At 44.1% G+C, this 57,671-nt stretch carries 44 protein-coding genes and 1 tRNA gene (1 of these 45 running past the window's edge); 27 read left to right on the top strand and 18 right to left on the bottom strand.

Annotated elements, in window-relative coordinates:
- On the top strand, positions 1-1,985 hold the 3' portion of the coding sequence (locus DW182_RS09100) for a response regulator (RefSeq protein ID WP_118295304.1). It extends 1,912 nt beyond the left edge of the window; the window shows 1,985 of its 3,897 coding nt (coding positions 1,913-3,897); its start codon lies off the left edge, out of view; the stop codon is at positions 1,983-1,985.
- 591 nt (positions 1,986-2,576) lie between these two features.
- Here DW182_RS09100 and DW182_RS09095 read toward each other — a convergent pair.
- The 3 genes from DW182_RS09095 to DW182_RS09085 form a co-directional block, all read right to left on the bottom strand.
- Complete coding sequence (locus DW182_RS09095; RefSeq protein WP_233564120.1) at positions 2,577-4,535, bottom strand: family 20 glycosylhydrolase; 1,959 nt, start codon at positions 4,533-4,535, stop codon at positions 2,577-2,579.
- Between the two features lie 110 nt (positions 4,536-4,645).
- Positions 4,646-6,178 (bottom strand): arylsulfatase, encoded by a 1,533-nt coding sequence (locus DW182_RS09090; protein ID WP_118295383.1) that lies wholly within the window; start codon positions 6,176-6,178, stop codon positions 4,646-4,648.
- 228 nt (positions 6,179-6,406) lie between these two features.
- Positions 6,407-9,085: a glycoside hydrolase family 2 TIM barrel-domain containing protein gene (locus tag DW182_RS09085; RefSeq protein ID WP_118295302.1), complete on the bottom strand. Its 2,679-nt coding sequence runs from the start codon at positions 9,083-9,085 to the stop codon at positions 6,407-6,409.
- A gap of 514 nt (positions 9,086-9,599) precedes the next feature.
- Between DW182_RS09085 and mraZ the strand changes: the two genes are divergently transcribed.
- From mraZ to DW182_RS09010, 15 genes are all read left to right on the top strand, one after another.
- Positions 9,600-10,076 (top strand): division/cell wall cluster transcriptional repressor MraZ, encoded by a 477-nt coding sequence (gene mraZ, locus DW182_RS09080; protein WP_118295382.1) that lies wholly within the window; start codon positions 9,600-9,602, stop codon positions 10,074-10,076.
- Between the two features lie 24 nt (positions 10,077-10,100).
- Complete coding sequence (gene rsmH / locus DW182_RS09075; RefSeq protein ID WP_118295301.1) at positions 10,101-11,015, top strand: 16S rRNA (cytosine(1402)-N(4))-methyltransferase RsmH; 915 nt, start codon at positions 10,101-10,103, stop codon at positions 11,013-11,015.
- 19 nt (positions 11,016-11,034) lie between these two features.
- On the top strand, positions 11,035-11,394 hold the full coding sequence (locus DW182_RS09070; protein WP_021968182.1) for an FtsL-like putative cell division protein: 360 nt from the start codon (positions 11,035-11,037) through the stop codon (positions 11,392-11,394).
- A gap of 52 nt (positions 11,395-11,446) precedes the next feature.
- Positions 11,447-13,549: a penicillin-binding protein gene (locus DW182_RS09065; protein ID WP_115502408.1), complete on the top strand. Its 2,103-nt coding sequence runs from the start codon at positions 11,447-11,449 to the stop codon at positions 13,547-13,549.
- Between the two features lie 33 nt (positions 13,550-13,582).
- On the top strand, positions 13,583-15,031 hold the full coding sequence (locus tag DW182_RS09060) for a UDP-N-acetylmuramoyl-L-alanyl-D-glutamate--2,6-diaminopimelate ligase (protein WP_007660748.1): 1,449 nt from the start codon (positions 13,583-13,585) through the stop codon (positions 15,029-15,031).
- 75 nt (positions 15,032-15,106) lie between these two features.
- Positions 15,107-16,375: a phospho-N-acetylmuramoyl-pentapeptide-transferase gene (mraY, locus tag DW182_RS09055; RefSeq protein ID WP_021968180.1), complete on the top strand. Its 1,269-nt coding sequence runs from the start codon at positions 15,107-15,109 to the stop codon at positions 16,373-16,375.
- 135 nt (positions 16,376-16,510) lie between these two features.
- On the top strand, positions 16,511-17,845 hold the full coding sequence (gene murD, locus DW182_RS09050; protein ID WP_021968179.1) for a UDP-N-acetylmuramoyl-L-alanine--D-glutamate ligase: 1,335 nt from the start codon (positions 16,511-16,513) through the stop codon (positions 17,843-17,845).
- 22 nt (positions 17,846-17,867) lie between these two features.
- Positions 17,868-19,145, top strand: coding sequence for an FtsW/RodA/SpoVE family cell cycle protein (locus DW182_RS09045; protein WP_118295300.1), 1,278 nt, complete (start codon positions 17,868-17,870; stop codon positions 19,143-19,145).
- A gap of 11 nt (positions 19,146-19,156) precedes the next feature.
- The gene (murG, locus tag DW182_RS09040; protein ID WP_044532261.1) at positions 19,157-20,314 is read left to right on the top strand and encodes an undecaprenyldiphospho-muramoylpentapeptide beta-N-acetylglucosaminyltransferase; all 1,158 of its coding nucleotides are present in this window, start codon (positions 19,157-19,159) and stop codon (positions 20,312-20,314) included.
- A gap of 10 nt (positions 20,315-20,324) precedes the next feature.
- Positions 20,325-21,704: a UDP-N-acetylmuramate--L-alanine ligase gene (gene murC, locus DW182_RS09035; RefSeq protein WP_117691292.1), complete on the top strand. Its 1,380-nt coding sequence runs from the start codon at positions 20,325-20,327 to the stop codon at positions 21,702-21,704.
- Between the two features lie 46 nt (positions 21,705-21,750).
- Positions 21,751-22,491 (top strand): cell division protein FtsQ/DivIB, encoded by a 741-nt coding sequence (locus tag DW182_RS09030; protein WP_007660758.1) that lies wholly within the window; start codon positions 21,751-21,753, stop codon positions 22,489-22,491.
- Between the two features lie 109 nt (positions 22,492-22,600).
- Entirely contained in the window at positions 22,601-24,025 is a 1,425-nt protein-coding gene (ftsA, locus tag DW182_RS09025) for a cell division protein FtsA (RefSeq protein WP_007660759.1), read from the top strand.
- Between the two features lie 20 nt (positions 24,026-24,045).
- A complete protein-coding gene (ftsZ, locus tag DW182_RS09020) occupies positions 24,046-25,365 on the top strand; it encodes a cell division protein FtsZ (protein ID WP_118295299.1) in 1,320 nt (439 codons plus the stop codon).
- A 54-nt stretch (positions 25,366-25,419) separates the two neighbouring features.
- Positions 25,420-25,869: a GatB/YqeY domain-containing protein gene (locus DW182_RS09015; protein WP_021968176.1), complete on the top strand. Its 450-nt coding sequence runs from the start codon at positions 25,420-25,422 to the stop codon at positions 25,867-25,869.
- Positions 25,870-26,070: 201 nt separating this feature from the next.
- Positions 26,071-27,321, top strand: a complete 1,251-nt coding sequence (locus DW182_RS09010) for an acyloxyacyl hydrolase (RefSeq protein WP_007660762.1) — start codon at positions 26,071-26,073, stop codon at positions 27,319-27,321.
- 188 nt (positions 27,322-27,509) lie between these two features.
- Here DW182_RS09010 and recO read toward each other — a convergent pair whose 3' ends face one another.
- Positions 27,510-28,247 carry a DNA repair protein RecO gene (gene recO, locus DW182_RS09005; RefSeq protein WP_044534480.1) on the bottom strand — a complete coding sequence of 246 codons (738 nt, stop codon included), beginning with the start codon at positions 28,245-28,247 and terminating at the stop codon, positions 27,510-27,512.
- 286 nt (positions 28,248-28,533) lie between these two features.
- Between recO and DW182_RS09000 the strand changes: the two genes are divergently transcribed.
- The 3 genes from DW182_RS09000 (at position 28,534) to gyrB (ending at position 31,071) form a co-directional block, all read left to right on the top strand.
- Positions 28,534-28,605 (top strand) — tRNA-Glu (locus tag DW182_RS09000).
- A gap of 39 nt (positions 28,606-28,644) precedes the next feature.
- The gene (gene rpsT, locus DW182_RS08995) at positions 28,645-28,899 is read left to right on the top strand and encodes a 30S ribosomal protein S20 (RefSeq protein ID WP_007660764.1); all 255 of its coding nucleotides are present in this window, start codon (positions 28,645-28,647) and stop codon (positions 28,897-28,899) included.
- Positions 28,900-29,109: 210 nt separating this feature from the next.
- Complete coding sequence (gyrB, locus tag DW182_RS08990; RefSeq protein WP_007660765.1) at positions 29,110-31,071, top strand: DNA topoisomerase (ATP-hydrolyzing) subunit B; 1,962 nt, start codon at positions 29,110-29,112, stop codon at positions 31,069-31,071.
- A 174-nt stretch (positions 31,072-31,245) separates the two neighbouring features.
- Here the strand turns inward: gyrB and DW182_RS08985 are convergent, their stop codons facing one another.
- Positions 31,246-31,827: a DUF3109 family protein gene (locus DW182_RS08985; protein WP_007660767.1), complete on the bottom strand. Its 582-nt coding sequence runs from the start codon at positions 31,825-31,827 to the stop codon at positions 31,246-31,248.
- A gap of 69 nt (positions 31,828-31,896) precedes the next feature.
- On the bottom strand, positions 31,897-33,411 hold the full coding sequence (gene gpmI / locus DW182_RS08980) for a 2,3-bisphosphoglycerate-independent phosphoglycerate mutase (RefSeq protein ID WP_044534481.1): 1,515 nt from the start codon (positions 33,409-33,411) through the stop codon (positions 31,897-31,899).
- Positions 33,412-33,684: 273 nt separating this feature from the next.
- On the opposite strand from gpmI, the gene DW182_RS08970 reads away from it, so the two are divergent.
- Both DW182_RS08970 and DW182_RS08965 read left to right on the top strand, forming a co-directional pair.
- Complete coding sequence (locus DW182_RS08970; RefSeq protein WP_118295298.1) at positions 33,685-34,611, top strand: magnesium transporter CorA family protein; 927 nt, start codon at positions 33,685-33,687, stop codon at positions 34,609-34,611.
- A gap of 81 nt (positions 34,612-34,692) precedes the next feature.
- The gene (locus DW182_RS08965) at positions 34,693-36,249 is read left to right on the top strand and encodes a PQQ-like beta-propeller repeat protein (RefSeq protein WP_227073552.1); all 1,557 of its coding nucleotides are present in this window, start codon (positions 34,693-34,695) and stop codon (positions 36,247-36,249) included.
- On the opposite strand, the gene DW182_RS08960 is transcribed toward DW182_RS08965, so the two are convergent.
- Positions 36,250-36,855: a ribonuclease HII gene (locus tag DW182_RS08960; RefSeq protein WP_118216804.1), complete on the bottom strand. Its 606-nt coding sequence runs from the start codon at positions 36,853-36,855 to the stop codon at positions 36,250-36,252.
- An 82-nt stretch (positions 36,856-36,937) separates the two neighbouring features.
- On the opposite strand from DW182_RS08960, the gene DW182_RS08955 reads away from it, so the two are divergent.
- Positions 36,938-37,216, top strand: a complete 279-nt coding sequence (locus DW182_RS08955; protein WP_118216803.1) for a LysO family transporter — start codon at positions 36,938-36,940, stop codon at positions 37,214-37,216.
- Entirely contained in the window at positions 37,213-37,818 is a 606-nt protein-coding gene (locus DW182_RS08950; protein WP_118295296.1) for a lysine exporter LysO family protein, read from the top strand. The genes DW182_RS08955 and DW182_RS08950 overlap by 4 nt, the downstream gene beginning before the upstream one ends.
- A 250-nt stretch (positions 37,819-38,068) precedes the next feature.
- Here the strand turns inward: DW182_RS08950 and DW182_RS08945 are convergent, their stop codons facing one another.
- Complete coding sequence (locus DW182_RS08945; RefSeq protein ID WP_118216801.1) at positions 38,069-40,273, bottom strand: sodium-translocating pyrophosphatase; 2,205 nt, start codon at positions 40,271-40,273, stop codon at positions 38,069-38,071.
- Positions 40,274-40,444: 171 nt separating this feature from the next.
- The gene (locus DW182_RS08940; protein ID WP_007210905.1) at positions 40,445-40,765 is read right to left on the bottom strand and encodes a heavy metal-binding domain-containing protein; all 321 of its coding nucleotides are present in this window, start codon (positions 40,763-40,765) and stop codon (positions 40,445-40,447) included.
- Between the two features lie 199 nt (positions 40,766-40,964).
- Here DW182_RS08940 and DW182_RS08935 point away from each other — a divergent pair, with 199 nt between their 5' ends.
- Entirely contained in the window at positions 40,965-41,276 is a 312-nt protein-coding gene (locus DW182_RS08935; RefSeq protein WP_233564116.1) for a hypothetical protein, read from the top strand.
- 86 nt (positions 41,277-41,362) lie between these two features.
- Complete coding sequence (locus DW182_RS08930; RefSeq protein WP_118295295.1) at positions 41,363-42,403, top strand: CNNM domain-containing protein; 1,041 nt, start codon at positions 41,363-41,365, stop codon at positions 42,401-42,403.
- A gap of 78 nt (positions 42,404-42,481) precedes the next feature.
- On the opposite strand, the gene DW182_RS08925 is transcribed toward DW182_RS08930, so the two are convergent.
- From DW182_RS08925 to DW182_RS08885, 9 genes are all read right to left on the bottom strand, one after another.
- Positions 42,482-43,696, bottom strand: coding sequence for an aminotransferase class V-fold PLP-dependent enzyme (locus DW182_RS08925; RefSeq protein ID WP_118295294.1), 1,215 nt, complete (start codon positions 43,694-43,696; stop codon positions 42,482-42,484).
- Between the two features lie 23 nt (positions 43,697-43,719).
- The gene (gene sufD / locus DW182_RS08920; RefSeq protein WP_118295293.1) at positions 43,720-45,063 is read right to left on the bottom strand and encodes a Fe-S cluster assembly protein SufD; all 1,344 of its coding nucleotides are present in this window, start codon (positions 45,061-45,063) and stop codon (positions 43,720-43,722) included.
- A gap of 3 nt (positions 45,064-45,066) precedes the next feature.
- Positions 45,067-45,819 carry a Fe-S cluster assembly ATPase SufC gene (gene sufC / locus DW182_RS08915; protein WP_007210912.1) on the bottom strand — a complete coding sequence of 251 codons (753 nt, stop codon included), beginning with the start codon at positions 45,817-45,819 and terminating at the stop codon, positions 45,067-45,069.
- A 24-nt stretch (positions 45,820-45,843) separates the two neighbouring features.
- Complete coding sequence (sufB, locus tag DW182_RS08910; protein WP_117691306.1) at positions 45,844-47,301, bottom strand: Fe-S cluster assembly protein SufB; 1,458 nt, start codon at positions 47,299-47,301, stop codon at positions 45,844-45,846.
- Positions 47,301-47,807 (bottom strand): CvpA family protein, encoded by a 507-nt coding sequence (locus tag DW182_RS08905; RefSeq protein ID WP_007661586.1) that lies wholly within the window; start codon positions 47,805-47,807, stop codon positions 47,301-47,303. Before DW182_RS08905 ends, sufB begins: the two co-directional genes overlap by 1 nt.
- Positions 47,808-47,908: 101 nt before the next feature.
- Positions 47,909-51,007 (bottom strand): translation initiation factor IF-2, encoded by a 3,099-nt coding sequence (infB, locus tag DW182_RS08900; protein ID WP_118295292.1) that lies wholly within the window; start codon positions 51,005-51,007, stop codon positions 47,909-47,911.
- Positions 51,008-51,074: 67 nt separating this feature from the next.
- Positions 51,075-52,397 carry a transcription termination factor NusA gene (gene nusA / locus DW182_RS08895; RefSeq protein ID WP_007661584.1) on the bottom strand — a complete coding sequence of 441 codons (1,323 nt, stop codon included), beginning with the start codon at positions 52,395-52,397 and terminating at the stop codon, positions 51,075-51,077.
- A gap of 4 nt (positions 52,398-52,401) precedes the next feature.
- Positions 52,402-52,869 carry a ribosome assembly cofactor RimP gene (rimP, locus tag DW182_RS08890; protein WP_118221584.1) on the bottom strand — a complete coding sequence of 156 codons (468 nt, stop codon included), beginning with the start codon at positions 52,867-52,869 and terminating at the stop codon, positions 52,402-52,404.
- Between the two features lie 294 nt (positions 52,870-53,163).
- Complete coding sequence (locus DW182_RS08885; RefSeq protein WP_233564119.1) at positions 53,164-55,317, bottom strand: glycoside hydrolase family 3 N-terminal domain-containing protein; 2,154 nt, start codon at positions 55,315-55,317, stop codon at positions 53,164-53,166.
- A gap of 453 nt (positions 55,318-55,770) precedes the next feature.
- Between DW182_RS08885 and DW182_RS08880 the strand changes: the two genes are divergently transcribed.
- Together DW182_RS08880 and DW182_RS08875 are read left to right on the top strand one after the other, a co-directional pair.
- Positions 55,771-56,352, top strand: coding sequence for a Crp/Fnr family transcriptional regulator (locus DW182_RS08880; RefSeq protein WP_008645841.1), 582 nt, complete (start codon positions 55,771-55,773; stop codon positions 56,350-56,352).
- Between the two features lie 154 nt (positions 56,353-56,506).
- Entirely contained in the window at positions 56,507-56,917 is a 411-nt protein-coding gene (locus DW182_RS08875; RefSeq protein WP_007656455.1) for a hypothetical protein, read from the top strand.
- Positions 56,918-57,671 lie beyond the last annotated feature (754 nt).

The following is a 57,671-nucleotide window of genomic DNA, read 5'->3' as shown; positions in this document are numbered from 1 at the left end:
TATCGGTGGGCGGAGAACGCATGAACACCCTGATTAACACCGGACAAAGCCTGAAAGTACCGGAACAAAGCAAACCCATATCCATAAAGATCATCGCCCACGACAAAGATATCTTCCGCAAACCCATGTATCGCTACACCCTGCGGGGAATGGAGGGGCAAGTCATCTACTCTTATCAACCGGAACTGACACTCAGCGGTTTGCCTGCAAGAACTTATCAAGTGATGGCTGCATGCAGCACCCGTAGTGGCGGATGGACGGAAGATTACCAAATACTGGAATTAATAGTGCTTCCGCCCTGGTATAAATCCGGCTGGTTCACAATTAGTTGCATCATAGTGGCATTCTCCGGCATTGTACTCGTATTCTTCTCCTTGCTGCGCCGCAAAGAAAACAAGCTGAAATGGACCATGAAAGAGCACGAGCAACAGGTGTATGAAGAAAAAGTACGCTTCCTTATCAACATCAACCATGAATTGCGCACTCCATTAACTCTGATACATGCTCCGCTAAAACAACTGTTGGCAACCTTATCACCGGAGGATGAAAAATACCCTATTATACAAAGCATCAGCAAGCAGTCCGGACGCATGAAAGAGCTTCTGAACATGGTGCTGAATGTGCGGAAAATGGAAGTGGGACAAAGCACCCTGCATGTGGAGAACGTAGAGCTGAACCCGTGGGTGGAACAACTTATTGATGACTTCCGGCCGGAGGCAACAATGAAAGGAATTTCCATCGTTTACAATCCGGACAAGGAAGTGGACACCCTCTGTTTTGACAAGGAGAAATGCACCACCATCCTGACGAACCTGCTTATCAATGCACTGAAATACAGTTCCGAAAACGGGCAAATCAGTGTATTCGTAAGCTTGTCCGAAGACCAGAGCAGCGTGCGCATTTCTGTAGCCGACGAAGGTCCCGGTTTAAAGGACATAGATATAAACAATCTCTTTATCCGATTCTATCAAGGCAACAACAGCCGTCCGGGCACAGGTATCGGTCTTTCTTATTCCAAGATTCTGGCCGAACAGCATGGCGGAAGCATCGGTGCGTATGACCACGAAACCACTCCCGGAGCAACCTTCTGGTTTGAGTTGCCCCGCAACGTGCAGCCCGGAAAGGTAACCCTACAACCCCAACCTTATCTGAATGAGTTATTAGCTCCTACCCAGGAAGTGGAAAGTGTTCCGGAAGAAACAGCCGTAAAAGAAGAAACCACGAACAACACACTACTCATAGTAGATGACAATAAGGATTTGACCGACTATTTGTCCGAAGCACTGAAAGGCAAATTCAAGAAGATATGGGTGGCTTATGATGGCGAAGAAGCGCTGCGCATTTGTCGGGAATCATATCCGGATATAGTTGTCAGCGACATACAAATGCCCCGCATGAATGGGTATGAGTTGTGCAAGCACATCAAGGAAGACCTGGAAATCAGCCATATCCCTATTATTCTGCTGACCGCCCGCAATGATGAGGAAAGCCAGATTTTCGGCTACAAGAACGGAGCCGATGCTTATCTGACGAAGCCTTTTGAGGTCAGCATACTTCACACCATCATCCAAAGCCAACTGAAAAACCGTGAACGGATGCGGACTCGCTATGCGGAAGCGGGGCCATTGCCTCAGCCACAGGAAAGTACATTCAGTTCAGCAGACGAAATATTTCTCAAACGAATGAATAAAACCATTTCAGATAATCTGGAAAATCCGCAAATGGGAGTACCGCTACTTTGTACAGAACTGGGCATCAGCCGCGCATCCCTCTACAATAAGTTAAAAGCACTGACCGGAATGGGGGCAAATGATTATATTACTAAAATCAGGATGGAAAAAGCTGTATGGTTGCTTACACACAGTTCCCTCAGCATAAATGAGATAGCGGATCAGACAGGGTTCTCTACATCACGTTATTTCAGTACAGTGTTCAAACAGTATATGGGATGTTCACCGACGCAATATAAGGAGGAACATTCGTAAAAAAGGCTGTTATTTGCTGTAAACTCAGCAGCTTCATTGCGTTCGCATAGGTAGTTTCTTAGTTCAGAGTGCTTCTTTTTGCAACGGCCACGAATGTCGCTCAGCTGCTTCACGGAGATGAGGCTCGTGCTCCACAGCCATGAAGCACAAGCCCCACGAATGTACGTACTACCAAAACACTGCATATCAACACAATAGACATGCACGATTTTAACAAAGAACAAAGGAGATTGACATCTACGATCCCTATATAGAATGGATAAAAGTAGGTAAGAAACGGAGTACTATCTGGATAAAAAGCAGGTAATCTGGTATCTTTTACATCAAAATAAGCAGGAAATGAGAAGATAGAGAATGAAAGGTTTTATACAAATATAAATGATAACAAAAAGATAATCAGAAATATACATTCAATTAAGAGTGGTGTAGGCAAATTTGCCTACACCACTCTTAATATTTGCTTCCACCATGCTCTATCGCCGATGAACAGGGAGATACAGAGCGCGGGTGTAAGCGTGTAGGTAAAAGTGGAGATAAAGTCTGTGTAACAAGACAAGCATGGATAAGAAAGAGATGATAAGTATAAGCAGTTCACTCTAATTTCTTGTCAGGCGAATAAATCAATCCGTCCACTGCCTTTTCTCCATCAAGAGTAACAAACACTACAGTAAACATCCATTTTACTAATCGCACCTCCGGCAAAGTAAATTTGCCTACAGGAAGTTTCAGTAATACCTTATTCCAGCCTTTATGCAGTTGAACCGATAAGGAGGGACGGGACACGCAGTTTTCATTCCCGAGAGGAGTCTCAGGATTTTTTATACGATGAGTGGCCGTCCATACCGGCGGTAACACTTCTTCTTCATTCAGCCAGATGCGACTCTCTTTATAATCCCATTTGCCGGGCAAAGGCGGGAGATCAGCCTCCGAACGACCATAATTTTGAAACTCAGCCCATAATCCAACAGTCTGTTCTTGGGGAGAATAGACATAAGTATAGGCATAAGCCGTATGATTTTCCTTCGGATCTTTATAAAAAGTTGGGACAAACGTTCCCCACACATGGCGTAAGTAAATTCCGGCACCTACGGCAAGATGGGTATCATACTTCTTTCCATTATACTGATAGCTATCCTGCAATTTTCGTTCAGGAGGAAATACCCTTGTCAAATCTCCCTCATTAGGAAATGCATCGGTAATCTTCCACCAGACATTGGTTTGTTTGACATAAGCAAACGGATATCCCCGGAAAAGATGTTCTTTATACCATAACATCCGCCTCTCAAAATCAACGAAAGAATGGTATGTTGAATCATTCTTATCCGGTGGAAGAATGGTACCGTTCTTGTCGAAATATTCAGTCCCTCCACCTAGCCAGGCGCGTTCTGCAATGGCCAGCATATTGGGGTAAAAACCATTCTCACGGATAATGTTTTCCTCTTTGTTGACGCAGCGGTCGTTCCATACAGCAAGGATAGCTCCGGCAATGTCATCGTTGCCCTGTTCTACATCGCAGATATGGCTGTTATATAGCCCTATGATATCTCCAAAGGTATCAAAATGATTCAGATAGTGCAGACGCGAATCAATAGCAGGAATACCTTTCTGCGCTTTTCCGCGCGAACTCCACAGATGTGTCATATCAATTTCACCCGTTTGATAATGCCAACCAGGATTCCAAGAAATAGCTTTCTTCCCCAAAGCACGGATAAATGCCACCATTTCGGGCACAAACTGCGGATTGGTAATCTTCACTTCATCCGTGCCGATATGCAGATAAGGTACATCAAAAGTTTCACAAACTTCCTCAACTAAGAGTTTTAATATTTTCATCCCTTCCGGACTCTGCATATCGTGGCGAAATGTACGCATAAAAGCTGCACTGTGTCCCGGCATATCTATCTCCGGAATCAGTAACATTCCATGAGCCTTACAGAAAGCTACCAGTTCTTTCGCTTCAGCTTGCGTATAATATTTTCCCGGCATGCGGGTAGTATTAGCACTGTCGTTCAGCATCGGAAATATTTTACTTTCCAACCGCCAGGACTGATTCTCCGTCAAATGCCAATGGAACACATTTATCTTGAATCTGGAAAGCATCGTGATTTCACGTTTCAATTCGCCCATAGAAATATACGTACGTCCCACATCGTGCATAAAACCCCGGATGCGAAAAGCCGGCCAATCGGTTATCGTACATCCCTGAAAAGTAGTCTTTTTACCTGACGAGTCGGCTAATTGCCTTAAAGTTTGCATAGCCCAATAGACTCCCCTTTCGCTCATTGCTTCTATAGAAATCTTCTTAGCCATTACTTTAAGTTTATATGCTTCATCTCTATTTAAAGGCGCTTCATCCAGCGACTCCACTAATTTCACTTCAATCACTGCCGCAGATCTTCCATCTATCCGACCGCCCAGTTCAGAAATAAAACATTCCCATTCATCCTGCAAAACAGGAGTATCAAGGCGTGTCTTATCCAGTACAAAATGGCCACGTTCTTCTGTAAACTTCTGCGGTCGAGGCAGCAAATAATATTCGCTCGCCTGCATATGACACGCAAACAAAAGACAGCATAAATAAAAATATAAGAAATATAAGCCTTTCATAATATAGTGATTAAGATTACATTATAAATATACATTTCCTTATAGCTAATAAACTATTCCAACTCCGGCAATGTCACCGGAAACATATTATTTTCTCTATGTTCCTGGCGGATAACTTCAAGCATCTGTTTCACAATATCCGGATGTTGCGCCACTATATCAGTATCTTCGTGGATATCCCTTGAGAGGTCGTACAGATAAGGCTTTCCTTTCTTGACTACCAGTTTCCAGTCGTCCATACGAACACCGAACTGATCGGTTTCATGGAATTCCCAATAGAGGAAATCATGTTTCTGCTGTTTGTCGGCATTGCCTAATAAGGTAGGGGCAAAGGAAATGCCATCGAAACAGTCATTTTCTAATTTCTTATTGATATACTTTTTCGGGAATCCTTTGTCACCTATCAGTTCACAGAATGTGGGCATGATGTCGTAAAATGCCAGTTGATGGTCGTTTACCGAACCGGCGGAGATGCGTTCCGGCCAGCGCACAATGAAAGGTATCCGAATGCCGCCTTCATGGCACTGCCGTTTCAGGCCGCGCAGTTTCCCATCCCGACCGAAGAACTCCGGGTCTGCTCCTCCTTCTTCGTGAGGACCGTTGTCACTGCTGAAGATGACGATGGTGTTCTTGTCCAGCCCTTTTTCTTTCAGTTTCTTCAAGACTTCGCCCACGTAATAGTCCAGACGGGTAATCATACCGGCAAACTGGGCATGGGTATGCTCCGAAACATTATAACGTCCTTTCTCGTACCCGCCCCAGGTTTTATCTCTAAAGAACTTCTTCTTGTAGCTTTTCAGAATAGAATCATTCGGCTGCGCAAGTTCCGCATGCGGCAAGGTGTAGGTGAAAAAGCCATAGAAAGGCTGCTCTCCGTCCTGTTGGTCCAACCATTCCAGCGCCTTACCGTGAATCAGGTCAGCCGAATATTGTGTACGTTTCTTGTAATCATCGCCAAACATCGGATAGTTGATATTATCTTCCATCAAGATGCGTACAACTCCTGTGTCTCCTTCCTGTTTACTGTATCTGTTCAGAAAATTGGGATAATACAAATGAGCCTGGAACTGGCATATATAACCATAGAATTCATCAATACCCCGTTTATCCGGCGTGGAACAAGAACCTTCATAACCACCTGCCCACTTGCCGAAGACTCCCGTAGTATAACCGTTCTTCTTCATGATTTCAGGGAGAATGATATGATTTTCATCGTATGGTTCCTGACCGGCAACGGTGAATTCGTCATTAATTCCATATTTTACGGTGGGTACTCCCTGCCAGTATTCCTTATTTCCACGCACATGGGTGTGTCCCGTGTGTTGCCCCGTCATCAGCGAAGCACGGGAAGGGGCGCTCACCGGACTACCGGCATAGGCCTGGGTAAACAGCATGCCTTCGGCTGCCATACGGTCTATGTTAGGCGTTTCAATGTATTTCTGTCCGTAACACCCTAAATCCCCGTATCCCATGTCATCGCAGAGGATAAAGATAATGTTAGGTTTGGAATTCTTGTTTGCCGCATTGGCGCACAAAGCAACAGTAGCCAACAGGCCTGTTCCTAAAGTTATACCTATCTGTTTCATACTAAGTAATTTATTATGTGCTGATTCTAAATTGCTTTGATATATCATAACTGTAGTAGCTGTCATTCTGAGCTTGTCGAAGGATCTCTTCTCCTGCTTATATAGCTCAGATTTATGCTAAGAGAGTAGATCCTTCGACAAGCTCAGGATGACAGGCACTAACAGAAATCATTCTCATATATCAAAATTATCTCAAATCAGTACTTATTATTTATTTCAATTTCCCTGTCACTTATTCTTCTCCCCGAAGTCTTCCTGTTGCTGCTCCACTTCTTTCAGTCTTTGAGCATTCTGCTCTTTCAGAATCCTCTCCTGCTCCAACTCCACAACCGATTTTGCGGACGTTCCGGCAGACTGTAAAGAAGATGAACCGGCAATCAGCGCCGCATCTTTCTCCGAATAAACCAACGGATGAGCAGCAGGATAGCTTTCCAACTCCAAAACAGCACTTACAGGCATCTGCGAGCCTTCAAAGAGCACACTTGCCGTTACCTTTATCTTACCCGGCTTCAAGGTGGACTGTATCAGCACCGGAGCTGTCCCCCACTTCACCGGAGCAGGATTTGCCAGTATTCCGGCATCACCCAGAATACGTCCTTCACCTTCCACATGAAACTTCACATAGTAGTTATTCAGGCGTTTGATATTCCCACTCTTATCGGCTATAGCAGCTACTACAGTAACAAAGTCGGAGCCATCAGCTTTCAGATTTACATTCTCATTGTCAACCCAGAGCAATACTTTCTCCGGACGACGGGCAGGGTGAACTTCGTGCGTAGCAACCACCTTGCCATCTATCAAACCTTCTGCCCGCAACAATACTTCATCCTGTTTTTTCTTCCGTGACATCGCTTTATCAACCATGAAATCGTAAACATCGGAGAAGGTTATAACAGGCGAAGGCATACCTTCTTTAACTACCGGTTTATTATAAGTATAAGTCTTTCCATCTTTCAAAAAGGTGAGGCGCACTTCATCGCAATTGGAATAAACAGTCACATCCTTGCCGGAAAACGGTGTCATTTCATGAGCGATATAAACCACCGGACCGGTTTCAAAAAGCCGCTCTTCTTTCCGGGGCGAACGCTGCGCCTTGAACATATAGTACGAATACTTGGGCTGGCGGAATACATCCATCAGTCCGCCATAGAACGGGTCGGGATGATAACCACGCTGATGGTCGAACGAATGCCACAGGCAGCCGCCCACATGTTGGCGGGGAGTGCGGTAAAGGGCATCGTAACAGGTATATGTATAAGTGGGGTTGGCATAATGTTGCGCTTGGATAAGCATAGGCTGTTCTCCCCAGTTGCGGGCTACACGGCTGGGAGAGTTATGCGAACTCCAGTCATCCACATTATCACCCCATTCACGGGTAAAGTAGGTTATTTTAGGATTGGCATTCTTGTCGCCCCACGACTTGCCATCGTAGGAAGGATGGGTGAAAAGTATCGGAAAATGTTCTTTGCCGCGTGCACCGCTATCACAACCGGAATAGCAGTAGGGATAAGGATACTCCTGGTCTACAATGTCACGGGTGTTCTTGGCAAAGTCTTCCGGATACCAGGTTTCATTGAGGATAGGTTCCCACATCCACACACAAGCATGGTTGCGGTCGCGTCGCACAAGGTTGCGGATATCACTGTATACACGTTGCGCAAATTCGGGAGCATCATTCCAGAACTGCCAGCCGGGGGTATTGACAATGACAAACAGCCCAAGCTCGTCGCATGCATCCATGAATGCCGGATCTTGCGGACAATGGGCGTTGCGGATTACTTTCATTCCGGCATCACGCAGTTTCTTTGCATCACGCCAATGAATACTGTTAGCCACAGCATTACCTACCACCGCAAAGTCCTGATGACGGTTAGCACCAATCAACGGGCTTTCATAAGGTTTGCCATTCAGCCAGAAACCGTCCTTGCCCTTAAACTCTACACTACGGATACCGATACGGCGGCGATAACCGTCCACCACATTGCCTTCGCGGTCGCGGATGCGTACGATCAGATTATATAAGGTGGGAGTTTCCGGACTCCACAGCATCGGGTTCTTCACCGTGATTTTATCTTTCGAGGTAATCGCTTTCCCCGGACGTACCTGCACTTTATCATTCAAGAAAGCGACCTGCGTGCCGTCCGGTTGCTGCAATTCATATTCCACGACGCCCGTAAAAGCCTTGCGACTATCATTGCGCACATGCGCTGTCAACAACACTTCGGCCGAGGCATCCGACACCTTATCATAAGCCACAAACAAGCCACCGCCTGCTACTTCGTTCTCAAAGTTCGGGTCGGTGATAAAGACCGGATTATGTGCTATCAGCCAGCAATCACGATAAATGCCGCCGAAATAAGTAAAGTCAAGCACATCCTGCGCCTTTCCGGGGGGATAGGTTTTATCATCGCTGTTATCCGTCCACACGGCTATCACATTATCCTCTCCCCAGTTCAGTGCATCAGATACATCGACCACTACAGGCAGATAACCGCCAAAATGTTCGGTCAGTAACTTCCCGTTGACGAATACCTTACTCTTTCCCATGATGGCTTCGAAGTGCAGGAACAGTTTCTTCCCTTTCAAAGCATCCGCAGGGCTGAAGTGCTTGCGATACCAGACTTCCCCCTGATAATTGATGCAACCACTGGCTTCTGTCGGCAAATATTCAATGCCATTGGGCAGGGAGACTACCGTCCATTCCGCATCATTAAAGTTCGCAGCTTCAGCACCCGCAACGGCTCCTTTATAAAAGCGCCAGGCAGGATTCATGGAAAACACTTCGCGCCCGGAATTGGGCAGTTGGAAGAAACCGGCAGTAGAAAACTCGGGTTGATGAGATGCCCGCACAGCACAGCAGGGAATTAAGAATAAAGCGATCAGGATGAAATGAATGATTCTCTTCATAAGGATAGTATTATTTTAAGTATATAGATTGGAGCAATGACAATGTCTATAGCATCCGATACAAAAGTAGGGCAAAACCCCAAAATACAATTACAATAATCGCTATTTTTAATCCAATTTTATCTAATCAGCCATTCATAACCGGAATTTATTGACGGTATATGCTCTTCATCCTACAAAGCAGAGCTAACCATGGGGATCAACCAATTCCATACCAAAACCGAATCCGAACCATACTTGCTCCGTAGCAAATTCAGTCAAAGGTACTTCTACACGGAGAAAGTACGGGATTGGTACGGAGCAAGTATGCCCCAGGTATGGTCCGGATACAAAACTAAGACTATAAAACCACCTCAATTCCCCACCCAAAAGCCCTTTCAGCACTATGTTCATTATCAACGAAATAAACAATAAACAGGGTGTTGAAAACTTCTCAAAAAGTTTTTAGTTAAAACTTGTGGGGAATTGTGGGGAAATGTGTACTTTTACCGTCGCTTATTATAATAAGGTAACAATGATACGTTTTTTGGGCAATATAGAAGCGAAAACCGACGCTAAGGGACGTGTATTTATCCCTGCCGGTTTTCGGAGGCAACTGCAATCTGCTTCCGAAGAGAAGCTCGTGCTGCGCAAAGACGTGTTCCAGGACTGCCTGGTACTCTATCCAGAAAGCGTTTGGTTCAAGACGCAAAACCAACTAAGGAAGCGCCTGAACAAGTGGAACGCAAAACACCAAGAAATCTTCCGGCAATTTGTGAGCGATGCGGAAATCATGGTTCCCGATGGGAATGGACGCATTTTGCTGCCCAAACGTTACCTGCAAATGGCCGGCATACAGAGCGATGTACGTTTCATCGGTGTGGACAATACGATAGAAATCTGGGCAAAAGAGAAAACTGAACAACCGTTCATGAACCCGGAAGAGTTTAGCGAAGCTTTGCAGGATATTCTGGGAGACGAAAACGATTGGGAGGAAGACGAGGATGAGTGATTAACGATTAGTGATTAGTGATGAATGGGAAATGAAGAGTTGACATATCATGTACCGGTGTTGTTGATGCCGAGTGTGGACGGAATGAATATCCGGCCGGATGGAACGTATGTAGACGTTACCTTCGGAGGTGGAGGGCATTCACGGGAAATACTGTCACGGCTGGGAGACGGCGGACGGTTACTGGGATTCGACCAAGACGAGGATGCGGAACGGAACATTGTGGATAATCCGCACTTCACTTTTGTACGCAGCAACTTCCGATATCTGCACAATTTTCTACGTTATCACAACATCGAGGAAGTAGATTCAATACTGGCTGATCTGGGTGTATCCTCCCATCACTTCGATGATAGCGAAAGGGGATTTTCGTTCCGCTTTGACGGTGCACTGGATATGCGCATGAACAAGCGTGCGGGGGATACTGCAGCAGATATCATAAACAACTATGATGAGGAACGGTTGGCTGACATCTTTTACCTATACGGTGAATTAAAGAACAGTCGCAAACTGGCATCTGTAATTGTGAAAGCACGTGCCGGACAGAAGATTGCAACCATCGGTGAATTTCTGGAAGTCATTAAACCGCTTTTCGGTCGGGAACGGGAGAAAAAAGAACTGGCTAAAGTTTTTCAGGCACTGCGCATCGAAGTGAACCAGGAAATGGAAGCTCTGAAAGAGATGCTATATGCAGCAACCGAGGCTTTGAAACCGGGCGGACGATTGGTAGTAATTACCTACCATTCACTGGAAGACCGGATGGTAAAGAATATCATGAAAACCGGAAATGTGGAAGGTAAAATGGAAAAGGATTTCTTCGGAAATGTACAGACTCCATTCCGGTTGGTTAACAATAAAGTGATTGTACCGGACGATGCGGAAATAGAACGGAACCCGAGATCGAGAAGTGCAAAACTGAGAATAGCAGAGAAAAAGTGATGGTAAGATAATGAAGGATATGGAAGAAAAACAGGTAAACGAAAAAACAGAGAAAGCGAAGAAAGCCAAAAATCGCACATCTCTGAAAAACATTATTGGTGGCGACATTCTGGCTACGGATTTTTTTCGCCGTCAGACGAAGTTGCTCGTAATGATAATGCTGCTGATTATATTCTATATACACAATCGTTATGCTTGCCAGCAGCAAATGATAGAGATTGATAAATTGAAAAAAGAGCTGATTGACATCAAATACGATGCTCTTACCCGTAGTTCAGAATTAATGGAGCGGAGCCGGCAGTCACGTATCGAAGAGTATATTGCAAGTAAAGAGAGTGACTTGCAGACATCCACTCATCCACCGTATTTGATTAAGTAATTATAGAATCATTAAATTGTAGACAGATTTGGCAGTAAATAAGAAAAATATCATGACCCGCTACTTCTTTGTAGTCCTCGTAATGGGATTGCTGGGAATAGCTATTGTCGTTAAAGCCGCAGTCATCATGTTTGCGGAGCGACAGTATTGGCAGGATGTAGCCGACCGTTTCGTGAAAGAAAACGTGACGGTAAAGCCTAATCGTGGTAACATTCTTTCATCCGACGGCAAACTGATGGCAAGTTCCCTGCCCGAATATCGTATATACATGGACTTCAAGGCAGGAGGAGAAACCAAGGACACGATGTTGGTGAACCACATGAATGAAATATGTGAAGGGTTACATAAGATATTTCCTGATAAGAGTGCAGCTGAGTTCAAGTCACACTTACAGAAAGGGCGTAAAAAAGGTAGCCGGAACTATCTGATTTATCCGAGACGTATTTCATACATCCAGTACAAAGAAGCCAAGCGTCTGCCTGTTTTCAATCTGAACAAATACAAAGGCGGTTTCCACGAACAGGTATATAATCAGCGTAAAAAGCCGTTTGGCTCCTTGGCAGCCCGTACACTGGGTGACCTCTATGCAGATACTGCACAGGGGGCAAAGAATGGTATCGAACTGGCTTTTGACACTCTGCTGAAAGGACGTGACGGTATCACGCACCGCCAGAAAGTGATGAATAAATACCTGAACATCGTAGATATAGCTCCCGTAGATGGCTGCGACATTATCTCCACTCTCGATGTAGGTATGCAGGATATCTGCGAGAAAGCATTGGTGGATAAGTTGAAAGAAATCAATGCTACTGTAGGTGTAGCCATACTGATGGAAGTGGAAACAGGTGAAGTCAAAGCTATCGTCAACATGATGAAAGCTGGTGACGGCAACTATTATGAAATGCGTAATAATGCCATTAGCGATATGATGGAACCGGGGTCTACATTCAAGACGGCTTCTATCATGGTAGCCCTTGAAGACGGGAAAATTACTCCGGAGACGGAAGTAGATACCGGAAACGGTGTAATGATGATGTACGGTAGTAAGATGAGGGATCATAACTGGCATCGCGGTGGCTACGGGAAGATCAATGTAACCCGTATCCTGGAAGTTTCTTCCAATGTCGGTGTTTCGTACCTAATCGACAAGCACTACAAGGATAATCCTCAAAAGTATGTAGACGGGCTGAAGCGAATGAGCATTGACCAACCACTAAATCTACAAATCTCAGGTGAGGGAAAACCGAATATAAAAGGTCCGAAAGAAAGATATTTCGCCAAGACGACCTTACCATGGATGAGTATCGGTTACGAAACTCAGGTTCCGCCGCTCAACATCCTTACTTTCTATAATGCTATTGCCAATAATGGCACGATGGTGCGTCCTAAGTTTGTAAGAGCCGCTGTAAAAGATGGTGAGGTGATAAAAGAATATCCGACGGAGGTAATCAATCCGAAGATTTGCTCCGACCGCACCTTGACACAAATCCGCGATATTCTGGAAAAAGTGGTATCACAAGGATTGGCGAAACCGGCCGGAAGCAAACAATTCTCCGTAGCTGGGAAAACGGGTACGGCACAGGTATCCCAGGGTTTGGCAGGCTATAAGTCAGGACGGGTGAATTATTTGGTAAGTTTCTGCGGTTACTTTCCGGCAGAAGCACCGAAGTACAGTTGTATTGTTTCTATCCAGAAACCGGGACTTCCTGCCTCAGGTGGTTTGATGGCCGGTAGTGTATTCGGAAAGATTGCCGAAAGAGTGTATGCTAAAAATCTGCGGTTTGATATCCGCAGTGCAATAGATAGCACAAGCAATGTCATTCCTCCGGTAAAAGCAGGAGAAATGAATGAAGCATTGCAGGTGTTGGATGGGCTGAATGTTCCAGTACAAAAGCAGTTCTCTCCCAAGAAAGGGAAAGAAGCATGGGGACATACGCAGGAGTCCCCTAATGCAGTTATTCTGCAGGCCAAGGAGGGAACAAGCTCAAATACAGTTCCCAACGTCATAGGAATGGGAGCGAAAGATGCTGTTTACTTATTGGAAAGCAAAGGACTGAAAGTCAGAATAAGCGGTATAGGAAAGGTAAAGAATCAATCGATACCGGGTGGTAACCGCGTTGTGAAAGGTCAAACCATAGTTTTGACACTTCGTTAAACTATTAAGAATATACATTATATATAATAAGGTATGATATTAAGTGAATTACTGAAAGCAATACAACCGATACAAATTATCGGAAGTACGGAGACGGAAATAACGGGGGTAAATATCGACTCCCGTCTGGTGCAAGCCGGACATCTGTTCATGGCTATGCGCGGTACCCAGACTGACGGGCATGCTTACATTCCCGCTGCCATTGAGAAAGGTGCCGTCGCAGTGCTTTGCGAAGATGTGCCTGAAGAAAAGAAAGAAGGCATCACCTATATCCAGGTGAAAGACAGCGAAGAAGCTGTTGGTAAAATAGCCACTACTTTTTACGACGACCCAACCTCCAAAATGGAATTGGTAGGCGTAACCGGAACAAACGGAAAAACCACCATCGCTACCTTATTATATAATACATTCCGTTATTTCGGTTACAAGGTAGGACTGATCTCTACAGTCTGCAACTATATAGATGATCAGGCAATCCCAACTGAACATACCACCCCCGACCCCATCACCCTAAATCAGTTGCTGGGACAGATGGCAGACTCCGGGTGCAAATATGTCTTTATGGAAGTAAGTTCACATTCCATTGCCCAGAAACGCATCAGTGGTCTACGCTTTGCAGGGGGAATCTTTACCAACCTGACACGTGACCACCTGGACTACCACAAGACTGTGGAAAACTATCTCAAAGCCAAGAAGAAATTTTTCGATGATATGCCGAAAGGTGCTTTCAGTCTGACTAATCTGGATGACAAGAACGGACTCGTCATGACCCAGAACACACGTTCCAAAGTATATACTTATTCCTTGCGTAGCCTCAGCGACTTCAAGGGTAAAATATTGGAATCTCATTTTGAAGGGATGTTGCTCGACTTCAACAACCATGAACTGGCCGTACATTTCATTGGTCGTTTCAATGCTTCAAACTTGCTGGCAGTATTCGGTGCAGCCGTATTGCTTGGAAAGAAGGAAGAAGACGTACTCGTTGCACTCAGTACCCTGCAACCTGTGGCCGGGCGCTTCGATGCTGTACGTTCACCCAAAGGTATCACTGCCATTGTGGACTATGCACACACACCGGACGCTCTCATCAATGTTCTGAATGCCATTCACGGCGTACTCGAAGGAAAAGGGAAAATAATTACTGTAGTAGGTGCAGGCGGCAACCGAGACAAAGGTAAACGCCCCATCATGGCAAAAGAGGCGGCCAAAGCAAGCGATCGTGTTATCATCACTTCGGACAACCCCCGCTTTGAAGAGCCGCAAGATATCATCAATGATATGCTTGCCGGATTGGATAAAGACGACATGCAGAAGACCATCAGCATTGCCGACCGGCGCGAAGCTATCAAAACAGCATGTATGCTGGCGCAGCCCGGTGATGTTATTCTTGTAGCCGGAAAGGGCCATGAGAACTATCAGGAAGTCAAAGGAGTTAAACATCATTTTGATGACAAAGAAGAGTTAAAGGCGATAATGTTTTAAAGTGATAAAGTGGTAGAGTGATATTACTTTAACACATTATCACTTTACCACACTATCACACTAAATAGTTGATTTATGTTATACTACTTATTTCAATGGCTGGACAAATATAACATTCCCGGTGCGGGCATGTTTGGCTATACATCATTCCGGGCTCTGATGGCAATCATTCTCGCATTGCTCATCTCAAGTATCTGGGGTGACCGTTTTATAGACTTGCTGAAACGGAAACAAATTACAGAGACCCAACGTGATGCCAGCATCGACCCGTTCGGAGTGAACAAAGTGGGTGTACCAAGTATGGGAGGTGTCATTATTATTGTGGCCATTCTCATTCCATGCCTATTGCTGGGTAAACTGAGCAATGTCTATATGATATTGATGCTGATTACCACAGTATGGTTAGGATCGCTGGGCTTTGCCGATGATTACATCAAAATCTTTAAGAAAGACAAAGAAGGTTTGCACGGGAAATTCAAAATTATCGGCCAGGTAGGTTTGGGACTGATTGTAGGCCTGACACTTTACCTGAGTCCACAGGCAGTTATCCGCGAGAATATTGAAGTAAAGAAACCAGGACAGGAAATGGAGGTCATCCATGCAGGGCAAGACATTAAGTCCACGCAGACTACGATTCCGTTCTTTAAGAGCAATAACCTGGATTACGCAGACTTTGTGGGTTTCTTAGGTGAGCATGCACAAACTGCCGGTTGGGTTTTATTCGTAATCATTACTATATTCGTAGTAACAGCAGTCAGCAATGGCGCCAATCTGAATGACGGAATGGACGGCATGGCAGCGGGAAACTCAGCAATCATAGGCTTGGCATTAGGTATCTTAGCCTATGTATCGAGCCACATTACGTATGCCAGTTACCTTAACATCATGTATATCCCCGGATCGGAGGAACTGGTAATTTTCATTTGTGCCTTTATCGGTGCATTGATCGGTTTCCTGTGGTACAATGCATATCCTGCACAGGTATTCATGGGCGATACGGGCAGTTTGACGATTGGTGGCATCATTGCCGTGTTTGCCATTATCATACACAAAGAGTTACTTATACCTATTCTTTGTGGAGTGTTCCTGGTAGAAAACTTGTCCGTCATCCTGCAACGATTTTATTACAAAGCCGGAAAGAGAAAGGGCGTTAAGCAAAGGTTGTTCAAGCGAACTCCCATTCACGACCATTTCCGTACTTCCATGAGTCTGATAGAATCGGGGTGTACAGTGAAGTTCACAACGCCGACCAAGCTGTTCCATGAATCAAAGATAACAGTCCGCTTCTGGATTGTGACGATTGTATTGGCAGCGATAACAATTATAACATTAAAGATAAGATAATAGAGCTGCCAGCCGCGAGCTACAAGCTACAAGTGCTCGCTACTGGTTGCTGATAAATAACAAACTTGTAGCAACTACCAACTCCAGCCACTTACTGATAGCTTGTAGCTGGTAGCCTGTAACTTTAAAGAATATATGAGTAGAATTGTAGTATTAGGAGCCGGAGAGAGCGGTGCAGGTGCTGCCGTACTCGCCAAAGTGAAGGGTTTCGACACATTCGTATCCGACATGTCCGCCATCAAAGATAAATATAAGGAAGTGCTGGATAAGTACGGCATTGCCTGGGAAGAAGGACAGCATACGGAAGAATTGATTTTGAGTGCGGATGAAGTGGTGAAGAGCCCCGGTATTCCCAACGACGCTCCGATGATACTGAAACTGAAAGAGCAAGGTACGCCTGTTATCTCTGAGATAGAGTTTGCGGGACGCTATACCAATGCAAAAATGATATGTATTACCGGTTCAAATGGCAAGACCACTACCACCTCACTTATTTACCACATTTTCAAAAGTGCAGGTCTGAATGTGGGATTGGCCGGTAACATAGGTAAGAGTCTTGCCTTGCAGGTAGCCACAGACCAACATGATTATTATGTGATTGAGCTCAGCTCTTTCCAACTGGATAATATGTATAAGTTCCGTGCCAATATTGCCGTGCTGATGAACATCACACCCGATCATCTGGACCGTTACGACCATTGCATGCAGAATTATGTGGATGCCAAATTCCGCATCACACAGAACCAGACACCAGAAGATGCTTTCATCTTCTGGAACGATGACCCCATCATCAAGCGGGAACTGGACAAGCATGGACTGCGAGCCCATCTTTATCCGTTCTCTGCAGTAAAAGAAGATGGAGCCATAGCTTATGCAGAAGACGGCGAGGTTGAAATCAACGAACCCATCGCCTTCAATATGGAGCAGGAGAAACTGGCCCTGCAGGGTACGCACAATTTATACAATTCTCTCGCCGCAGGTATCTCAGCCAATCTTGCCGGAATAGAGAAAGAATATATTCGTCGGGCATTGTCTGATTTTAAAGGTGTGGAACATCGCTTGGAAAAAGTTGTAACTGTACGTGGCGTGGAGTTTATCAATGACTCTAAAGCCACAAACGTAAATTCCTGTTGGTACGCCCTGCAGAGTATGAAGACGAAGACCGTGCTTATTCTGGGAGGAAAGGATAAAGGTAATGACTATACGGAAATAGAGGATTTAGTACGCGAGAAATGTTCAGCCTTAGTCTATCTGGGATTGCACAATGAGAAGCTACATGACTTCTTTGATCGCATGGGATTGCCCGTCGCCGATGTACAAACCGGCATGAAGGACGCTGTAGACGCAGCATTCCGTCTGGCCCAAAAGGGTGAAACCGTATTACTCAGTCCTTGCTGTGCCAGTTTCGACCTTTTCAGCAGCTATGAAGACCGGGGCGACCAGTTCAAAAAGTGTGTAAGAGAATTATAGGACACATTACCACATTAAATTTATGGATTTATTAAAAAGCATATTCAAAGGTGATAAGGTAATCTGGATTATATTCCTTTTCCTTTGCCTCATTTCTATCGTAGAAGTGTTCAGCGCTGCGTCTACCCTGACGTATAAAAGCGGTGACCACTGGGGGCCGATTACACAGCACAGCATCATCTTGATGGTGGGTGCCGTAGTAGTGGTGTTTATGCACAATATCCCCTACAAATGGTTTCAGGTATTTCCTGTATTCCTGCTTCCACTATCCGTGGTACTGCTGGCCCTCGTTATGATGATGGAACGCATTAACGGTGCTGCACGCTGGATGACCTTCATGGGGGTTCAGTTCCAGCCTTCGGAAGTAGCCAAAATGGCTGTCATCATCGTTACCGCCTTTATTCTTTCGAAAGGACAGGACGAAGATGGGGCCAGCCCGAAAGCTTTTAAACGTATCATGATTATCACAGGTATTATTTGTCTGCTGATTGCCCCGGAAAACCTCTCGACGGCAGCACTGCTCTTCGGAGTGGTTTATCTGATGATGTTCATCGGGCGAGTGGCAATGAAAAAATTATTAATACTGGCAGGCGGCCTGGCTGGAGTAGCAATTATAGGTGTGACATTCCTTGTACTGACCAAGAATAGCGATTTACCATTCCTGCACCGTTTCGACACATGGCGTGCCCGTATTGAGAAGTTTACAAATGACAATGAGGTACCTGCTGCCAAATTCGATATAGACAAAGATGCTCAGATAGCCCATGCACGTATTGCCGTAGCTACGAGTCACGTTGTAGGCAAAGGACCGGGTAACTCGGTACAGCGCGACTTCCTGAGTCAGGCTTTCTCTGACTTTATCTTTGCTATCATTATCGAAGAATTGGGATTGATAGGTGGAGCTTTCGTCGTATTCCTTTACGTCTGTCTGCTGATACGAGTCGGGCGTATTGCGAAAAAGTGCGAACGAACATTCCCTGCTTTCCTTATAATAGGAATTGCACTACTACTTGTATCGCAAGCTATATTCAACATGATGGTAGCAGTAGGATTGGCCCCGGTAACCGGACAGCCGCTTCCGCTTATCAGTAAAGGTGGTACTTCTACACTTATCAACTGTGCTTATATCGGCATGATACTGAGTGTGAGCCGCTATACCGCCAGACTGGAAGAGCAGAAAGAACACGATGCTTTGATACCCATGCAAGTAGAAGTACCTGCCGAAGAGACAAATAGCGATGCACAAACAGCTACTGAACCGACGGCAAAGGTATTGAACAGTGATGCTGAATTTGAATAAAAATAAGATATATGGAAACAAAAAATAACGGACCACGCATCATAATCAGTGGTGGAGGTACAGGAGGGCATATATTTCCCGCAGTATCTATCGCCAACGCCATCAAGGAACTGCGCCCAGATGCAGAAATCCTCTTTGTAGGTGCAGAAGGACGAATGGAGATGCAACGCGTGCCCGATGCAGGATATAAAATTATCGGTCTGCCTGTAGCAGGTTTCGACCGTAAGCGCTTATGGAAGAACTTTGCAGTAATTATCAAGTTATTGCGTAGCCAATGGAAAGCACGTCGTATCCTGAAAGAATTTAGCCCGCAGGTAGCAGTAGGTGTAGGCGGATATGCCAGTGGTCCTACATTAAAAGTAGCGGGCATGATGGGAGTCCCTACTTTGATACAAGAGCAGAATTCTTATGCAGGAGTGACAAATAAGTTGCTTGCACAGAAAGCATGTAAAATCTGCGTAGCATATGATGGAATGGAGAAATTCTTCCCCGCAGATAAGATTATCATGACAGGGAATCCTGTACGCCAGAACCTGTTAGCAAATAAACAGAGCCGCGAAGAAGCTGTAAGCTCTTTCGGCTTCAATCCGGAGAAGAAAACAATATTGATACTGGGTGGTAGCTTGGGGGCACGTACCATCAATCAGACCCTCATTGCTGCACTGGATACGATAAAAGTAAACGGCGACATTCAGTTCATCTGGCAAACAGGAAAAATATATATCCAGCAAGTCAAAGATGCTATTACTACCGCAACGGGCGAAGCTATACGTAATCCACGGATTTCTGCCATCCCGAATCTGTATGTAACGGATTTCATCAAAGACATGGCAAGTGCATATGCAGCTGCCGACCTCGTCATTTCCCGTGCAGGTGCCGGTTCTATCTCTGAATTCTGCCTGCTGAACAAGCCGGTCATCCTGGTGCCTTCACCAAATGTGGCAGAAGACCATCAGACTAAAAATGCACTGGCACTGGTAGATAAGAAAGCTGCTATTTATGTGAAAGATGTAGATGCTATGAAGCATCTGATTCCTGTGGCTCTTGAAACTGTCACAGATGCCGAGAAGCTGAAAACATTGAGCGAGAACATCGCTAAATTGGCTTTGCCGGATTCGGCAACCATTATTGCAAAAGAAGTATTAAAACTGATAAATAACGATAAGTGATAAGTGTATTATGAATATAGAAAATATAAAATCCGTATATTTCGTTGGTGCCGGTGGCATCGGTATGAGCGCCCTGATACGCTACTTCTTATCAAAGGGAAAGCTCGTTGCCGGTTACGACCGTACCCCAAGCGAACTAACCGAACACCTGATTGCAGAAGGAGCACAGATACATTACGAAGAGAATGTGGATCTGATTCCTGAAGCCTGCAAGAATATGGAAAGCACTTTGGTAGTGTATACTCCAGCTGTTCCGCAAGAGCATGCCGAGTTAGTATATTTCCGTAACAATGGTTTCGAAATTCAAAAACGGGCACAGGTTTTAGGAACGATCACACATAATAGCAAAGGCTTGTGCGTAGCCGGTACACATGGTAAAACAACTACCAGTACAATGACAGCGCATCTGCTTTACCAATCACACGTAGGTTGCACTGCATTCCTCGGAGGCATCTCCAAGAATTATGATACTAACCTGTTATTATCACAGTCCAGCCCATACACTGTGATTGAGGCAGATGAATTTGACCGCTCATTCCACTGGTTATCACCTTACATGAGCGTAATAACTGCTACAGACCCCGACCATCTGGATATTTATGGCACAGAAGAAGCCTACCTGGAAAGTTTTCGTCATTATACGACGCTTATCCAGCCGGGTGGTGCACTCATTATACACAAGGACATCGCTTTGAAACCTGATGTGCAGGCCGGTGTAAAAGTCTATAGTTACGCCCGTACCGAAGGAGATTTCCACGCAGAGAATATCCGTATCGGAAATGGTGAGATCTTTATCGATTTTATTGCACCCGACACGCGTATTAATGATATCCAACTGGGTGTTCCCGTCAGCATCAATATAGAGAATGGCGTAGCAGCCATGGCACTCGCCCACCTCAACGGTGTGACAGACGAAGAGATCAAGCAAGGTATGGCAAGTTTCCGTGGAGTAGACCGTCGTTTCGATTTCAAGGTCAAGAATGACAAAGTCGTATTCCTGAGCGACTATGCCCATCATCCTGCCGAAATAGCACAGAGTGTGAAATCCATTCGTGATCTGTATCAGGACAAGAAGATTACAGCTATCTTCCAACCACATCTCTATACCCGCACGCGCGATTTCTATAAGGAATTTGCCAACAGTTTGTCGTTACTTGACGAAGTCATTCTCGTAGATATCTACCCGGCACGTGAGCAACCAATTCCCGGTGTCACCAGCCAATTGATATACGATAACCTGCGACCGGGCATTGAGAAATGCATGTGTAAGAAAGAGGATATACTGGAACTCTTATCTCAAAAGCAGATTGAAGTTCTGATAACTTTAGGTGCCGGAGATATAGACAACTACGTCCCTGAAATCACAAAGCAATTGACAATTGATAATTAACAATTGACAGTTAATAGTTGAATAATGATAATTAGATAGTTGATACATGTTTAAAAGAATTCTATTGTCTATCGTCCTACTGCTCGTCATCGCCTATCTGGTGGTAGCTCTCTCGGCTTTCAACCGGAAGCCTGCCGGACAGGTGTGCAATGACATGGAATTGGTTATCAAAGATACCGTCTATGCAGGTTTCATCACCAAAAAGGAAGTGGCTGACATATTGGAGAAGAAAGGGATTTATCCTGTTGGTAAACCAATGGATCGCATCCGTAGTAAAACGCTGGAACGGGAACTTGCCAAACATCCGCTTATCGATGAAGTGGAATGCTACAAGACTCCCAGTGGCAAACTTTGCGTAGAAGTCAGTCAACGTATCCCTATCCTGCGAGTGATGAGTGCGAACGGGGAGAACTACTATCTGGACAATAAAGGTACTGTGATGCCACCCGATGCAAAGTGCGTTGCACACCTTGCCATAGTGACCGGAAGAGTAGAAAAGTCGTTTGCCATGAGGGATTTATATAAGTTTGGTGTATTTTTGCAGAATAATAAGTTCTGGGAAGCACAGATTGAACAGATACATGTGCTGTCGGACAAAGACGTGGAACTGGTGCCTCGCGTAGGCGACCATATTATCTATCTTGGGAAGTTGGATGGTTTTGAGCGTAAACTCGAACGGATGAAAGCTTTTTATGAAAAAGGTTTAAATCAGGTAGGATGGAACAAATATTCCCGCATTAGCGTTGAATTTAGTAACCAGATTATCTGTACAAAGCGAGAGAACTAATGTACGATTTGACGATGTCGGACGTACGATTAATATCAGACGTCCCCATACATTGATTTACAGAGTAATCTTAATCGTAAATAGAAAATTGTAAAATAGGAATATATTTATGGCAACAACAGAATTTATCGCCGCTATCGAGTTGAGTTCTTCCAAGATTTCCGGTATCGCAGGAAAGAAGAACAGTGACGGAAGCATACAAGTGCTGGCTTATGCGCGTGAAGATGCCGCTTCTTTTATCCATAAAGGAGTCATCTACAACATTGATAAGACCGCACAGGCTCTGACTTCCATCATCAACAAGCTGGAAAGCCAGTTGAACAACTCCATTGCCAAAGTATACGTAGGCATTGGCGGACAGTCTTTGCGCACGGTAAAGAATGCGGTAAGCCGTGTGCTGGAAGAGGAAGGGATTATCTCACAAGAGTTGGTAGACGCTATCAGCGACGAAAACCTCGAAGTCCCCCTGATGGACATGAGTGTGCTGGATGTCGCCCCGCAGGAATATAAAATAGATAATAACCTTCAAGCCGACCCGGTAGGTGTGGCAGGCAAGCGTATCACGGGAAACTTCCTGAATATTGTGGCCCGTGCTTCACTTAAGAAGAATCTGGAACACAGCTTTGAACAGGCTAAAATAGAAATAGCCGACCTGCTCATCGCTCCGATAGCATTGGCGAATGCCGTGCTGACGGAAAGTGAGATGCGTTCGGGTTGTGCATTGGTGGATTTCGGTGCAGATACAACGACTGTATCGGTTTATAAAAATAACATGCTCCGCTTCCTCAGTGTATTGCCACTGGGTGGAAACAATATTACCCGTGACATCACTGCCCTGCAAATGGAAGAGGCCGAAGCTGAACAACTGAAAAAGAAGTACGGCGATATGCTCTATGAAGAAGAGGAAACAGAGACACCCGCAGTCTGCACTTTGGAAGACGGTCGCAACATCGAACTTAACGTATTGAATGATATCATCGATGCACGCGCCGAAGAAATCCTTGCCAATGTATGGAACCAGCTTCAATTGTCAGGATACGAGGATAAACTATTATCCGGTATCATTTTCACCGGTGGAGGTGCCAACCTGAAAAACCTGGAAGAAGCATTCCGTAAACGTAGCAAGGTTGAGAAAGTGAAGACCACCAAATTTGTTCATAGCAGCATCCACGGCTTCAATGATGTGCTGAAGAAAGACTGTATGCAGAATACTTTGCTCGGACTGCTTGCTGCCGGAAATGAAAACTGCTGCCTGCAAGAGATGAAACCCGCCGTTACGACTACTGCTACTCCTACACAACCCGTTGATATGTTCGGCGATGACGAAGCCCTGAAAGAACAGGAAGCTGCCGCCCGCGCTGCCAAGGCCCAACGTGAAAAAGAAGAGAAAGAACGCCGTGAACGGGAACGTAAGGAGAAAGAGCGTAAAGAGAAAGAAGAGAAAAAGAAAAAGAAGAAAGAAGGTCCCAGCTGGTTTGAAAAGACCTTCAACAAGCTTTCCAATGAAATTTTCTCGGATGACGATTTGAAATAAACTCAATAAAATAAGGAACTATGGACGATATAGTACAATTCGATTTCCCGACAGACTCACCGAAGATCATCAAAGTGATTGGTGTAGGTGGTGGTGGTGGTAACGCCGTGAACCACATGTACTGGGAAGGCATACACGACGTGACGTTCGTTCTGTGCAACACAGACAACCAAGCGTTGAAAGAGTCTCCCGTCCCCGTAAAATTGCAACTGGGGCGTTCTATCACCGAGGGACTAGGTGCCGGAAACCGTCCCGAACGTGCCCGCGAAGCCGCCGAAGAAAGTAGTGAAGAAATCAAAGCGCTACTGAACGACGGTACAAAAATGGTATTCATCACTGCCGGAATGGGTGGCGGAACAGGTACGGGCGCTGCTCCCGTCATAGCCCGCATAGCCAAAGAAATGGACATCCTTACGGTCGGTATCGTCACCATACCTTTCATCTTCGAAGGTGAAAAGAAGATTATCCAGGCACTGGACGGTGTGGAGCGTATCGCCCAACATGTAGATGCTCTACTGGTTATCAATAACGAACGCTTGCGTGAGATATATTCCGATCTTACGTTCATGAATGCTTTCGGCAAGGCAGATGATACATTGTCTATCGCTGCCAAAAGTATTGCCGAGATTATCACCATGCGCGGAACAGTGAACCTTGACTTTGCAGATGTGAAAACCATCCTCAAAGATGGTGGTGTAGCTATCATGAGTACCGGTTTCGGCGAAGGTGAAAGTCGTGTGACCAAAGCTATCGACGATGCCCTGCACTCTCCGTTACTGAACAACAACGATATCTTCAATGCCAAGAAGGTGATGCTGAACGTATCCTTCTGCGAAAGTTCCGAGCTGATGATGGAAGAAATGAACGAGATTCACGAGTTCATGAGCAAATTCCGCGAAGGTGTAGAGGTGATCTGGGGTGTGGCTATGGACAACACATTGGAAGGCAGAGTTAAGATTACCGTACTTGCCACCGGTTTCGGTGTGGAAGATGTTCCCGGTATGGACAGCGTACTCGAAAAGCGCAGCCAGGAAGAGGAAGAACGCCAGCTTCAACTTGAAGAAGAAAAAGAGAAGAATAAAGAGCGTATCCGCAAAGCCTATGGTGAAAGTGCCAGTGGCATCGGTAGCAAAAATATCCGCAAACGTCGCCATATCTATATCTTCAACCCGGAAGACTTGGACAACGCCGACATTATCAGTATGGTAGAAAGTTCACCGACGTATCTGCGCGATAAGAGTACTTTGAGTTCTATCAAAACCAAAGCCGCCACCGAAGGGCAGATAGCTACGGAAGAAGCACAGGGAAGTGAAGGCCTGGGAGGTGTGATAACCTTCTAAGTTACAAAGCGACTTCAATTATTAAATGTAAATGGTAAAATAACAAATAGCATTATGGATTTATTTGAAAGAGTCAGCGAAGACATTAAAACCGCAATGAAAGCCAAAGACAAAGTGGCTCTCGAAACACTGAGAAATATCAAGAAAGTATTCCTGGAAGCAAAAACGGCTCCGGGAGCTAACGATACTCTGACTGACGACGCTGCATTGAAAATTATGCAGAAGCTCATGAAACAAGGCAAAGATGCAGCTGAAATATACATCCAGCAAGGTCGCCAGGACTTGGCAGACGAAGAACTGGCACAGGTAAAGGTGATTGAGGTCTATCTGCCCAAACAAATGTCAGCTGAAGAACTGGAAGCTGCCTTGAAAGAAATTATTGCTGAAACAGGTGCTACCAGTGGTAAAGATATGGGTAAGGTAATGGGAGTTGCTTCCAAGAAACTTGCCGGACTTGCCGAAGGACGTGCCATTTCTGCCAAAGTAAAAGAATTGCTGGGATAATCTCCTGTTTTGTCCCCGTCATTGCCCGTGTTTTCGGGAGACAGAAGAAGACAAATCAACTTCTATCTCCCAAAAACACGGCTTCTTTTTGCATTTTATTGAGTATCATAATTTTTAATTCAAATACTATCGTTATATTTGCCACGCATTTTAAGGGAATATCCCCGCATAATAATAAAACTAGAATTCTGGCACAATATCATGAAAAGCAATATAAAGATATGGAAATTAATAGTCCTTGTGGGGACAATGTTTTTCTTGTCTGACGTTGCTCATGCAAAGAACCGGGCACAAGATAGTATACCGGGATACAAGCCGGATACAGGTTACTTCGCCAAACGCTTTATTCACAGACTGGGAGTAGAATACCGCCCGGGATACATTTTCCAGACCAGTTCTTTTCTGGCAGGAGATAACTCACAATGGAAGCCTTACGAATGGGGTTATTCAGCCCACTTGAAATATTCATTCCAATTTAAGCCCAATACTTGCGCCGACCGGATTTATGGTAGCGCCTATCAAGGTATAGGCTTAGGCTATTACGATTTCGGAAACAAAGAAGAATTAGGAAATCCGATTGCCATTTACCTCTATCAGGGAGCACGTATTGCCCGTATTACTTCGCGACTATCACTCAATTACGAATGGAACTTCGGCTTATCTTTAGGATGGAAACCGTACGACGAATACACCAATCCTCACAATAGTGTCATCGGTTCGAAGGCAAATGCCTATATCAATGCGGGCATACAATTCAACTGGATGGTTTCACGGGAAATCGACCTGGTTGCCGGAATTACGGGTACCCATTTCTCCAATGGCAATACTAAATTTCCCAATGCCGGCCTCAATACAATGGGCTTAAAAGTAGGGGTTATCTACAACTTCAACAGACCTAAAGATGCGCTCACCAAGCCTCTATACCAAGCTCCCATTCCAAAGTTCTCACGATACCTCAGCTACGACTTAACCCTGTTCGGCTCATGGAGACGGAAAGGCGTATGGGTAGGAGAAGGGCAAATTGCTTCACCGGATGCTTATACCGTACTTGGTTTCAATTTCGCCCCCATGTATAACATCGGATATAAATTCCGCACAGGTGTATCATTGGATGGTGTATATGATGCCAGTTCCAATGTCTACACCATCCCCGGGAACGGCAATGAATGCTACAAACCTTCATTGGAAAAACAGTTAGCTTTAGGTATTTCCGGACGCGCAGAATATGTAATGCCCTACTTCACAGTAGGTGTGGGCATAGGAGCCAATGTACTGCACGGTGGCGGTGACCATAAAGGTATCTACCAGGTATTGACACTCAAAGTGGAGATGACCCGCAGTTCTTATCTGCACATCGGGTATAACCTGAAGAACTTCAGTGACCCGAATTATCTGATGATGGGTATCGGCTTCCGCTTCAATAACAAGTATCCTACCTTTCACAGAAGATAAAACGCACCATGTCCAAAGGGCTTCCCCACATCCCCAACACATCTCTTGCACATTCCTGCTTAATCTCACGCAAAAGATAGCATCTTTTACATCAAAAGGTGGCATGTTATGCTACAAAAGATGGCATCTTTTACAGCGAAAGATGGTATCTTTTGCATCACAGGTCAGTAAAATATGCAGGAAAGGGTTTATTGTTCCGCGTCAAAGAGCTCCTTCAACACCTCAAGAGACTTTAATACGGGAAAGTCAGGCAAGTGGAGGCGATAATATTCATTCATTATTGTAAGGCAGCGAGTACGTTCGGCGCGGTTCATGGCAAAGAGATGCATTGTTTCATAATTCATGCGCATCAGCATTATCAACCGTGAGGCTTCCTCCGGAAGTATATAAGAAGAATGGAGTTGCGGTCGCAAAGGAGTAAAACAAGCATTCATCATATCAAAATAATCGCCTTTTTGATAATCTTCCAGATTAGGATATAATCCCAGGAAGCGGGATAAGCGCATCAGAAATACCAAATGGAAGTTGGCAAAATTATCACGGCACTCATCCAGCCAAATAATAGAATGCTGCAAATAAGCAAACAACGGACGGTTTTCAGCCTCCTCACGCACTGCCCGATAAAGAAATTCCGCCAGGAAAAGTGCAATGGAAGACTTATACGGATCATAAGGAATAGAAGAAAACGGATAGAAAGACTTCGCTTCCGTTATCTTATATATACTGGCATTCGGACGGAAATCAGCTTCCAGTTCCACTAAAGCCAATGGTTGGAACAATACCGGTTTCACCGCCGCCTTTCGCGAACGGGGAATCTTTACGATGAACGAAGCACGCCCGACCACCTCTGTATAAATGTCTGCAATAAGGGAAGTATCGTTATATTTCAGGGTATGCAGCACAATCCCCAGCGTTTTCTGTAACATCCGCACTTACTATTTTGGTTTCAATCCGGTAACAAAACTACGAAAAAAGACGGAAACAGCAGGGATAAAACACGGATAAATAAAAAAATGCAGGCAGACAAGTAAAAAAATGAAAGTTTTTATCCTACTGATATTCAGGTAATAAGCCGCAAATATTAGAATAATCCCGACATATTCCTTTGTTTTTTTCTCATGATTATTTTGCCAATTCAAAAATAGTCCCTACATTTGCAACCGCAAACGAGAGATAATCTCTCTGCAAGAGCAGAAATGCTCACCAAAGGATGGCCCGTTCGTCTATCGGTTAGGACGCAAGATTTTCATTCTTGAAAGGGGGGTTCGATTCCCCCACGGGCTACAACTAAAAAAATAAACGAATTAAAAAAGATTAGTCGAGATGGCAAATCACAAATCATCACTGAAAAGAATCAGACAAGAAGAAACTAGAAGACTTCACAACAGATATTATGGTAAGACCATGAGAAATGCTGTTAGAAAGCTTCGTTCTACAACCGACAAGGCAGAAGCTACTGCAATGTATCCGGGTATAACTAAGATGTTGGACAAATTGGCTAAAACCAATGTGATCCACAAGAACAAAGCAAGCAACTTGAAGTCTAAGTTGGCTCTTTACATTAATAAGCTAGGATAAGCTAATTAATATTACACAAAAGAAATATCGGAAGGTTGGACTTTTAAGTCCGACCTTTTCTGCGTATGGCATATTTATATCCCCTATTCCAAACACCTTCCGGAAGAAGCTAAAAAGCTGTAAACGAATGAAATTTATCACGCAGTTTAGTTTCGCATCTTACGAATTTTCACTATATTTGCTCTGTTATTTGAATAAGGAAATTAGATTATGACTGAAGAACAGATTAACTCCAATAGCGGGAACTATTCAGCCGAAAACATCCAGGTTCTGGAAGGTTTGGAAGCCGTTAGAAAGCGCCCCGCAATGTATATTGGTGACATTAGTACGAAAGGACTTCACCACCTGGTTTATGAAGTTGTGGACAACTCTATCGACGAAGCTCTCGCCGGCTATTGCGACCACATTGAAGTAACCATCAACGAAGACAACTCTATCACCGTACAAGACAACGGACGTGGTATTCCGGTTGACTTCCACGAAAAGGAACAGAAGTCAGCCCTGGAAGTAGTTATGACCGTACTGCATGCCGGTGGTAAATTCGATAAGGGTTCTTACAAAGTATCAGGCGGTTTGCACGGTGTAGGTGTATCCTGTGTAAACGCTCTGTCTACCCACATGACTACACAGGTTTTCCGCAATGGAAAGATCTACCAACAGGAATATGAATGCGGCCATCCGTTGTATCCGGTGAAAGAAATTGGCACAAGTGATATTACAGGTACGCGTCAGCAATTCTGGCCGGATAACACAATCTTTACTGATACCGTTTATAATTACGAAATCCTTGCCACCCGTATGCGTGAACTGGCTTACTTGAATGCAGGCATCAAGATCACGCTGACCGACCTTCGCGTAAAAGATGAAGAAAACAATGCCAAAATGGAAATTTTCTATTCGGAAGAAGGTTTGAAGGAATTCGTTCGCTACATCGACTCTTCCCGCGAACACTTGGTGAATGATGTTATCTACATCAACACTGAGAAACAAGGCACACCGGTGGAAGTGGCTATCATGTACAATACTTCTTATAACGAAAACATCCACTCATACGTAAACAATATCAATACCATTGAAGGTGGTACGCACCTTGCAGGTTTCCGTCGTGCACTAACCCGTACGCTGAAGAAATATGCCGATGATAACAAGATGTTGGAGAAAGCTAAAGTGGAAATTGCAGGTGATGACTTCCGTGAAGGTCTGACGGCTGTAATCTCCATCAAAGTGGCAGAACCTCAGTTTGAAGGGCAGACCAAAACAAAGCTCGGAAACAGCGAAGTGATGGGAGCCGTAGACCAAGCTGTAGGTGAAGCTCTGAACTACTACCTGGAAGAGCATCCGAAAGAAGCGAAAATGGTGGTAGACAAAGTGATTCTAGCTGCCCAGGCACGTGTTGCCGCACGTAAGGCGCGTGAGTCCGTGCAACGTAAATCACCGATGTCCGGTGGCGGTATGCCGGGTAAGCTGGCCGACTGTTCAAGCAAGGATCCCGAGGAATGTGAATTGTTCCTTGTCGAGGGTGACTCGGCAGGCGGTTCGGCAAAGCAAGGTCGTGATCGCAGATTCCAAGCTATTCTGCCGCTTCGCGGTAAGATTCTGAATGTGGAAAAGGCCATGTGGCATAAAGCGTTCGAGAGTGATGAAGTCAACAATATTATTCAGGCTCTCGGCATCCGTTTTGGCGTAAATACTGAGGACAGCAAGGAAGCAAATATCGATAAATTGAGATATAAGAAAGTGATTATCATGACCGATGCCGACGTCGATGGTTCTCATATCGACACACTGATCATGACGCTCTTCTTCCGCTACTTCCCGCAGGTAATCCGCAACGGGTACTTGTATATTGCCACTCCGCCACTCTATCTCTGCAAAAAAGGCAAAGTGGAGGAATATTGCTGGACAGACCAACAACGTCAAAAATTTATCGACACTTATGGTGGTGGTTCAGAAAGTGCCGTACACACACAACGATACAAAGGTTTGGGTGAAATGAACCCGGAACAGTTGTGGAGCACGACCATGAACCCCGAAAACCGTATGTTGAAACAGATAAGCATTGAGAATGCTGCTGAAGTAGACTACATCTTCTCCATGCTGATGGGCGAAGATGTTGGTCCACGCCGTGAATTCATTGAAAAGAACGCAACGTATGCAAATATAGATGCGTAAAAAAAAACAGTGACTAATGATTAACAATTAGTGATTAGTCACTGAATAACACGTTTTATTAACCAACCTCACATCTTACAACGAAGAAACGCCGGACGGACAGGAAAATCCTGTTGCCCGGCGTTTTTCTTTTCACCCCACGAGATAGAAAAATCCGCCTCATTCCACACTATCTTAAAGCATATTCTGCTTCTTCATTTCTTCTGCCACCAATTCCAGTTCTGCATACCAGTCTTCACCGAATTTGCGTATCAATGGCTCTTTCAGGAACTTATATACCGGCAGATTCTTCTTCCGTCCTAACAATACAGCGGCTTTGCATACATCCCAACGGTTATAGTTCACCGCCTTATACCCCCCATAGTTCCCTACCCTAATTGGATACAGATGGCAGGATACAGGTTTATAAAAATCTGTCTTGCCTTCCCTATAAGCCTTCTCAATAGCACAATAACAACATCCTTTCTCATCATAGCAAGTAAAGACACAATCTTTATTATTAACAATAGAGGTTACCAGATCACCTTCGCAATCGGTATAAACAACCCCTTGCTTCTCTAATATGACATGCGCTTCGGGCGAGAGTTCATCCCAAATTACCGGAAGTACTTCTTCCAGTTTTTCAATCTCATCCAATTCGACGGGAGCACCGGCATCGCCTTCAACGCAACAGGCACCCTTACAAGCATTCAGATCACAAAGGAACTTCTCACGCAGCACATCAAAACTCACCACTACATCACCTATCTGTATCATCTTCAATCTAAGATTAGAAAAGATAAAGGCGGAGTACACCCCCGCCTTTACTTATATAATTATAACTATTTACTTAATCAAGTCTTTTCCTGTCATTTCAGCCGGCTGTGCCATACCCAGAATGTGAAGGATAGAAGGAGCAACATCTGCCAAAACACCATTCTCTACTTTAGCATTCTTATTCTCCGTTACATATACAAAAGGAACCGGATTCAAAGAGTGAGCCGTATTCGGAGTACCATCTTCGTTCAGTGCATGATCTGCATTGCCGTGGTCAGCAATGATGATAACTTCATAATCGTTAGCTTTAGCTGCTTCTACTGTATCTTTCACACATTCATCGATAGCTTTCACTGCTTTTTCAATGGCGTCATAGATACCAGTATGTCCTACCATATCACCATTCGCATAGTTCACAACGATGAAATCAAACTTCTGAGTGTTGATAGCTTCCACTAATTTATCCTTTACTTCATACGCACTCATTTCCGGCTTCAAGTCGTAAGTGGCTACTTTCGGAGACGGAACCAGGATGCGTTCTTCAGCATCGTACGGAGTTTCACGACCACCGTTAAAGAAGAAAGTTACGTGAGCGTACTTCTCTGTTTCAGCAATGTGCAATTGAGTTTTGCCTTGAGCTGCCAAATATTCGCCCAATGTATTCTGAACATTTTCTTTATCGAAAAGGATATGTACACCCTTGAATGATGCATCATACGGAGTCATGCAATAATACTGCAAGCCCGGAATAGTATGCATACCCTGTTCAGGCATATCCTGTTGAGTCAGCACTACTGTCAACTCTTTTGCACGGTCGTTACGATAGTTGAAGAAGATAACTACATCACCTTCTTTAATAGTTCCATCGAAGTTACCATTTACAATCGGCTTGATGAATTCATCCGTTACACCTTCGTCATAAGACTCCTGCATAGCCTGAACCATATCAGTGGCAACTTTACCTTCACCGTTTACCAGCAAATCATAAGCTACCTTCACACGTTCCCAACGTTTATCACGGTCCATTGCATAGAAACGGCCTACAATAGAAGCAATCTTACCTGCCGACTTTTCACAATGTGCAGTCAGTTGCTCAATAAAGCCCTTGCCGCTCTTCGGGTCAGTATCACGACCATCCATGAAACAATGAACGAATGTATTGTCAACACCATATTCTTTAGCAATATCGCAAAGTTTGAATAAGTGGTCGAATGAGCTGTGAACACCACCATTGGAAGTCAATCCCATAAAGTGAATATTCTTACCGTTTTCTTTAGCATAAGAGAAAGCAGAAACGATTCCCGGATTCTTCATAATGCTATTGTCGGCACATGCGCGGTTAATCTTCACCAGGTCCTGATATACGATACGTCCTGCACCGATATTGAGGTGTCCGACTTCCGAGTTACCCATCTGACCATCAGGCAAACCAACATTCTCACCGCTTGCCTGAAGCTGTGAATGAGGATACGTAGCCAGCAGACTGTCCCAGTACGGAGTAGGTGTATTGAAAATCACATCGTCTTTACCCTGATCGCCGACACCCCAGCCATCAAGAATCATTAAAAGGGCTTTCTTACTCATAATATTAATTGATTTTAAATGTACAATCTTTAACCTCTGCAAAAACGTTCTTTGAAGAAAGAGCGATTTTTCCGGCTGCAAAGGTACAAAAAAGCATGGTTAAAGCGTACTGTTTCAAATGATTTATGTACTTTTGCCACGCTTTAAAAAAATAAAAAACAAGAAATATGGACGATTCAAACCCACGAACGTGCAACAGTATTTATAACTAAAGCGAACGGAGACGTTGCTCGCAATGCCTCGGTTCGTCCCTAAAGAAAGGAGGCTATTACGATGAGAACGTATCTTTACTCTGAAGCCGGCTTTATAGAAAAGCCACAATGGATGCCCAATAGCTGGGTAAATGTTGAATGCCCTGATGACAATGACTTTGACTTTCTCACACAGGAACTGAAAGTTCCCGAATCATTTTTAGAAGATATCGCTGATGCGGACGAACGTCCGCGTACAGAAACAGAAGGTAATTGGTTACTGACTATTCTGCGCATCCCTATGCAGAGCAGCCAGCATGGTATTCCTTTTATCACTGTGCCCATAGGCATCATTACCAATAATGAAATTATCGTATCGGTATGTTATCATAAGACCGAACTTATCTCTGATTTCATCCAGCATACACGTCGCAAAGGTATCGTAGTCAACAATAAACTGGATTTAATCCTACGGATGATTTACTCTTCCGCAGTTTGGTTTTTGAAGTACCTGAAGCAAATTAATAATGACGTTGCCAATGCGGAAAAAGAACTGGAAAAGAGTATCCGCAATGAAGACTTGCTTCGCCTGATGAAGTTACAGAAGACTCTTGTCTACTTCAATACCTCCATCCGTGGTAATGAAGTGATGATCGGTCGCCTGAAGAATATCTTTCAGGACACCGATTATCTGAATATGGAACTATTGGAAGATGTAATCATCGAATTAAAACAGGCATACAATACTGTAAATATCTATAGTGATATCCTTACAGGAACAATGGATGCTTTTGCTTCTATTATTTCCAATAATGTCAACGCCATCATGAAACGTATGACGAGTCTCTCCATCACGCTTATGATACCCACACTGATAGCCAGTTTCTATGGTATGAATGTGGATATTCATCTGGATGGTTTCCCGTATGCTTTCATATTCATTATCTTAATCTCTGTAGTCCTATCGGCAGGTACATTTATCTGGTTCAGAAAGATTAAGTGGTTCTAACAATCTATCCAAGCATTTTTCAACTCTTTGGATCAAAATTCATAAATAATACGTATGTTTGCGAAAAATAAGTCAATAAACATGAAAACACACAGAATCTTAACGTTTGCATGCCTGATTCTCATGGCATCAATATCTTATGCGCAATCCGAAACCATCATTGTAGGAAAGAAGACAGACGGAACAGACCTGAAAGCACAGTGCTACACATTTCCTCAACGAGTGGAAACTTTTTCAATAAGCGATAAAGGAGATTACCTCTGTATCAGCTTCCGGGAAACGACTAAAAGCGGTAAGTACCTGAAGAATAAAGGAGAAATAGGCTTTTATGACACCAAGAGTAGCCAACTTCTATGGAAACAACCCATTGATTTCAATAAATCAAGAGTAACCTGCCTTTCGGAAGGGGTCTTAATATCTGAAATTGGCAGCAAAATATCATTGCTAAGTAAGGAAACAGGAGCAAAGAAATGGGAAGCTGATTTATTTCCGGTATATGTGGATGATTCACTTGGGTTAGTCTTAGGATATAATTCTCCTACATCCAACAAACTCCGCGCTGTTAGCCTAAAATTCGGTAACGATTTGTGGGAAAACAAAATACCTCACCAATACGGTTGGAACGAAGTTCTCGATCTGGAACAAAATAAACGTCTGATTGTAGCGGATGCATTGCATAAGCTGGACTTCATGACCGGAGAATTACTGACCTATCCAGGAAAACCGGGAGCTCATGATACAAAGGCGGCATTGTTACAGGGATTAGCCGCTGTAGCAGTCGGAGTAGCCGGTGGCGTGGCAACCGGTGGCGCCTATTATTACAGTTATGTTCCCATTGCCAATAATACAATCACCGGATTGACCTCCAATATACTGTCTCAGGATTCACTTTATTACTGGGCAGACCGTCAACATATCTCCTGTATGGACACAGCTTTCAATGTAGTGTGGCAAACAGAGTTTCCTGATGTGAAGGCTTCCCGCTCCCAACTTTTCGTGCAAGATGGCAAGTTATTCATGCTAAATTACGGTTACGGATTACGCGAAGGAGCAAGTCGCAAGAAATATGGACGCCCATTTATAGCCTGTTACAACTTGCTAAACGGAGAAGAAATCTTCTTCAATCAACTAAGCGTAAAGAAAGATATGATTGAAGATGCCCTGCGGACCGAGGACGCACTCTATATGCTGTTCGATGATGGAATGGCTTATCAGGAGCTGATGGACTCCGTCGTAAATATTGTACCTTGGGATACCAAACAACGCGGAAAGCTGGAAGCAATACTGCCCGGTACATTTTATGCAGCCAACAAAGATACAACAGCTTTCCAGTCGCTCGCCTACAATGGGGAACATTGCCTGGTATATAATGATCAGGGAGTTATCTACGAGGTAGACAAGGACTTGAATATTAGTAAGACCTACGAACGGGAACGTATCTACAGCCCCAGTATCCAACTAAAAGATTATTTATGTATCGGCAATCGTGGAGACTATTGGTTCATTCATGAAATGGGAATGCCTGTAGCCCATCTTCAAACAGATTTCAAGAAAGGACAAGTGATTGGTAATAAGTTGCTGCTACTTAATTATGAAAACCAATTCCTGTTTATCGATCTAGATGAAGCGATAGAATAATTACTTGAAATCAAGTGCTAACTGCCCATCGCCCAATAGATTGAATGTCATGCGGTGATAAGGCGTAGTTCCACGTTCGGCAATAGCTGCGCGATGTTTCTTTGTAGGATAGCCTTTATTATGATCCCAATCATAATACGGAAATTCTTCGTGAAGCCGGTTCATATAATCGTCACGATAGGTTTTGGCAAGCACGGAAGCTGCCGCTATGGAGAGATATTTGCCATCACCTTTAATTACCGTGGTATGCGGAAGATCCTGATATTTCTTGAAGCGGTTGCCATCTATAAGCAGATGCTGCGGACGCATTTTCAATTGGTCCACTGCACGATGCATGGCAAGGAAAGAAGCGTTCAGGATATTAATCTTATCGATTTCTTCGGGAGATACAATACCTACCGCCCATGCCAGTGCTTCTTTCTCAATCACTTCACGCAAAGCATAACGCTGGTGTTCTGTCAACTGCTTAGAATCATTCAGTAGTTCGTTCTTGAAATCTTTGGGAAGAATCACGGCAGCAGCATACACAGCTCCTGCCAAGCAACCACGGCCAGCCTCATCACAACCGGCTTCAATTAAGTCTTCATTCAAGTAAGGCAATAGCATACATTTATTATTTTGAGTACACAAAGATAAATATTTTTGTAGGAAAGCCCTATCTTTGTCCTCAAAAAGACGATATATATATATGTTTACTGTCATCGGACTGATGCTCACAGGAATGCTGCTGGGCTACCTCTTACGGAAACGGAATTTAAGTAAAGTACATAAGGTTATCACAGTGCTGATCTGGGTACTGCTCTTCATTCTCGGCATTGAAGTGGGAGGAAACGAGCAGATCATCAAAGGATTGCACACCATCGGCCTTGAAGCCGTCATACTCACCACAGGTGGAACTCTGGGAAGTGTGATTGCCGCCTGGGTACTATGGAGGGCCTTATACAGACGAAAAGGAGGAGAAGCATGAAAGGAAGTCTCATCATAGTCGGCTTTTTTATGCTGGGCACACTCTGTGGAGCCTTTCACCTGATACCTATCGATATCGTAATAGATAGTAAAGTCAGTTTTTATGCACTTTGCGCACTGATGTTCAGTGTAGGGATAAGTGTAAGCAATGACCCGCAAACATTGAAAAACTTCCGTTCACTCAATCCGCGGTTGATATTTCTGCCCATTATGACCATTCTGGGTACTCTGGCAGGTTCTGCCGCAGTCAGCCTGATACTGACACACCGTTCCCTGACAGATTGCCTGGCTGTAGGTTCGGGCTTCGGATACTACTCACTCTCCAGTATCTTCATTACCGAATATAAAGGAGCAGAATTAGGAACGATCGCCCTGCTCGCCAACATCAGCCGCGAGATTCTGACATTGCTGGCCGCTCCGTTACTAGTGCACTGGTTCGGCAACCTCGCCCCTATCTCTGCCGGAGGGGCAACCACGATGGACACCACACTGCCCATCATTACACGAACAGCCGGACAACAATTTGTAGTTGTCTCCATCTTCCACGGATTCGTGGTGGACTTCAGCGTTCCGTTCCTTGTGACACTGTTTTGTTCTATTTGAATCAGCTACGAGCTACAGGCTACAAGTGCCTTTCGGAATAGAGCACAGCTACTTACGTTGTGGTTTCTTCGCAGCAGGGATGCCTTGTAGTTCCATTAAAGGAAACGCTCGTTCCCATTAGAGGAAACGGGCGTTTCTATTAGAGGGAACTATAGTTTCCATTAGGAGAAACCGCTGTTCCCGCTAAAGGAAACGTTCGTTCCCTCCCCATAGGAAACTATAGGCCACTTATTATCTGCAACTTAAATGCTTAAAAAAGACTCCATGCAACCGTCAATCCGGCCATTACGATGGCTACCATACTCATCAGCTTGATAAGGATATTCAAACTCGGACCGGAAGTATCCTTGAACGGATCACCTACCGTATCACCTACCACGGTAGCCTTATGTACTTCACTGCCCTTACCACCGAAGTTTCCTTCTTCCACATATTTCTTTGCATTATCCCATGCACCGCCCGCATTCGCCATAAAGATGGCAAGAACAAAACCACTACTCAACCCACCGATCAGCAGCCCCAGAACACCGGGAACACCGAAGATAAGTCCCGTAGCAATCGGAGCAATAATGGCTATCAGTGAAGGAAGTACCATCTCACGCTGCGCTCCCTTTGTGGATATAGCTACACAACGCTCGTAATCCGGTTCCGTTTCACCGGTAAGAATACCCTTGATTTCACGAAACTGACGGCGTACTTCATCCACCATGTGAGCGGCAGCACGGCCAACAGCGTTCATTGTCAATCCGCAGAAGAGGAATGCCATCATACTACCCAGGAACATACCCGAAAGAACCTTCGGATTCATCAATGTCACATCATAATGATGCATGAAGTCGAAGAAGGTGGCATCCTGAAGACCCACGGCATCCCCATGAGGAAGTGTTAATTCCGTGGTTCCCAAACGAGTCAGTCCGATACGGATTTCTTCAATATAAGAAGCAAGCAGGGCAAGTCCCGTAAGTGCAGCCGAACCTATGGCAAAACCTTTTCCGGTAGCGGCAGTAGTATTTCCCAAAGAATCAAGAGCATCTGTACGTTTACGTACTTCCGCACCCAGACCGGACATTTCAGCATTACCACCGGCATTATCAGCAATAGGGCCGTAAGCATCTGTAGCAAGAGTGATACCCAAAGTAGAAAGCATACCTACGGCAGCAATACCGATACCGTAAAGTCCCATACCTACATTATTGAAATCAAATCCTGATGCAAACAGGTAGGAAGCAATAATACCAACTACCACAGCAATCACTGGAATTGCTGTAGAAAGCATACCCAAACCGATACCGGAGATAATCACCGTTGCCGGACCGGTCTTTCCGCTTTCGCTCAACTTCTGGGTAGGACGGTAAGACTGAGAAGTATAATATTCCGTAGAACGTCCGATAATGATGCCAACTACCAAACCAACTATAACGGCACAAGATATCCACATCCAGTTATCAAGTTTCAATAACCAAAGAATAAAGAAGGTAGCCACTACAATCAGTACGGAACTCAGGTTCGTACCGAAAGCTAACGAAGCAAGCAGGTCTTTCATTTTCGCATTTTCTTTGGTACGCACTGCGAATATACCGATAATAGAAAGAAGGATACCTACAGCCGCAATCAGCATCGGAGCAATAACAGCTTTGAACTGCATGGCCGTATCTCCTGTATGAATAAAGGCGGCAGCACCCAGAGCAGCAGTTGCCAGAATGGAGCCGCAATAACTTTCGTAAAGATCGGCACCCATACCGGCTACATCGCCTACGTTGTCACCTACGTTATCGGCAATCGTTGCAGGGTTACGAGGGTCATCTTCGGGAATACCGGCTTCAACCTTACCAACCAGGTCGGCACCTACATCAGCAGCTTTCGTATAAATACCTCCACCTACACGGGCAAAAAGTGCTTGTGTAGAAGCACCCATTCCGAAAGTTAGCATCGTGGTAGTGATAATACAGAGTTTATGAGTCGGAGTCAAAACATCTTCCGGTATAACCGCATTCAATAACAGGTACCAGAAAGAGATGTCGAGCAAGCCCAAGCCTACTACAACCAGTCCCATTACCGCACCGCTACGGAAAGCGACGCGCAATCCTGCGTTCAGTGAATTACGGGCAGCATTTGCCGTACGTGCCGAAGCATACGTTGCCGTCTTCATACCGAGAAATCCGGAAAGTCCGGAGAAGAAACCACCCGTCAGGAAGGCAATCGGCACCCAGTGATTTTGTACATCGAAACCGTATGCCATAATAGAGAAAAGGATCACAAGTCCCAGAAATACCCAGCCAACTATCTTATACTGTTGTTTCAGATAAGACATCGCGCCTTTACGCACAGCGGCAGCAATCTTTATCATTTGTGGAGTACCCTCACTCTCTTTCATCATTTGCTTATGAAAATAGTAAGCAAAACAGAGAGCTAAAACGGAAGCGGCCGGAATCAGCCAGAAAAGCAAACTGTCCATGGTGTTATTCGTATTAAAAGGTTGATTGAAAGCCTAAAAGTATTGATTTTAAACGAGATAAACAAAGGAATAAAAGAAAAATTACCGCACCAGCATCATCTTTCATTCACCCGACTTACTGGAACAAAAAAGGGAAAAGTAATCATTAGCGATTATTTTCCCCTGTATTCATCATTCTACTGTCACAGCCGTACCGCAGGCAGTTACCATCAACATACTGCCGCTTCCACCCACTGTTTCATAATCCAAATCCACACCAATCACCGCATTGGCTCCGAGTGCTCTGGCATGTTCCTGCATTTCACGCAGGGCAATATCTTTCGCTTCGCGCAGTACTTCTTCATAAGAACCACTACGTCCGCCCACTACATCACGAATACTGGCAAAAAAGTCACGGAATACATTGGCACCGATAATCGTTTCACCTGAAACGATACCATAATAGCGGGTGATACGTCCACCCTCGATAGTTGGGGTTGTTGTTACTAACATAATCTTTCTCTATTTATTTAAGTTATTTGCACCCTATTAGACGCACGAATAGGGCGGAAAGTTGCAGTGACGCCCCGTTTTATATCTCCTCATTATAATAAAAAAACAAAAAATAGAGAGCATCTATATATGAGCAGAGTCAACATTTATCTATCTTTGTACCGAAGAAATGGAAACAAAGCATTTTATATTTAAAATAATGATGTATCTGGTAGTAGTGCTTTTTGCACTGCAACCGGAAGATTATAATTCCTTTTCCGAAAATGAACCTCCTTTTCTTTGCATTGAACAAAACGAGCAGCATTCGCCCGAAGAGTTCAACGATGAAGCTGTTATTTCCCGTACACTTTCTTTAAACCGTGCGCGTAAGCTCTGTGCAGAGATTACGACTACTTATACTTTCTCTACCGAGAACACTAATTTATATCAATATAGTGACGGTACCCAACCGCACAATCTCAGGAGCGTATATTCACCTGAACGTTCCCTACTCTGTATATATCGCCTTTAGCACAAGTCCTTCTATTACCGTATTTTTATATTTTATCCGGGCGAATCTTATATTCGTTCCGCTATGTCTAATTAATTAATTTATATATGGGACTTGTTTTATTATACTTAACCCTTGCATTAGCTTTATCATTTTTATGCTCCATTCTTGAAGCAGTTTTATTATCTACTCCAATGTCGTACATCTCCACTAAAGAGAAAACACATGGGAAAAGCGCTATTTTATTAAAGAAGTTCAAACAAGACATCGACCGGCCTATTGCTGCCATATTATCCTTGAACACCATAGCCCACACCGTGGGTGCTGCAGGTGTAGGTGCCGAAGCAGTAAAGATATTCGGAGAAGCTTACTTCGGTGTAATCTCTGCCATACTGACTATCTTAATTCTCGTTCTCTCAGAGATCATTCCTAAAACGATAGGTGCCTGCTACTGGCGCACACTGGCACTTCCGTCAGCCCGTATCATCAATTTCCTTATTATCATCTGTTACCCCTTAGTGTGGCTGTCCGAACTGATTACCCGCCTTTTTTCTTCCGGCAAACAGGAATTATCCGTAAGTCGCGAAGAAGTTTCGGCCATGATTTCCATCGGAGTAGAAGAAGGTGTTTTCCAGATGAAAGAGAACAAGATGATACAGAACCTCATTAAACTGGATAAAGTAAAGTCACAATCCATTATGACTCCCCGTACTGTGGTGGCAACAGCTCCCGAAAGTATGTCTTTGAAGGAATTCTATCAGGATGGCAAATATAAGTTTTACTCTCGTATTCCTGTCTACAATGATAGTGAAGATTATATCACAGGATATGTATTGCGGCAAACTGTACTTGAAAAGTTAGCAGAGGATAGATTTGATATGTGCCTGAAGGATGTGGCCCGTCCTATTCTTTCTTGCCCGGAAAATAGTTCTGTTTCCACAGTTTGGGAACAAATGCTTGAAAAGAAAGAACATATTTCAATCTTGATTGATGAATATGGCTGCTTCTGGGGAATTGTCACAATGGAGGATATCATCGAAACAGCCTTAGGTTTTGAAATTGTAGATGAAAAAGACTCCGTAACGGATATGCAGAAGCTGGCACGAGATAAGTGGCAGAAGAAGCAGGCGGAGGTACAGGTGGGATAAACGGAACTATACCTCAATAAACAAAGGGAGATACGACTAAGCCATATCTCCCTTCTTTATATATTTATTTTATTATACTCAGAACATCTTGCTGACACGTTCGATACCTGCCACCAAAGCATTTACTTCTTCTTTCGTATTATAGATTCCAAAGGAAGCACGCACTGTTCCTTCTATGTCGAGGCGTTGCATCAACGGTTGGGCACAATGGTGTCCCGTACGTACGGCAATGCCGAGACGATCGAGCAATGTGCCCATATCGAAGTGATGAATATCACCCACAAGGAAAGAGATGACGCTCCCTTTCTCAGCAGCTTCACCAAAAATGCGCATGCCAGGGATTGTTTTCAATCGCTGTGTGGCATATTCCGTCAATTCATGCTCATAAACGGCAATCTTATCCATGCCAATGGCAGAAACATAATCGAGCGCTTTCGCCAGTCCCGTAGTACCGATATAATCAGGAGTACCAGCTTCGAACTTAAATGGCAATTCATTGAAAGTAGTACGTTCAAAAGATACATGCTTTATCATCTCACCGCCGCCCTGATAAGGGGGTAATCTATCCAGCCATTCTTCCTTACCATAAAGCACACCTACACCGGTAGGGCCATACACTTTATGACCGGAGAATACAAGGAAATCAGCATCCAGATCTTTCACGTCCACTGCCATATGCGGAATGGACTGTGCCGCATCTACCAGAAAAGGTACATTATGGCTATGGGCAATCTTAATCATTTCTTTGATAGGATTGACCGTACCCAATACATTGGACACATGCACTACGCTGACAATCTTTGTTCTATCGTTAAAAAGTTTCTCGTATTCATCCATCAGAAGTTCACCGCGATCGTTCATTGGAATAACCTTCAGATTGATACGCTTCCGTTCAGCCAGCAGTTGCCAAGGCACAATGTTACTATGGTGTTCCATTACTGAAACAATCACTTCATCACCCGGACTCAGGAATTCTTCACCGAAACTGGATGCCAACAAATTGATGCTTTCCGTGGTTCCCCTTGTAAATACAATTTCATTTATAGAACCGGCATTGATGAACTTCCGCACTGTTTCGCGACTTGCCTCATGCAATTCCGTTGCCTGTTGAGACAGGAAATGTACACCACGATGCACATTGGCATTGACAGAATAATATTCATCCGTTATTGCATCCACCACACAACGCGGTTTCTGTGTCGTCGCCCCATTATCCAAATAGACTAATGGTTTGCCGTACACTTCACGGGAAAGTATGGGAAAATCGGCTCTTATCTTTTGAATATCATACATATTGTTTAGATATTAATATATTCTCACTTACATATCGCACAGCCCTGGCACTTATTCAGTTCACCACGGAAACGTTTCTCAACCAAGAGATGTAAGCGATCCTTCAAAGCATCCAGACGAATGGTATCAATGACTTCGTTCACGAAGGCAAACATCAGCAATAAGCGAGCTTCACGTGCCGGAATACCGCGCTGGCGCATATAGAAAAGTGCATTTTCATCCAACTGACCAACGGTAGCGCCATGGCTACACTTTACATCATCGGCATAAATTTCCAGTTGCGGCTGCGTATACATACGTGCCTCGCGTGTAGCGCAAAGGTTCCGGTTCGTTTGTTGCGAACTGGTATGTTGCGCATCCGGACGCACTAACACCAGACCGGCAAATGCACCAACTGACTGATCATCGAGCACATACTTAAAGAGTTCATTGCTCGTACAGTTAGGCACAGCATGGTCGATACTTGTATTGTTGTCTACATGCTGATTCTTATCTGCAATGGCCATACCGCAAAGATTGATTTCGGCACCTTCACCTGCCAGCAATACTTCGGTGGTATTGCGGGAAGTACCGTTATGCAAGGTCATGCCATTCAGCAATGCATTACTGTTGGCTTCCTGTTTCACATACATATTGCTGATACGTACGGTACTTGTATGCGTTTCTTCCAGTTCGTAAAGATCAAAGACAGCATTCTCGCCTACGAATACTTCTATCACCTGGGTTGCCAGAAAATTCACGGCATCCATGGCATGATCACACACCAGCATACGTGCCTGTGCACCATCTTCCAATACAATCAATACCCGGCGGTTCACCAGGAAGTTCACGTCACCACGCAGGATGTTTACCAACTGAATGGGACGTTCCACTATTACATTCTTAGGCACATACAGCAGTACACCGTCTTGTGCAAAAGCAGTGTTGAATGCTGTCACTCCGTCTTTTGAAGTGTCTGCCAGCTTACCATAGTACTTCTTTACCAGTTCCGGATGCTTCTCTGCCATCTCCTTCAAACTACCGAAGATAACTCCTTCGGGTAGATGAGCTGCGGGCAGAGACTTATTGTAGAAAGCGTCGTTCACCACAAAGTACAGGGACGTACTCATATTAGGGACATCACATTTAAATACTTCATAGGGATTTACCGGAATATCCAGACGGTTCAGGTTCAACCCATAGTCCGGTTCAAAGAACTTGCTGACATCGGTATATTTATATTTCTCCTGCTTGCGGGTAGGAAAACCAAGCCGTTCAAAGTCGGCAAACGCAATGGCACGAGGGGTATTCATCACCTCGGTACTGTGCCGGCATATCATAGCTTCCGTCTGGGAGAAAAGATCTATGTATTGTTGTTCTGCATTCATAATTTACTCTCCCAACTCCTTCTTAATCCAATCATACCCCTTCTCTTCCAGTTCCAGAGCCAATTCCGGTCCCGCCGTCTTCACGATACGACCTTTGTAAAGCACATGTACGACGTCAGGTTTGATATAATCCAGTAAGCGTTGGTAGTGAGTGATGACAATGGTACTGTTCTCCGGTGTTTTCAACTTATTCACACCTTCAGCTACGATACGCAAAGCATCGATATCCAGTCCGGAATCCGTTTCATCCAGGATACTCAATTTTGGTTCCAGCATCGCCATCTGGAAGATTTCATTCCGCTTTTTCTCTCCACCGGAGAAACCTTCATTCACCGAACGGTTAGCCAGTTTATTGTCCAGTTCCACAATGGCACGCTTTTCACGCATCAACTTCAGGAATTCACTTGCACTGAGAGCAGGCAGATGATTGTATTTACGTTGCTCATTCACCGCTGCACGCATAAAGTTGACCATACTCACACCCGGAATTTCTACCGGATATTGGAAACTGAGGAAGATGCCCTCATGGCTACGGTCTTCCGGTGAAAAATCCAAAAGGTTCTTACCGCAGAAAGTCACGCTTCCCTTCGTCACTTCAAAGGCAGGATTACCCACCAATACAGCCGAAAGAGTGCTCTTACCGGAACCGTTCGGTCCCATAATAGCATGCACCTCACCTGCTTTTACCGACAGGTTGATGCCTTTCAATATCTCTTTGCCATTTACACTGGCATGCAGGTCTTTTATCTCTAACATGATATTTATTTTTTTATTTTAAACTTATCCTACGCTGCCTTCCAGCGAAATAGCCAACAACTTCTGAGCCTCTACCGCAAACTCCATAGGCAGCTTATTAAGCACTTCCTTAGCATAACCGTTCACTATCAGCCCTACAGCATCCTCCGTAGAAATGCCACGTTGGTTGCAATAGAATATCTGGTCTTCATTAATCTTGCTGGTAGTCGCTTCATGCTCCACAACTGCCGTCTCATTATGGATATCCATATACGGGAAGGTATGCGCACCGCACTTATCACCTAGCAACAAAGAGTCACACTGACTATAGTTACGCGCATTATCCGCCTTTTGAGCTACACGCACCAGGCCACGGTAAGAATTCTCACTATGTCCGGCAGAAATACCCTTGCTGACAATCGTACTGCTAGTATTCTTACCCAGATGAATCATCTTCGTACCCGTATCCGCCTGTTGGTAGTTATTCGTCACCGCCACACTGTAGAATTCAGCCGAAGAGTTATCTCCCGTCAAAATACAAGAAGGGTATTTCCACGTAATAGCCGAACCTGTCTCCACCTGTGTCCAGGAAAGTTTACTGTTCGCACCTTTACAGTTACCACGTTTCGTAACAAAGTTATAGACACCGCCTTTACCTTCGGCATCACCCGGATACCAGTTCTGTACAGTGCTGTACTTCACTTCCGCACGTTCATGCACCACAATCTCCACGATAGCAGCATGCAACTGGTTCTCATCGCGCATCGGAGCCGTACAACCTTCCAGATAGGAAACATACGAATCATCATCCGCCACAATCAGCGTCCGCTCAAACTGACCTGTATTACGCGCATTGATACGGAAATACGTGGACAACTCCATCGGGCAACGTACCCCTTTCGGGATATATACAAACGAACCATCGGAGAATACCGCTGAGTTCAGTGCAGCAAAAAAGTTGTCACGGTATCCCACAACGGAACCAAGATACTTCTGTACCAAATCCGGATGTTCACGTACAGCTTCACTGATGGAACAGAAAATAATTCCTTTCTCCATCAATGTTTCCTTGAACGTAGTCTTCACAGATACGGAGTCCATCACAGCATCTACAGCCATGCCACTCAACGCCATCTGTTCTTCCAAGGGAATGCCCAGCTTATTGAAGGTTTTTATCAACTCAGGATCTACCTCGTCCATACTCTTCGGAGTATCTTTTTTCTTCGCCAACGGATCGGCATAGTAGGAAATAGCCTGATAATCTATCTCAGGAATACGGAGATGTGCCCATGTAGGCATCTCCATCGTCAACCAGTGACGATATGCTTTCAGACGGAACTCCAACAGCCATTCCGGCTCGTTCTTTTTCGCAGAGATCAGCCTTACAACGTCTTCATTCAGCCCACGCTCAATGACTTCCGTATGCACATCGGTGGTGAAGCCGTATTTGTACTTCTCCTGCGTTAGTTCCTTTACATATTTATTGGGTTCTTCGGGTTGCATTATGTATTAAGTATATATTGTTCTGTAACTTCTTTTGCAGCCGGGAAAAACATTCCCGCAAACGATTCTATAGGATAATATAACACGGATTCCTCCTTCATTGTTCTATTGATCATCGTATTATCCGAGTCGATAAACTCGACAACACAGATAAGCAGGCTCACCAGTAGCAGGAATTTCAATGCCCCCAATCCGGCACCCAGCCAGCGGTTCAGCCAACCGAGAGAAATTGCTTCCATCGCCTTCGTCAACAAAGATGCCACCAGTAAAAACAATAACGGCACCACTACCCAGATCACAACAAATGCCAATATCTGTGCAAATGTCATAGAGTCCGTTATCCTAGAAAAGACTCTCTCCGCTACCGACACATACAGCGCTTTCGCAGCCAGCAACCCAACAATCAATCCAAGGATAGATGCCAGTTGTCTGATGAAACCTTTTATAAAACCGATGACTGCTCCCGCGCCAATCACCACCAATAGGATGATATCTATTATTGTCATAACTATATCTGAAAAAGACACGGATTACACGGATAAACACGGTTCTTCTTTTAAACCAATCCGTGAAATCCGTGTAATCCGTGTCTAAAAGATTATTTCGCTTACAGAGTCTGTTTTACTTCTATTTCTTCGTAAGATTCGATAATATCGCCTACCTTGATATCGTTGCAGTTCGTCAGGCTGATACCACACTCGAAGTTGGTACCTACTTCCTTCACGTCATCCTTGAAACGTTTCAACGCATTGATAGAACCGGTAAAGATTACGATACCGTCACGGATCAAACGAGCCTTGTCGCTTCGCTTCACTTTTCCGGTCTTCACTACCGCACCGGCTACAAGACCTACCTTGGTAATATTGAACACTTCGCGTACCTCAATAGTTGCGGTTACCTGCTCCTTCACTTCCGGTGCCAACATACCTTCCATAGCAGCCTTCACCTCTTCGATAGCATCGTAGATCACTGAGTACTTGCGGATATCCACACCTTCGTTCTCTGCCATCTTCGCGGCGGCATTCGACGGACGTACCTGGAAACCGATGATAATGGCATCCGAAGCGGCAGCCAATGATACATCGGACTCGGAGATAGCTCCAACACCTTTATGAATTACATTCACCTGTACCTGTTCGGTAGACAGTTTGATCAGTGAGTCGCTCAACGCCTCAACAGAACCGTCCACGTCACCCTTAACGATAATATTCAGTTCGTGGAAGTCACCCAATGCCAGACGGCGGCCAACTTCGTCCAAAGTAAGCATCTTCTGAGTACGCAGACCCTGCTCACGTTGCAACTGTTCACGCTTGTTAGCAATTTCACGTGCTTCCTGTTCCGTATCGATTACGTGGAATGTATCACCTGCAGCAGGTGCACCGTTCAATCCCAGAATCAATACCGGTTCAGAAGGTCCGGCCTCTTTCAGGCGCTGGTTACGTTCGTTGAACATAGCTTTCACTTTACCATACGCTGTACCTGCCAGTACGATATCGCCTACGCGCAGCGTACCGTTCGATACCAGCATGGTAGCTACATAACCACGTCCCTTGTCCAATGAAGACTCGATGATGGAACCTGTAGCCTTACGGTTCGGATTTGCTTTCAGATCCAGCATTTCTGCTTCCAGCAATACCTTCTCCAGCAAATCGTTCACACCCAATCCTTTCTTTGCAGAGATATCTTGCGACTGATACTTACCGCCCCATTCTTCAACAAGGAAATTCATCGCTGCCAGTTCTTCCTTGATCTTGTCAGCGTTGGCAGTCGGTTTATCAATCTTATTAATAGCAAATACGATAGGTACACCAGCAGCCATAGCATGGTTGATAGCTTCCTTCGTCTGCGGCATCACATTATCATCGGCAGCAACAATAATGATAACCACGTCTGTCACCTTTGCACCACGGGCACGCATAGCGGTAAATGCTTCGTGCCCCGGAGTATCGAGGAACGTAATCTTACGTCCGTCTTCCAGTTTCACGTTGTAAGCACCGATATGCTGCGTGATACCACCGGCTTCACCGGCAATAACGTTCGCCTTACGGATATAGTCGAGCAATGATGTTTTACCGTGGTCTACGTGACCCATGACGGTAACAATCGGCGCACGTGGTTCCAGATCTTCTTCGGCATCTTCTTCCTCTACAATGGCCTGTGCCACTTCCGCACTGACATATTCAGTCTTGTATCCGAATTCTTCCGCCACCAGATTAATGGTTTCAGCATCCAGACGCTGATTGATAGACACCATGATACCGATACTCATACAAGTAGCAATAACCTGAGTTACGGAAACATCCATCATGCTTGCCAATTCGTTGGCAGTCACAAATTCCGTTATCTTCAGTACTTTGCTATCCGCCATTTCGCGGTCTTCCTGTTCCTGCATACGGCTGTTCGCCATATCGCGCTTGTCCTTACGATATTTGGAAGTCTTGCTCTTACCTTTGGAAGTGAGTCGTGCCAAAGTTTCTTTTACCTGCTTAGCTACATCTTCCTCACTAACCTCCTGTTTGATGATCGGTTTCTTGAAGCGATCCTTGTTATTGTTGTTACGGTTGTTGTTCTTGTTGCCACCCTGGTGATTGTTACCACCACCGGCACCTTGCTGACCACCGCCTGCATGAGGACCTTTGCCTCCACCACCACGATTGTCATTTCCACGCTGGAAGTTGGATGCATTGTTAATGTCAACCTTCTCCTTATTATTATTAATACGAAGACGTTTCTTCTTGTTGGCATTGGCATCGGCCTCTTTTTCCTTACCATCCTTCGCTTTATTGTCTTCGCGGCGGATTTCTTTGATAATCGCCTCTTTCATCTGCTTCTTCTGATCCTGACGGATTTTCTCCTTCTCTTCGCGCTCCTTCCGTTTCTCCTCTTTAGTCTTCTTCTTGGGGCGTGTAGACTGGTTCAGCGTAGCCAGGTCAATCTGACCGATGATATTGATTTTGGAAACAAACTCCGGCTTATGGATGGTGAAGATTTCATCTCCCTCCTTTGCTGGTGCTTCTTCTGCAACTGCAGGTTTCACTTCTTCCTTAGCAGCAGGTGCTACGGAAGCAGGCGTTTCCTTTTTTACTTCTTCTTTTGCCACTACCGGAGCAGGAGCTGGTTTCTCTACAACTTCCGGTTTCAGTATTTCTTTCACCACAGGAGCCGGTTCGGGTTCAGGATTCGGTTCCGGCTTTGGTTCAGGCCTGGGCTCTGGTTTGGGCTCTGGTTTGGGTTCGGGCTTCAGCTCCGGTTTGATTTCCGGCTTCGGCTCCGGTTTCGGTTCTTCCTTTACCACAGATACGGGTTCTTCTACTTTCTTTTCTTCCACTTTCTCTACTACCGGTTTCCGGTTCAGCTTATCCAAATCAATTTTTCCGACAGGTTTAAACTTCGGACGTGCATCTTCGGGGACAACAGTCTTAATTTCTTCCACTTTCGGTTTATCCGCAGTTTCAGTTTCGTAACCATCTATGGATACCGATGCTTTGTTACGATCTTTATTCTGTCGTTCCTGAATAAAACGTTCCGATTCAAGTCTAAGATTCTTATCTGTACTGAACTCTTTCACGAGCAAGGCGTATTGCTCCTCGTTAATCTTTGTGTTGGGGTTTGCCTCAACGGCAAAGCCTTTCTTCTGCAAGAACTCAACTACTGTCGAAATTCCTACATTCAAATCTCTTGTTACTTTATTTAACCTAATCGTCATACTAAAAAATTAATGAATAATGTGGAGAAAGAAGTTAGTGCAAACAGAAACCAATGTCAGCAGACACTTATTCTGTCTCTGTTTCTGTTTCAGATTCAGGCTCAGCTTCAGCCTCAAACTCAGGCTCGCCTTCGCTTTCCTCAAACTCCGAACTTAAAATGTGCAATACTTCGTCCACTGTTTCTTCTTCCAGGTCGGTCTTCTCAATCAACATCTCACGCGGAGCGTTCAGCACTGCTTTTGCAGTATCGATACCAATCGCTTTGATGGCATCAATCACCCAACCGTCAATTTCATCCCTGAACTCATCCAAGTAGATATCTTCATCTTCAACAGCCTGATCCAACTCACGGAATACGTCAATAGTGTACTCAGTCAACATACTGGCAAGTTTGATGTTCAAACCGCCTTTACCAATAGCCAGCGATACTTCTTCCGGTCTCAGGAAGACTTCCGCCTTACGTTCTTCTTCGTTCAAACGAATAGAAGAAATCTTCGCAGGACTGAGAGCACGCTGAATAAACAACTGAATATTGGACGTGTAATTGATTACGTCAATATTCTCGTTGCGTAACTCACGAACGATACCATGAATACGGCTACCCTTCACACCTACACAGGCACCTACCGGGTCAATACGGTCATCGTATGACTCAACGGCAATCTTGGCGCGTTCACCAGGGATACGGGCAATCTTCTTGATGGTAATCAGTCCATCATTGATTTCGGGCACTTCCATTTCGAACAGACGTTGCAGGAATACCGGCGACGTACGCGAAAGAATGATCTTCGGGTTGTTATTCTTGTTGTCCACACGGGCTACAACGGCACGTGCCGTTTCTCCTTTGCGATAAAAATCGCTCGGAATCTGTTCCGTCTTAGGCAGCAGCAACTCGTTACCTTCATCATCTAGCAGCAGCATTTCTTTCTTCCATATCTGGTATACTTCTGCATTAATGATGTTGCCCACCTTATCAATATATTTATTATAGATACTGTCTTTTTCCAGTTCCAAAATCTTAGAAGCCAACGTCTGGCGAAGGTTCAAGATAGCACGGCGTCCAAAGTTTGCGAAGATTACTTCATCCGTCACTTCCTCGCCTACTTCATAAGAAGCATCAATCTTCTGTGCTTCCGATAATGCAATCTGCAAGTTCGGATTTTCCAAGTCTTCATCCGCCACCACTTCACGGTTACGCCATATTTCGAAGTCCCCCTTGTCCGGGTTCACGATAACGTCGTAATTCTCATCGGTGCCGAACATCTTCGCAATCACACTACGGAACGACTCTTCAAGTACGCTCACCATGGTGGTTCTATCGATATTTTTCAGTTCCTTAAATTCCGAAAATGTATCTATCAAACTGACAGTTTCTACTTTTTTGGCCATAGTCTTATTTAAAACTGATTAAGTATTTAGTATATTTTATTTCATCATACGCAAGGGTTTCATCCTCTTCCACCAATGTGGGGCGTTTAGCGCCTTCGGGCTTTACCTTCTTTTCCACGGTTACCGTAAAATGCTGTTCATCGGCTGTTTTCAGTACGCCGCACAGCTTACGTCCGTCTTTTCTCAGTACTTCCACTTCCTTTCCGATGTGGTTGATGTACTGTTGCAACACTTTAAATGGCTGTCCGATACCGGCAGAACCTACCTCCAACTCATAATCTTCATCCTCACGGTTCAACTTGGATTCGATGTATCGACTCAGCTCTACACAATCTTCAATCCAAACCCCTTCTTTGTGGTCAATTTCCACCACAATCTTGTCGTCCGGGCTGATAGTTACTTCCACCAGAAAGTACTCTTTTCCGTCCAGCCACTCGTCAACAATTTGACAAACAGTTTTCTTTTCTATCATTGATTAACTATATAAGAACAAAAAAAGGAGCTTAATTGCCCCTCCACCTTTCATCCATTGCGGTTGCAAAGATATAAATAATCTATTCGACTACAAAATATTAGAGAAAAAAAGAATCATTTAACGATTAGTTGACGCAATTATTTCATTTCTGTACAAGTTATGAACAAAGTGTGATAAGATGGTAGGGTGATAAAGTGATAGCAGGATTTCATGGAAATTCTATTTGCCCCACATGGTAACTTTGTTTATCTCATTCATAATCTTTAATTCATTTCCATACAATATAGTCTTCTATTTATTCGGAGTATCCCACTTCTTTGTATCCGTACAACTGACATTTAACGTCTGGTTACCAGTCTGGATGCGAAAATCACCTTTTTCCAAAATCCATTTACCGTCATAACCTACGAAAGCGAGATCGGAACCTTTCACTTTCAGCGTTACGGTCTTAACCTCACCCGGCCTCAGTTCCACTTTCTCAAAAGCACGCAGGCGGCGAACATCGGGAGTCAACGAAGCTATCAGGTCACTGCTGAATAACAGGACACTCTCTTTACCAATACGATTACCTGTATTCTTTACGTCAACCGTAAAAGTAAGTATATCATCGGCTGTAAAGTTGGGCTTATCTACTTTGAGGTTGCTATAAGCATAGGTGGTATAACTCAGTCCGTAACCGAAAGCCCACTGTACGGACATCACGGCATCATAATCATAAGCACCCTGCATCTTTTCAAGGTCCTCACACGGCTTATAGTCATAAGTGAATAACGAGTTGATTTCTTTCGGATAGGTATAAGGCATCTTTCCGCTGAAATTAGCATCACCTGCCACGAGGTTTGCCAAAGCGTCACCACCATAGTTACCCGGAAGCATAGCGTTGATAACGGCTTTTGCTAATGGCTCTATTTCGTTGATAATGCGTGGACGGCCTTCATTCAGAACAAGGATAATCGGCTTTCCGGTCGTAGCTAATGCTTTCACCAGGTCAAGCTGGTTCTTGGAAAGGAAAAGATTCGACAAGTTACCCGGAGTTTCACAATAGGAGTTCTCACCGATACAGGCAACGATATAATCGGCATTAGCCGCTGCTGCTACAGCCTTATCTATTTCAGGGATATTTTCTTCCCACCAAGCACCACCTTTTTTGTAAGTGACACCCGGTTCGTAGATGATATTGGAAGTACCGAACTTATTAGTAAACGATTCAAGAATAGTATTGTAATCAGTAGCACATTCGTCAGCTCTATCACCTTGCCAAGTGTAGGACCAACCGCCATTGAGCGTACGCATGGAGTTCACATTAGGTCCTGTCAGCAGTATTTTCTTACCGGAAACCAACGGCAAGATACCTTCTGTATTTTTCAGCAATACCACAGACTCTTCGGCAGCCCGCAAAGCAGCAGTTGCATGTTCCTCTCCACCGAACAACGGAAAATCCTGATGCCTGTAAGCAGGCGTATCGAACAAGCCCAAACGATATTTCATACGTAGCACACGGCGCACTGCATCATCAATACGGCTCATAGGAACTTCACCTTCTTCCACCAATTCTTTCAGATAGATACAGAAACTCCATTCATAAGGAACCATAGACATATCGATACCAGCATTAATAGCCACTTTAATTGCTTCTTTCTTGCTTCCGACAATCTTATCGCGGGTATAGAGGTTGTTGATATCCGCCCAGTCAGTCACAATCATACCGTCCCAGTTCAAGTCTTCTTTCAGCCACTGCGTCAACAGCTCATAGTTGGCATGGAAAGGAAATCCATTATTCATAGCAGAGTTCACCATGACAGACAAAGCCCCCGCCTTGATACCTTCGAGGAACGGAGCAAAATGCTTCTCGCGCATGTCTTGCACAGTGATAGATGAAGGCGTACGATCTTTGCCCGATACCGGAACACCATATCCCATATAATGCTTGATACAAGCTGCTACCTGTTGCTTTCCTATATTATTAGGATCACTGCCCTGAAAACCGAGGACAGCTTCGCGTCCCATCTCTGCATTCACATAGCAATCCTCGCCATAATTTTCCCAATGACGGGGCCAGCGGGCATCGCGAGCCAGGTCGAGCACGGGAGCATACGTCCAGGGAATACTTCCGGCTTTGGTTTCGTAAGCAGAAATGCGGGCCCCTTCACGAACCAGTTCCCGGTTGAATGTAGCCGCCATATTGATACCTTGGGGGAAGAAAGTACCGCCCAACGTATAGGTGGTTCCATGTATCTGGTCTACTCCATAAATACAAGGGATACCCATGGTTTTCATGGATTTATCCTGTATCTTCTTAATAATTTCCTCCCATTTCTCTTTGGATTGGGCAATGCCCTGGGGAACATTCAGGATAGAGCCTACTTTATACTTGCCGATAACAGTATCCAACAATGCATCGTCTATCTGGAACTCTTTAGTCGGGTTATCACGGTTGGTGGTGATTAATCCGTACCAACATTTATTTATTTAATACTGAATATCAGTTAATTATGGTATAAAACACATCAATATTAATATTTTTAAAGCATACAATTTGCATACAAATAGAGTGATTATAAGAAAACAGAAAAGGATATTTGTTGTTAAGGGGTAAATGTGGTAGGAGATGTTTTTATATCTGTTTTCTCTCGTTTTTCAGTGAAAAATAGACATGATACTGGCAAAAAGAGAAAGAAACTCTGTTTTTCTTTTTTCGCCAGCATATATAATTTGCTGTCTAAATAAGTTTAGTTCGTTTTGGATATACAGACAAAGAAACGTACTAAACCTTTGAACTTAAAAATATAACAAACATGTTATGTTACATACTTTTTTGAATATTTAAACAATGTAGTTAAGTACTATCAAGCATATTTCAGGCATTTTTTATACATTTGCACCAATGACAAGTAAATGATGACTGAATTTAATTCATATATGAGCAATATAGACATAGATTTTTTTAAAGAATTGTGTCTAAAACATGGAGAGTTACGACATTATAAAAAGAATGAGTTTATTCTCCATGAAGATGATGTATGTTCTTTCTTCGGGTTTATCTTGTCAGGTGTAGTCAAATACAGTTGTACCAACCGGACAGAAAACAAGCCGTATAATGTCGGTTTTTCCTTTCCAAATGAATTTATAGGCGATTACCCCACTTGCTTATATGGCATGAAATCAGAATTGAATATACAGGCAATAATCCCGTGCGAGATTTACATCTGTTCTTCTGCATTCTTACAGCAAAAATTCGAGGAGAACAAAGAAAGCCAACGGATAGCCCGTATCGCAGCCGAACAGATGTTTTTCCAATCATATTCACGTTATTTGGATTTATTCAGATTCACACCGGAAGAGCGTTACCTCCAACTTTTAAAAAAATGCCCTGCAATCCTTCAAATGGTATCACTAAAAGAAATAGCATCCTACCTTAAAATTACACCCGTACACATGAGCCGAATCAGACGCAAGCAAAGTCTTGACAACAAAAAATAAACATAGGTTTAGAAATTTACATTCATAACAATATTCCAAGAGTATCTTAATCTGCCAAAGGATTCTTCTTTTTATCTTTGTCTTATCTTTGGTTGGTTCAACGAAGAAACAAAATAAAGATTGAATGAGTTAAACAAAAAATAAAAAAGAGAATATGAAAACAAAAGAAATTCTTGGAATACTTATGCTATTCCTCTGTACATTCTGTTTTATAAACTGCGATGATGATAATGAACAGACAAATGAATTAACCCCCGAAGCACTTTATCAGACTTCATGGCGTGGAACAGGGCATTGTGAGGCTTGGACAGTACAAAATATGGGGGTCGGTATGCAATTTGTAGATACTCAGAAAGGGAAAGTAAATTGGGAAGGTTACGATGAAATTGATATTACTTATACAATAGAAGGGAAATATATCACATTTAATAGCAATGCTTTATATTTGGGTGGAGCCCCTTGGATTATCAAAAGCTATACCCAAAAACATATAACCATTATACAGAATGAAATTAGTCCAGATAAAGAGAAAGTAGCTACGATTGAATTAGAGAAAATAGATTAAACTGAATCATAGGAACATTAAGTTGCATAAATGTATGCTACAACAAAACAAAGAGAACCGTGAGATTCGCAAATTGAGCAAAGAAAGGATGAAAGAACATATAAATACCTTGTAAACAAAGGGAAAATGCAGATTCATCTAATATTCCTTTATGTGCTATTATCGGGCTGGTCTATGTGCTGAAATACAAGGAAAAGAGATTCACCTTGTTCTCTTGTATAGGATTGGTTATTGGGATAGGATGAGCAATTTATATGCTACTGATAATAAGGTCAATGTAAATCAAAGTAATATGAAACTGAAATATATATTGAATGCTATAATATTTGTTTTGGCATTATCTTTTTTGTCTATGTGTATATTTAAGACTACAGAGTTAAGTTTGAAATGTATGCAATTTGCTGTATCTATCTCCTGTATAGGAGCAATGTTTTCTACAAAAAGATATAGATACATATTTGCATCTATTGCTTTAATCATTATAGGAATATCTTTTTTACTTTAGATGTCCATAATAACGATAATGATTTGATTGTTGCTAATGTCTTTATAATAGTATCTGTCAAGCATATTTACTTTAGCAAACGCCTCCCCCTCAGGTGCAGTTCCTATTCACTATTAAATCATTGCCTAATCATCATCCAAACAATCCAGCGGATTGGGGATTTTTGCTTTTCAAATTAGACTATCCACAAATATAGCCTACATTATTCATAGTGGATTCATTTCAGGTTATCAAAACAGATATGGGGAC

The sequence above is a fragment of the Bacteroides sp. AM16-24 genome (genome assembly GCF_003471885.1).
In the GTDB taxonomy this organism is placed as follows: domain Bacteria; phylum Bacteroidota; class Bacteroidia; order Bacteroidales; family Bacteroidaceae; genus Bacteroides.
The sequence above is the reverse complement of the archived record's forward strand: the minus strand, read 5'-3'. Positions and strand labels throughout refer to the sequence as shown.

Excerpts from the sequence above, each read along its gene's own strand:
- DW182_RS09095 (WP_233564120.1), bottom strand. The coding sequence starts at position 4,535 with ATGCAGGCGAGCGAATATTATTTGCTGCCTCGACCGCAGAAGTTTACA.
- DW182_RS09090 (WP_118295383.1), bottom strand. The coding sequence starts at position 6,178 with ATGAAACAGATAGGTATAACTTTAGGAACAGGCCTGTTGGCTACTGTT.
- DW182_RS09085 (WP_118295302.1), bottom strand. The coding sequence starts at position 9,085 with ATGAAGAGAATCATTCATTTCATCCTGATCGCTTTATTCTTAATTCCC.
- mraZ (WP_118295382.1), top strand. The coding sequence starts at position 9,600 with ATGATACGTTTTTTGGGCAATATAGAAGCGAAAACCGACGCTAAGGGA.
- rsmH (WP_118295301.1), top strand. The coding sequence starts at position 10,101 with ATGGGAAATGAAGAGTTGACATATCATGTACCGGTGTTGTTGATGCCG.
- DW182_RS09070 (WP_021968182.1), top strand. The coding sequence starts at position 11,035 with ATGGAAGAAAAACAGGTAAACGAAAAAACAGAGAAAGCGAAGAAAGCC.
- DW182_RS09065 (WP_115502408.1), top strand. The coding sequence starts at position 11,447 with ATGACCCGCTACTTCTTTGTAGTCCTCGTAATGGGATTGCTGGGAATA.
- DW182_RS09060 (WP_007660748.1), top strand. The coding sequence starts at position 13,583 with ATGATATTAAGTGAATTACTGAAAGCAATACAACCGATACAAATTATC.
- mraY (WP_021968180.1), top strand. The coding sequence starts at position 15,107 with ATGTTATACTACTTATTTCAATGGCTGGACAAATATAACATTCCCGGT.
- murD (WP_021968179.1), top strand. The coding sequence starts at position 16,511 with ATGAGTAGAATTGTAGTATTAGGAGCCGGAGAGAGCGGTGCAGGTGCT.
- DW182_RS09045 (WP_118295300.1), top strand. The coding sequence starts at position 17,868 with ATGGATTTATTAAAAAGCATATTCAAAGGTGATAAGGTAATCTGGATT.
- murG (WP_044532261.1), top strand. The coding sequence starts at position 19,157 with ATGGAAACAAAAAATAACGGACCACGCATCATAATCAGTGGTGGAGGT.
- murC (WP_117691292.1), top strand. The coding sequence starts at position 20,325 with ATGAATATAGAAAATATAAAATCCGTATATTTCGTTGGTGCCGGTGGC.
- DW182_RS09030 (WP_007660758.1), top strand. The coding sequence starts at position 21,751 with ATGTTTAAAAGAATTCTATTGTCTATCGTCCTACTGCTCGTCATCGCC.
- ftsA (WP_007660759.1), top strand. The coding sequence starts at position 22,601 with ATGGCAACAACAGAATTTATCGCCGCTATCGAGTTGAGTTCTTCCAAG.
- ftsZ (WP_118295299.1), top strand. The coding sequence starts at position 24,046 with ATGGACGATATAGTACAATTCGATTTCCCGACAGACTCACCGAAGATC.
- DW182_RS09015 (WP_021968176.1), top strand. The coding sequence starts at position 25,420 with ATGGATTTATTTGAAAGAGTCAGCGAAGACATTAAAACCGCAATGAAA.
- DW182_RS09010 (WP_007660762.1), top strand. The coding sequence starts at position 26,071 with ATGAAAAGCAATATAAAGATATGGAAATTAATAGTCCTTGTGGGGACA.
- recO (WP_044534480.1), bottom strand. The coding sequence starts at position 28,247 with ATGTTACAGAAAACGCTGGGGATTGTGCTGCATACCCTGAAATATAAC.
- rpsT (WP_007660764.1), top strand. The coding sequence starts at position 28,645 with ATGGCAAATCACAAATCATCACTGAAAAGAATCAGACAAGAAGAAACT.
- gyrB (WP_007660765.1), top strand. The coding sequence starts at position 29,110 with ATGACTGAAGAACAGATTAACTCCAATAGCGGGAACTATTCAGCCGAA.
- DW182_RS08985 (WP_007660767.1), bottom strand. The coding sequence starts at position 31,827 with ATGATACAGATAGGTGATGTAGTGGTGAGTTTTGATGTGCTGCGTGAG.
- gpmI (WP_044534481.1), bottom strand. The coding sequence starts at position 33,411 with ATGAGTAAGAAAGCCCTTTTAATGATTCTTGATGGCTGGGGTGTCGGC.
- DW182_RS08970 (WP_118295298.1), top strand. The coding sequence starts at position 33,685 with ATGAGAACGTATCTTTACTCTGAAGCCGGCTTTATAGAAAAGCCACAA.
- DW182_RS08965 (WP_227073552.1), top strand. The coding sequence starts at position 34,693 with ATGAAAACACACAGAATCTTAACGTTTGCATGCCTGATTCTCATGGCA.
- DW182_RS08960 (WP_118216804.1), bottom strand. The coding sequence starts at position 36,855 with ATGCTATTGCCTTACTTGAATGAAGACTTAATTGAAGCCGGTTGTGAT.
- DW182_RS08955 (WP_118216803.1), top strand. The coding sequence starts at position 36,938 with ATGTTTACTGTCATCGGACTGATGCTCACAGGAATGCTGCTGGGCTAC.
- DW182_RS08950 (WP_118295296.1), top strand. The coding sequence starts at position 37,213 with ATGAAAGGAAGTCTCATCATAGTCGGCTTTTTTATGCTGGGCACACTC.
- DW182_RS08945 (WP_118216801.1), bottom strand. The coding sequence starts at position 40,273 with ATGGACAGTTTGCTTTTCTGGCTGATTCCGGCCGCTTCCGTTTTAGCT.
- DW182_RS08940 (WP_007210905.1), bottom strand. The coding sequence starts at position 40,765 with ATGTTAGTAACAACAACCCCAACTATCGAGGGTGGACGTATCACCCGC.
- DW182_RS08935 (WP_233564116.1), top strand. The coding sequence starts at position 40,965 with ATGATGTATCTGGTAGTAGTGCTTTTTGCACTGCAACCGGAAGATTAT.
- DW182_RS08930 (WP_118295295.1), top strand. The coding sequence starts at position 41,363 with ATGGGACTTGTTTTATTATACTTAACCCTTGCATTAGCTTTATCATTT.
- DW182_RS08925 (WP_118295294.1), bottom strand. The coding sequence starts at position 43,696 with ATGTATGATATTCAAAAGATAAGAGCCGATTTTCCCATACTTTCCCGT.
- sufD (WP_118295293.1), bottom strand. The coding sequence starts at position 45,063 with ATGAATGCAGAACAACAATACATAGATCTTTTCTCCCAGACGGAAGCT.
- sufC (WP_007210912.1), bottom strand. The coding sequence starts at position 45,819 with ATGTTAGAGATAAAAGACCTGCATGCCAGTGTAAATGGCAAAGAGATA.
- sufB (WP_117691306.1), bottom strand. The coding sequence starts at position 47,301 with ATGCAACCCGAAGAACCCAATAAATATGTAAAGGAACTAACGCAGGAG.
- DW182_RS08905 (WP_007661586.1), bottom strand. The coding sequence starts at position 47,807 with ATGACAATAATAGATATCATCCTATTGGTGGTGATTGGCGCGGGAGCA.
- infB (WP_118295292.1), bottom strand. The coding sequence starts at position 51,007 with ATGACGATTAGGTTAAATAAAGTAACAAGAGATTTGAATGTAGGAATT.
- nusA (WP_007661584.1), bottom strand. The coding sequence starts at position 52,397 with ATGGCCAAAAAAGTAGAAACTGTCAGTTTGATAGATACATTTTCGGAA.
- rimP (WP_118221584.1), bottom strand. The coding sequence starts at position 52,869 with ATGATAGAAAAGAAAACTGTTTGTCAAATTGTTGACGAGTGGCTGGAC.
- DW182_RS08880 (WP_008645841.1), top strand. The coding sequence starts at position 55,771 with ATGACTGAATTTAATTCATATATGAGCAATATAGACATAGATTTTTTT.
- DW182_RS08875 (WP_007656455.1), top strand. The coding sequence starts at position 56,507 with ATGAAAACAAAAGAAATTCTTGGAATACTTATGCTATTCCTCTGTACA.